Origin of the sequence: Alcanivorax sediminis (assembly GCF_009601165.1) — a bacterium.
In the GTDB taxonomy this organism is placed as follows: domain Bacteria; phylum Pseudomonadota; class Gammaproteobacteria; order Pseudomonadales; family Alcanivoracaceae; genus Alcanivorax; species Alcanivorax sediminis.
In genome coordinates this window covers 1658918-1716588 of the sequence record NZ_WIRE01000001.1, presented here as the reverse complement: position 1 = coordinate 1716588, position 57671 = coordinate 1658918, and the positions used below count along the sequence as shown (strand labels likewise).

55 protein-coding genes (1 of these 55 cut by a window edge) are annotated in these 57671 nt (G+C 58.3%); 37 read left to right on the top strand and 18 right to left on the bottom strand.

What is annotated here, in order from left to right; translation table 11 throughout:
• Positions 1-1822, bottom strand: partial view of an NHL repeat-containing protein gene (locus tag GFN93_RS07805; protein ID WP_235901731.1) — the 5' portion only. The gene continues 224 nt to the left of window position 1, outside the view; 1822 of the gene's 2046 nt are visible here — the first part of the coding sequence; the start codon lies at positions 1820-1822; its stop codon lies off the left edge, out of view.
• Between the two features lie 311 nt (positions 1823-2133).
• Between GFN93_RS07805 and GFN93_RS07800 the strand changes: the two genes are divergently transcribed.
• From GFN93_RS07800 to GFN93_RS07785, 4 genes are read left to right on the top strand one after another with little or no spacing between them, the layout of a single operon-like run.
• Positions 2134-3138, top strand: a complete 1005-nt coding sequence (locus tag GFN93_RS07800; RefSeq protein WP_153500321.1) for a PhoH family protein — start codon at positions 2134-2136, stop codon at positions 3136-3138.
• Positions 3110-3631, top strand: a complete 522-nt coding sequence (ybeY, locus tag GFN93_RS07795) for an rRNA maturation RNase YbeY (RefSeq protein WP_153500319.1) — start codon at positions 3110-3112, stop codon at positions 3629-3631. Before GFN93_RS07800 ends, ybeY begins: the two co-directional genes overlap by 29 nt.
• On the top strand, positions 3631-4515 hold the full coding sequence (locus tag GFN93_RS07790; protein ID WP_153500317.1) for an HlyC/CorC family transporter: 885 nt from the start codon (positions 3631-3633) through the stop codon (positions 4513-4515). Before ybeY ends, GFN93_RS07790 begins: the two co-directional genes overlap by 1 nt.
• Positions 4484-5890 carry a rhomboid family intramembrane serine protease gene (locus GFN93_RS07785; protein WP_153500315.1) on the top strand — a complete coding sequence of 469 codons (1407 nt, stop codon included), beginning with the start codon at positions 4484-4486 and terminating at the stop codon, positions 5888-5890. The genes GFN93_RS07790 and GFN93_RS07785 overlap by 32 nt, the downstream gene beginning before the upstream one ends.
• Before the next feature lie 100 nt (positions 5891-5990).
• Here the strand turns inward: GFN93_RS07785 and GFN93_RS07780 are convergent, their stop codons facing one another.
• From GFN93_RS07780 to GFN93_RS07770, 3 genes are all read right to left on the bottom strand, one after another.
• A complete protein-coding gene (locus tag GFN93_RS07780; RefSeq protein ID WP_153500313.1) occupies positions 5991-6659 on the bottom strand; it encodes a hypothetical protein in 669 nt (222 codons plus the stop codon).
• Between the two features lie 11 nt (positions 6660-6670).
• The gene (locus GFN93_RS07775) at positions 6671-7309 is read right to left on the bottom strand and encodes a phage tail protein (protein WP_235901729.1); all 639 of its coding nucleotides are present in this window, start codon (positions 7307-7309) and stop codon (positions 6671-6673) included.
• A 483-nt stretch (positions 7310-7792) separates the two neighbouring features.
• Complete coding sequence (locus GFN93_RS07770; RefSeq protein ID WP_328594394.1) at positions 7793-9175, bottom strand: B-box zinc finger protein; 1383 nt, start codon at positions 9173-9175, stop codon at positions 7793-7795.
• Positions 9176-9478: 303 nt separating this feature from the next.
• On the opposite strand from GFN93_RS07770, the gene lnt reads away from it, so the two are divergent.
• The 5 genes from lnt (at position 9479) to GFN93_RS07745 (ending at position 15379) form a co-directional block, all read left to right on the top strand.
• Entirely contained in the window at positions 9479-10951 is a 1473-nt protein-coding gene (gene lnt / locus GFN93_RS07765) for an apolipoprotein N-acyltransferase (RefSeq protein WP_153500311.1), read from the top strand.
• A 113-nt stretch (positions 10952-11064) separates the two neighbouring features.
• On the top strand, positions 11065-11931 hold the full coding sequence (locus GFN93_RS07760) for an MBL fold metallo-hydrolase (RefSeq protein ID WP_153500309.1): 867 nt from the start codon (positions 11065-11067) through the stop codon (positions 11929-11931).
• Positions 11932-11941: 10 nt separating this feature from the next.
• Positions 11942-13171: an NAD(P)/FAD-dependent oxidoreductase gene (locus tag GFN93_RS07755; protein ID WP_153500307.1), complete on the top strand. Its 1230-nt coding sequence runs from the start codon at positions 11942-11944 to the stop codon at positions 13169-13171.
• Positions 13171-14931, top strand: coding sequence for a SulP family inorganic anion transporter (locus GFN93_RS07750; RefSeq protein ID WP_153500305.1), 1761 nt, complete (start codon positions 13171-13173; stop codon positions 14929-14931). The genes GFN93_RS07755 and GFN93_RS07750 overlap by 1 nt, the downstream gene beginning before the upstream one ends.
• A 22-nt stretch (positions 14932-14953) precedes the next feature.
• On the top strand, positions 14954-15379 hold the full coding sequence (locus tag GFN93_RS07745) for a TIGR01244 family sulfur transferase (protein ID WP_153500303.1): 426 nt from the start codon (positions 14954-14956) through the stop codon (positions 15377-15379).
• Between the two features lie 555 nt (positions 15380-15934).
• Here GFN93_RS07745 and GFN93_RS07740 read toward each other — a convergent pair.
• Complete coding sequence (locus GFN93_RS07740) at positions 15935-16546, bottom strand: YdcF family protein (protein WP_153500301.1); 612 nt, start codon at positions 16544-16546, stop codon at positions 15935-15937.
• Between the two features lie 186 nt (positions 16547-16732).
• Here GFN93_RS07740 and leuS point away from each other — a divergent pair, with 186 nt between their 5' ends.
• From leuS to GFN93_RS07715, 5 genes are all read left to right on the top strand, one after another.
• Positions 16733-19168, top strand: coding sequence for a leucine--tRNA ligase (leuS, locus tag GFN93_RS07735; RefSeq protein WP_153500299.1), 2436 nt, complete (start codon positions 16733-16735; stop codon positions 19166-19168).
• 46 nt (positions 19169-19214) lie between these two features.
• Entirely contained in the window at positions 19215-19712 is a 498-nt protein-coding gene (locus GFN93_RS07730; RefSeq protein ID WP_153500297.1) for an LPS-assembly lipoprotein LptE, read from the top strand.
• Between the two features lies 1 nt (position 19713).
• Positions 19714-20715 carry a DNA polymerase III subunit delta gene (gene holA, locus GFN93_RS07725; protein WP_153500295.1) on the top strand — a complete coding sequence of 334 codons (1002 nt, stop codon included), beginning with the start codon at positions 19714-19716 and terminating at the stop codon, positions 20713-20715.
• 438 nt (positions 20716-21153) lie between these two features.
• Positions 21154-21702, top strand: coding sequence for a DJ-1 family glyoxalase III (locus GFN93_RS07720; protein WP_153500294.1), 549 nt, complete (start codon positions 21154-21156; stop codon positions 21700-21702).
• Between the two features lie 282 nt (positions 21703-21984).
• Positions 21985-22839, top strand: coding sequence for a class I SAM-dependent methyltransferase (locus GFN93_RS07715; RefSeq protein WP_153500292.1), 855 nt, complete (start codon positions 21985-21987; stop codon positions 22837-22839).
• A gap of 136 nt (positions 22840-22975) precedes the next feature.
• Here the strand turns inward: GFN93_RS07715 and GFN93_RS07710 are convergent, their stop codons facing one another.
• The gene (locus GFN93_RS07710) at positions 22976-24265 is read right to left on the bottom strand and encodes an alpha/beta fold hydrolase (protein ID WP_153500291.1); all 1290 of its coding nucleotides are present in this window, start codon (positions 24263-24265) and stop codon (positions 22976-22978) included.
• Between the two features lie 419 nt (positions 24266-24684).
• Between GFN93_RS07710 and GFN93_RS07705 the strand changes: the two genes are divergently transcribed.
• The 23 genes from GFN93_RS07705 (at position 24685) to GFN93_RS07595 (ending at position 45039) form a co-directional block, all read left to right on the top strand.
• Positions 24685-25941, top strand: a complete 1257-nt coding sequence (locus GFN93_RS07705; protein ID WP_153500289.1) for a glutamate-5-semialdehyde dehydrogenase — start codon at positions 24685-24687, stop codon at positions 25939-25941.
• A 50-nt stretch (positions 25942-25991) separates the two neighbouring features.
• Positions 25992-26675 (top strand): nicotinate-nucleotide adenylyltransferase, encoded by a 684-nt coding sequence (gene nadD, locus GFN93_RS07700; RefSeq protein WP_153500287.1) that lies wholly within the window; start codon positions 25992-25994, stop codon positions 26673-26675.
• A complete protein-coding gene (gene rsfS, locus GFN93_RS07695) occupies positions 26672-27034 on the top strand; it encodes a ribosome silencing factor (RefSeq protein ID WP_153500285.1) in 363 nt (120 codons plus the stop codon). The genes nadD and rsfS overlap by 4 nt, the downstream gene beginning before the upstream one ends.
• Positions 27035-27037: 3 nt before the next feature.
• The gene (rlmH, locus tag GFN93_RS07690; RefSeq protein ID WP_153500283.1) at positions 27038-27508 is read left to right on the top strand and encodes a 23S rRNA (pseudouridine(1915)-N(3))-methyltransferase RlmH; all 471 of its coding nucleotides are present in this window, start codon (positions 27038-27040) and stop codon (positions 27506-27508) included.
• Between the two features lie 27 nt (positions 27509-27535).
• The gene (gene mrdA / locus GFN93_RS07685) at positions 27536-29455 is read left to right on the top strand and encodes a penicillin-binding protein 2 (RefSeq protein WP_153500281.1); all 1920 of its coding nucleotides are present in this window, start codon (positions 27536-27538) and stop codon (positions 29453-29455) included.
• Entirely contained in the window at positions 29452-30597 is a 1146-nt protein-coding gene (rodA, locus tag GFN93_RS07680) for a rod shape-determining protein RodA (RefSeq protein ID WP_153500279.1), read from the top strand. Before mrdA ends, rodA begins: the two co-directional genes overlap by 4 nt.
• A gap of 78 nt (positions 30598-30675) precedes the next feature.
• Positions 30676-31725, top strand: coding sequence for a lytic murein transglycosylase B (gene mltB, locus GFN93_RS07675; protein ID WP_153500277.1), 1050 nt, complete (start codon positions 30676-30678; stop codon positions 31723-31725).
• Positions 31722-32597 carry a septal ring lytic transglycosylase RlpA family protein gene (locus tag GFN93_RS07670; RefSeq protein ID WP_153500275.1) on the top strand — a complete coding sequence of 292 codons (876 nt, stop codon included), beginning with the start codon at positions 31722-31724 and terminating at the stop codon, positions 32595-32597. Before mltB ends, GFN93_RS07670 begins: the two co-directional genes overlap by 4 nt.
• Positions 32598-32826: 229 nt before the next feature.
• Positions 32827-33987, top strand: coding sequence for a D-alanyl-D-alanine carboxypeptidase family protein (locus tag GFN93_RS07665; protein ID WP_153500273.1), 1161 nt, complete (start codon positions 32827-32829; stop codon positions 33985-33987).
• Between the two features lie 65 nt (positions 33988-34052).
• Positions 34053-34928 (top strand): D-amino acid aminotransferase, encoded by an 876-nt coding sequence (locus GFN93_RS07660; protein ID WP_153500271.1) that lies wholly within the window; start codon positions 34053-34055, stop codon positions 34926-34928.
• A 3-nt stretch (positions 34929-34931) separates the two neighbouring features.
• Positions 34932-35201, top strand: a complete 270-nt coding sequence (locus tag GFN93_RS07655; protein ID WP_153500269.1) for a YbeD family protein — start codon at positions 34932-34934, stop codon at positions 35199-35201.
• Between the two features lie 359 nt (positions 35202-35560).
• A complete protein-coding gene (locus GFN93_RS07650; RefSeq protein WP_153500267.1) occupies positions 35561-35857 on the top strand; it encodes a hypothetical protein in 297 nt (98 codons plus the stop codon).
• A gap of 196 nt (positions 35858-36053) precedes the next feature.
• Entirely contained in the window at positions 36054-36725 is a 672-nt protein-coding gene (gene lipB / locus GFN93_RS07645) for a lipoyl(octanoyl) transferase LipB (protein WP_153500265.1), read from the top strand.
• 33 nt (positions 36726-36758) lie between these two features.
• Positions 36759-37739 carry a lipoyl synthase gene (lipA, locus tag GFN93_RS07640; protein WP_153500263.1) on the top strand — a complete coding sequence of 327 codons (981 nt, stop codon included), beginning with the start codon at positions 36759-36761 and terminating at the stop codon, positions 37737-37739.
• Between the two features lie 254 nt (positions 37740-37993).
• A complete protein-coding gene (dacB, locus tag GFN93_RS07635; protein WP_235901726.1) occupies positions 37994-39454 on the top strand; it encodes a D-alanyl-D-alanine carboxypeptidase/D-alanyl-D-alanine endopeptidase in 1461 nt (486 codons plus the stop codon).
• A gap of 123 nt (positions 39455-39577) precedes the next feature.
• The gene (locus GFN93_RS07630; RefSeq protein ID WP_153500260.1) at positions 39578-40246 is read left to right on the top strand and encodes a glutathione S-transferase; all 669 of its coding nucleotides are present in this window, start codon (positions 39578-39580) and stop codon (positions 40244-40246) included.
• 7 nt (positions 40247-40253) lie between these two features.
• Positions 40254-40967 carry a class I SAM-dependent methyltransferase gene (locus GFN93_RS07625; RefSeq protein WP_153500258.1) on the top strand — a complete coding sequence of 238 codons (714 nt, stop codon included), beginning with the start codon at positions 40254-40256 and terminating at the stop codon, positions 40965-40967.
• A 332-nt stretch (positions 40968-41299) separates the two neighbouring features.
• Positions 41300-41746 carry a copper resistance protein NlpE gene (locus GFN93_RS07620; RefSeq protein WP_153500256.1) on the top strand — a complete coding sequence of 149 codons (447 nt, stop codon included), beginning with the start codon at positions 41300-41302 and terminating at the stop codon, positions 41744-41746.
• A gap of 264 nt (positions 41747-42010) precedes the next feature.
• The gene (locus GFN93_RS07615) at positions 42011-42682 is read left to right on the top strand and encodes a MotA/TolQ/ExbB proton channel family protein (protein ID WP_153500255.1); all 672 of its coding nucleotides are present in this window, start codon (positions 42011-42013) and stop codon (positions 42680-42682) included.
• Positions 42672-43052, top strand: coding sequence for an ExbD/TolR family protein (locus tag GFN93_RS07610; RefSeq protein WP_153500253.1), 381 nt, complete (start codon positions 42672-42674; stop codon positions 43050-43052). The genes GFN93_RS07615 and GFN93_RS07610 overlap by 11 nt, the downstream gene beginning before the upstream one ends.
• The gene (locus GFN93_RS07605; RefSeq protein ID WP_153500251.1) at positions 43049-43519 is read left to right on the top strand and encodes an ExbD/TolR family protein; all 471 of its coding nucleotides are present in this window, start codon (positions 43049-43051) and stop codon (positions 43517-43519) included. The genes GFN93_RS07610 and GFN93_RS07605 overlap by 4 nt, the downstream gene beginning before the upstream one ends.
• The gene (locus GFN93_RS07600) at positions 43516-44232 is read left to right on the top strand and encodes an energy transducer TonB (RefSeq protein WP_153500249.1); all 717 of its coding nucleotides are present in this window, start codon (positions 43516-43518) and stop codon (positions 44230-44232) included. The genes GFN93_RS07605 and GFN93_RS07600 overlap by 4 nt, the downstream gene beginning before the upstream one ends.
• Before the next feature lie 93 nt (positions 44233-44325).
• Positions 44326-45039 (top strand): ZIP family metal transporter, encoded by a 714-nt coding sequence (locus GFN93_RS07595; protein WP_153500247.1) that lies wholly within the window; start codon positions 44326-44328, stop codon positions 45037-45039.
• Positions 45040-45344: 305 nt separating this feature from the next.
• Here GFN93_RS07595 and GFN93_RS07590 read toward each other — a convergent pair whose 3' ends face one another.
• From GFN93_RS07590 to urtA, 12 genes are all read right to left on the bottom strand, one after another.
• Positions 45345-45947: a flavin prenyltransferase UbiX gene (locus tag GFN93_RS07590; protein ID WP_153500245.1), complete on the bottom strand. Its 603-nt coding sequence runs from the start codon at positions 45945-45947 to the stop codon at positions 45345-45347.
• A 2-nt stretch (positions 45948-45949) separates the two neighbouring features.
• The gene (locus GFN93_RS07585) at positions 45950-46405 is read right to left on the bottom strand and encodes a DUF2214 family protein (RefSeq protein WP_153500243.1); all 456 of its coding nucleotides are present in this window, start codon (positions 46403-46405) and stop codon (positions 45950-45952) included.
• A gap of 282 nt (positions 46406-46687) precedes the next feature.
• The gene (mpl, locus tag GFN93_RS07580; protein WP_153500241.1) at positions 46688-48043 is read right to left on the bottom strand and encodes a UDP-N-acetylmuramate:L-alanyl-gamma-D-glutamyl-meso-diaminopimelate ligase; all 1356 of its coding nucleotides are present in this window, start codon (positions 48041-48043) and stop codon (positions 46688-46690) included.
• A 373-nt stretch (positions 48044-48416) separates the two neighbouring features.
• Positions 48417-48746, bottom strand: coding sequence for a zinc ribbon domain-containing protein (locus tag GFN93_RS07575; protein ID WP_153500240.1), 330 nt, complete (start codon positions 48744-48746; stop codon positions 48417-48419).
• A gap of 27 nt (positions 48747-48773) precedes the next feature.
• Positions 48774-50003 (bottom strand): formamidase, encoded by a 1230-nt coding sequence (fmdA, locus tag GFN93_RS07570; protein WP_153500238.1) that lies wholly within the window; start codon positions 50001-50003, stop codon positions 48774-48776.
• Between the two features lie 569 nt (positions 50004-50572).
• Entirely contained in the window at positions 50573-51607 is a 1035-nt protein-coding gene (locus tag GFN93_RS07565) for an AAA family ATPase (protein ID WP_153500236.1), read from the bottom strand.
• Positions 51607-52653, bottom strand: coding sequence for an aliphatic amidase (locus GFN93_RS07560; protein ID WP_153500234.1), 1047 nt, complete (start codon positions 52651-52653; stop codon positions 51607-51609). Before GFN93_RS07560 ends, GFN93_RS07565 begins: the two co-directional genes overlap by 1 nt.
• Positions 52654-52682: 29 nt before the next feature.
• On the bottom strand, positions 52683-53372 hold the full coding sequence (urtE, locus tag GFN93_RS07555; protein ID WP_153500232.1) for an urea ABC transporter ATP-binding subunit UrtE: 690 nt from the start codon (positions 53370-53372) through the stop codon (positions 52683-52685).
• A 21-nt stretch (positions 53373-53393) separates the two neighbouring features.
• Complete coding sequence (urtD, locus tag GFN93_RS07550) at positions 53394-54143, bottom strand: urea ABC transporter ATP-binding protein UrtD (RefSeq protein ID WP_153500230.1); 750 nt, start codon at positions 54141-54143, stop codon at positions 53394-53396.
• A complete protein-coding gene (gene urtC, locus GFN93_RS07545; protein WP_153500228.1) occupies positions 54140-55282 on the bottom strand; it encodes an urea ABC transporter permease subunit UrtC in 1143 nt (380 codons plus the stop codon). The genes urtD and urtC overlap by 4 nt, the downstream gene beginning before the upstream one ends.
• A gap of 9 nt (positions 55283-55291) precedes the next feature.
• On the bottom strand, positions 55292-56218 hold the full coding sequence (gene urtB, locus GFN93_RS07540; RefSeq protein WP_153500227.1) for an urea ABC transporter permease subunit UrtB: 927 nt from the start codon (positions 56216-56218) through the stop codon (positions 55292-55294).
• A gap of 120 nt (positions 56219-56338) precedes the next feature.
• On the bottom strand, positions 56339-57595 hold the full coding sequence (gene urtA, locus GFN93_RS07535; RefSeq protein WP_153500225.1) for an urea ABC transporter substrate-binding protein: 1257 nt from the start codon (positions 57593-57595) through the stop codon (positions 56339-56341).
• Positions 57596-57671: the final 76 nt, after the last annotated feature.

The following is a 57671-nucleotide window of genomic DNA, read 5'->3' as shown; positions in this document are numbered from 1 at the left end:
GGGTATTGCCCACCGCATTGTTGTCGCCGTCATCGATACTGATCGCCACCGGCGTGTTACCGTCGGCACGGTCGGCCCGTTCGATCACGTACAGCTTGCCATCTGTTCCATTGGCACCGCTGCCCACATCAGAAACGATCAGCGCTCTACGATCAGCCACATAGACAATGCCATGCAGGTTGGTGGGCGTCGCCACCGGCATCCCGCCGATAGTGGGGACAATGATGCGATCCGGGCCACCGGTTCCACGATCCGCACTGTAGTCATCAAATACCGCCACGGTGCCATTCACCAGCGCCACATAAAGGGTATCGCTGTCCGGGTCATAATCCAGATCCCAGGGCGCCACACTCAGCGGCGTCGTATAGAGCGGCGCCACATTACCACCCGCCTGGGCACCAAACACCTTCACCGCCGGATCACCATTATCAGTGACCAGCACCAGTCCCAGCTCATCGGCCACATCAAACCCTTTCGGGCTGACCAGACCGGTGTTGGTACCACTCACCATGCGATCACGACTGAGCGAGAACATCCCTCCATCGCGGGCCACTCCCAGGCGGTTGATGACAGCCAGCATACCGGTACTGGGTGTGGCGGCATCATCAGCGGTAAGGTAAACATCCCCCAGCTGATTCACGCTCACACTTTCCAGAGACCCACCGACGGTGAAACTGCGTGTGATGGCTGAAAGATCCGTGTCCAGTACCACGACATCCGGCTCGCCCATCAAGGGCGGGTTGCTGGTCACCAGCACCCCTTCAATGGCAATGCGGGTGTCATCAATATCCGATACATCGGCTCCGAGCGGCACCGTAGCGTCGCGAACCAGCGCTTCCGGCTTAACCGAGTCCACCACCCGGGAGGGGGCCACATCGCCGGACTCGCCGGCGAAAATATTGTTGTACACCAGGAGCGCGTCATTGGATTTTTCCGCAATGAAGGCCCGGTTACCTTCCAGTATCAAATCCACCGGGTTGCCGAGGAGCGTGGATGGGCCTGCCAGCGTACGATCGGGTGTCACCACGCCTTGCGCGGTAGAGGCACTGGAAATCACGTAAATCTTGCCGTCATCGGCCACCGCCGCATCGCCCACATCAGAAACCACCAACGTATCGATGTCTGCCCGATAGGCGATGCCATGCAGGTTGGACACTGCCATGCCGTCACCGGGGGTAATGGTACGGGCATTCATGGCCGAAAAGTCACCCGCCACATAATTGTCGATCACCAACACGGTACCGTTGGTCATGGCCAGGAAGGCTCGATCCTGAGACTCGTTATAGACCAGATCCCAGGCATTACCGGGCAAGGCCGTGCTTGCCAGGGGAGTGGCCACATCGCCTGCCGCCGTGCCGTAAACCTCTATGCTGTTACCGCCCACGTTGGCCGCGAAGATCAAGCCCGCCCGGTGTGCTATGGCGATGCCTTTCAGATTCGCTGACCCCGGTGCCGCCACCGTCCGATCCAGTGCCAGATTACTCATGGCACCATCCAGCCGGGAGGATGCGCGGTGTACCACCTGAAACTGGCTCGGCGACGCAGTAATGTCGCTGGCAGCGTGAAGATTCCCCAGCAGATCCAGAACGATCCCTTCATTGGCTGAGGACTGAAAGGTGGCCTCGACACTGAGATTCGGCGCCAATCGATCGATCTGGCCCTTGTTGTCAGTGCCGTTATGCATCACCAGCAGTGGCGCCGAACGGGCGCTGGGCGGGATCACCTGCCGGTTGCTGTTGCTACTGCCATTACCACCGCATCCTGCCAAAGTAAGGGCCGTGACCATCGTTAAACCCGTCAACCACTGCATATCCCGATTCATCTTGACGCTCCTGATCATTCCATGAAGTTGGTACCGGCAAACAAAAAGCGGGTACTCACACAGTTACGCGGTCGCGGCAGGTCTGGATGTAGCGGAACGTTACAAATCGTAAGGCCCGGGTAAGCTGGCAGTCGTTGGCCCGAGCGTGGTTTAACCCCACTTGTCAGACAGTCGTTCAACCCGCCTTGCGGCCCGACCGTCGGTGGCGTTAGGGTAACTGCCATCAGTGACAGCAAATTATCTTTCCCGAAGGCGGCCTTCGGAGTATTCTGAAACCCTTTGCAACAGCCCGCAGGGCCACCTTTTCCATCTTGGACACACCACTCGCTTCTCAGCATATTCGTCTCGAACCCAACGATTCCCGTCGCCTGGCCAGCCTGTGCGGTCATCTGGATGAACACATCAAACAGATCGCCCAACGTCTGCACGTGGATATCCACAATCGCGGCAACCAGTTTCACCTCTCCGGTGAAGCCGACCTGGTGGAAGCCGCTGCGACCATCCTTTCCGAGCTGTACGACCAGACCCGCGATGGCTCCGAGCTGACGCCGGAACAGGTGCATCTGCACCTTCAGCAATCCAGTGTGGCGGAGAAAGCGACAGGAAACAGCGCGGATAATACCGTGCCTTTTCCCTCAGATGACGTGGTCATCCGCACCCGCCGGGTCAAGATCAAGCCCCGCGGAGCCCACCAGCGCGAGTACGTCAAGAGCGTGCAGAAATACGACATCAATTTTGGTGTCGGCCCCGCCGGTACCGGCAAGACCTGGCTCGCCGTGGCTTGCGCCGTAGACGCCCTGGAAAAGGCCGAAGTGCAGCGCATCCTGCTGGTGCGTCCAGCGGTGGAAGCCGGTGAGAAGCTGGGTTTCCTGCCCGGCGATCTGGCCGAGAAAATCGACCCCTACCTGCGCCCGCTCTACGACGCTCTTTATGAAATGCTGGGTTTTGAAAAGGTCGCCAAGTTGATGGATCGCATGGTCATCGAAGTGGCTCCGCTGGCGTACATGCGCGGACGCACTCTGAACAACAGTTTTGTCATTCTGGATGAAGCCCAGAACACCACGCCGGAACAAATGAAAATGTTCCTGACCCGAATCGGCTTCGGCACCCGCGCCGTGATTACCGGGGACGTAACCCAGGTGGATCTACCGCGTCACCAGCGCTCTGGCCTGGTCAATACTCTGGAAGTGCTGGAAGGGGTAAAAGGGATCGGTGTAACCACATTCGACAGCAAGGACGTGGTACGTCATCCGCTGGTTCAACGTATTGTAGAGGCCTACGACCGTCATGAGCGGGATACCGACAGCCAACGTTGACATCCAGTGGGCCGTCGAGCCCACGGATGCCCCTGACGACAGCCAGCTTATTGCCTGGGCTCGCCATGCCTCCCAGGTCGCAGGCTGTGCCGTAGGAGACATCACCCTGCGCATCGTGGATGAAGATGAAATTCGCGAACTCAACCGGGACTACCGCGGCAAGGACAAACCCACCAACGTGCTGTCCTTCCCCTTTGAAATGCCCGAGGGGCTGCCCGCCGATGCGATGGAGCCGCTGCTGGGCGACATCATCATCTGCGACAGCGTGGTCCGCCAGGAAGCCATTGAACAGCATAAATCCCTGCAGGCACACTGGGCTCACATGGTGACCCATGGTGTATTGCACCTGCTGGGCTACGATCATATAGATGACGACGACGCCGCCGTCATGGAAACACTGGAAATTCGCGCTTTGACAGAACAGGGGTTCGATGACCCCTATGTCGATGCAACCGATAACACAATTGATAAAAAAATGGAGCAAGCCCCCTGATGTCAGACGATTATTCGGATAACGGTACCAGCCGAAGTTGGTTGGAGCGTGTCGGCCAGTTTTTCTCTTCCACTCCGGGTGACCGGTCAGAGCTGCTGGAACTGATTCGCTCCATGCGCGACAGCGACGTTATTGACGGGGATACCCTCGGCATCATTGAAGGGGCCATTTGCGTGGCCGATATGCAGGTGCGGGAAATCATGATTCCGCGCTCGCAAATGGTCAGCATCCGCTCCAGCTCCGACCCACGTGACTTCCTGCCCACCATCATCGATTGCGCCCATTCCCGCTTTCCGGTGCTCGGTGATGACCCGGACGAAGTGATTGGCGTGCTACTGGCCAAGGATCTGCTACCGCTGATCCTCGATCCTGCCCGTATGGAACGTTTCTCGATCAAGGATCACACCCGATCGGCTATGGTAGTACCGGAATCCAAGCGTCTCGATTCCCTGCTGCGCGAGTTCCGCATCAGCCGTAACCACATGGCCATTGTGGTTAATGAATACGGCGGCATCGCCGGGCTGGTGACTATTGAGGATGTATTGGAACAAATCGTCGGCGAGATTGAAGACGAGCATGATATCGAAGAAGACGATTATCTAATCAAGAATCTGGATAACGACGAATATACCGTCAAGGCGCTGACGCCCATCGACGACTTCAACGAGCACTTCCGCTGCGATTTCAGCGATGAAGAGTTCGACACCATCGGGGGCTTGGTGATGCAGAAGTTTGGTCGACTGCCGGGGCGCGATGAATCCGTAGACCTGGATGGCTACCGCTTCACGGTACTCAGCGCCGATGGCAGAACCATACGATTGCTGCGCGTGACACCGCCGGGGGAAAACAATAATGAACCCATCACCGAACAGGCCAGCGACTGACGCTACCAAACTCGACTGGAAAAGCTTTCCATGGGCGCTCATGTTGCTGGGCGCCCTGCTATTAGCCAGCCAGTTCCTGAACCCGGGCAAGGGGCAACAAACCGCGCTGAGCTGGTATGAAAGCAGCGGTCTACAACAGCTGGAATGGAACAACTATTTGTCCTGGCTGCGCTTCAATGGCAACGCAGAGCAGGCAAAAATCCTCGAAAAGCAGTTAAGCAACGGTAATCCTCATGGCTATGCCGCAGCCATGTTTGCAACGCAGTTTGTCGAAGATAGTGACAAACGCGCCCGCGACTTCTGGTCATCCGAACAGATCGAACAATGGCGCTCCTTACGTGCGCAGGTGCCGCAGCAGCTGGAAAATTCGCCGCTATATCGTTGGGGCCTGTCCGCAGCAGACCCACGCCCTTCGCGCTTTTTCACGGCACCATTCACCGGCGGCTCACTTTGGCTGACGCTGCTTGGACTTGTTGGCCTCGCCGTTGTTGCCCTACGCCTGGAACGCCAACTCGGGGCCGGAAGGATAGTGGTGATCTGGCTGGCGGGCAGCCTGCTCAGCGGCGCCGGCTACTTGATGACGGTTGGGCTTGGCGAAACACCCCTGCATGGGGCTGCCCCTGCGGTAATGGCACTCCTCGCTGCCGCCGCCGCCCTGTCCCGTGAGCCGATTCATCTGACCTTGCCAAAAGGGAAAACGGAACAGCTTTCACTAAGCCTCCCAGCTTGGATTGTAAGCATCGTGCCTTTGCTGCTACTGGCTGCCATTGCCTTCACCAAAACACCGATGTTTGCCAATCTGTCGGCGGGCCTGCTTGCAGCCTTCGGGGGCGCACTGCTGGCCGTGGTAATTCAACCCCATGAAAGCGCGGAAGAAGTCCCTGAGCAAGATGCTGCGACCATTAACGTTGAGCTGCAACAGGCGTTAACTCACGGTTGGAGTGCCTTGGGAAAGTTGGATGGCGGCACTGCAGAGCGCCATTTCCGGGAAGTCCTTAAAAGCGAGCCTGAACAATTCGACGCCCTGACTGGACTGTTCACGGCCCAACAAATGCAGCAACCCACGCCGGAAGACTGGCATCAGACCGCAAACATCCTTTTCAGCCTTCAGGTTGACGATGCAGCACAGGCCACTCAGATCGCACACCACTGGAGGCAGTATCGACAGCATGCTGCCAAACTGCCCGAGCCTGCCCTGTGGCAACTGGTCATTACCCTGACCGCCGCGGAGGAGCTCAAGTTAGCTGAGCAGCTGGCGATGCAACATGCTGAGTATTCTGACGAACAGGAACGCCGTAAGGGCGCGCTCGGCGTCCTCCGTGACGCCTTGCTAAAGGAAGGACTAAGCCAGCGGGCCAACGCGCTACCGCAATGAGTTCAGCACCAACCCCCAAACCAACCTTCGCTGACCTGATGTGGGCTGGACCCGAAGCTATCGATAAGCATCGATAACCTCGGCCTACTCTGCGAAACGATTAGATCCGCTTGTAACGCCGCAGTATCAGCAATACTGAAAAGAACCAGAAACCGAATACTGCCCCACCATTGCCAAACGGAGTCGGCACGCTACCTGCAGAGTCCTGATCGGTTACCGGCCGCGGTGAGGGTGGCGTCACAGGAAGCTCGTCCATCACTTCATAGGCGACGCTCTCAAGAAAAAAGTGCACATCGCTCACTGGCGCACTGTCATCCGAGCGAATCTCCACCCGCTCAACCTTCTCGAACCCGCTCAATATGGCCACAACCCCCGACTTCGTATCATCACTCCACAACGGCCCCATGGATTGAGCGACCACTTCCTGCCCATCACGAAACCCCCTCACTGTCAGCAGCGGCTCAGCCATCTGAAACAGATCAGTTCCGCCAATAGCCTGCAGGGTCAGATAGGCATGATTACGGGGCTCAATAATTACCGCTGTTGCCGGGCGTGTTGGATCAAAGCCGGGATAGAGGGCATACGGATCACGCACCCCTTTCATGCTGCCGCCGCTCTCGGCAGTAATGATCAAATCATCGGTAAGCACCTGGCTGGACAGAGACTCATGATGCGCCCAAAGCCCACCATCAAACTCTTCCACCACCGCCCAGGCCGTTCCCGCAAGAAGGACAAGGCCGGCAGTAGCTACGCAGGGAACTAATCGCATGGCAGCAGTCCTCAGTTACGGGAAGGGTAAATCCCCTGAAGCGCGACACAGGCGCGCAGCACCTGATAGGGTGACATGTTGTCATGGCCCCGCCCGCCCCCCATTAAATCGGTATTACCATTTACCGACACACTTTCGGGCGCCATTTCCACCACATCTGCAGCACTGCCAGGTGCAGGTGCATACACCGCAGCCCGCTGGCCATCCGCCAGCATTGCGGTCTCAGCAGAAGGTGTTTCCCCCGCCAGCTTGCTGGCATGCAGGGTAGCGGATGCTTGCGTCAGGCCATGCTGATGAGAAGGCACGTCACTGACCTGCAATACCACCTCTTCTCGGCCTCCTTTTACTCCCAACCGGCGATCAGTTAAGCCAGGTCCGTGGCCGACATGCATAGGCATTCGACCCCGCAGATCCGGCAACCCAAAGGTTGTGCGCCCATCGCCTCCAAACGTCGTACCGTAGAGCGAGAACAGTGCCGTATGTGAGCTGATCGGCAGCAGCTGTCCACTAGCTTCCGTCCAGCCACGCGGACAGAATGTGTATCCCACCCACATGATTTCACCAATAAAAGGCGTATCGGCTGCAAAAACTGGCCTTGCCGGTACCAAAAGGACAACCGACAGCACCATTGCAGAAATCAACTTGTTCATAAGCCCCCCAGCAAAAAGAAGTTGGCACAAATATTTGCACAAAACATAAACCCCTACCCTAGGCCAAAAGGGTGAATTATCAGGCGTGAATGATTCAGCAAGAGACTGAGCATTTCATTCGATCACAGTGCTGCGGAGTGCATTTCCAGAATGCACTAATCAAGGAAAGGCTGCAGGGGGAGAGCTCGGTGCCAGATCCCCACTGAGGGAACTCCCTTTTGGAGAACGAACCTTGCGAAGCGAGGCACCGAAGGGAGTATTTCAAATCCTGCCAAGGCTGAAATTGCTGATCGCTATGCAACCATGGGGATTCGCCTAGCCCCCTTCGGGCCGAACTACTTGCGTTGCTCCACTGCGCTGCGTTCCTACTGGGAGCCCAGCTAATTTGATGGCGCCGAACTCAACGGGTTGGAAGGCGTTTCCGTTTTTCAAAAAAACGGGGAACTTTTTAGGTTTTCTTATCCAATCGAGCATAGCTACGGGCTAATCCGCCCATGCCTGCCGCAATTCATTAATCTGCATGCGCAACCTCGCACTCTGGCATTTGTGTTCCACAAAGCGCAGATACTGCTCTGCTTTTCCAGATAACCCGAATTTTTCCCCCAGTGTTTTGGCCAACAACAAATAGGCCTCCCCCAAGTCATCAAAATCCGGGTAACTTTGGTGCAAGTCTTTTAGCAAGTTCACCACCATCTTCGGTGCGAGGTCATAAACCCCCTTGGCGATGCTCAGTCTGATGGCAGGCCCGGCGGGCAACCAATTACTCTCCCGTGCGCGCTGATCAGTAATGACTTGCAAAGCCACGGGCCAGTCATTGGCAGCCACCAGCACATCCAGGTAGGGCTCTACCTGCTGCTGGCGCTCACTATCCTTGCCAAGAATCGCCAGCAGATGATCATTTTTTTTCCAATCCGCCAGACTGGCCTTCTTGGTTTTCACCACCTTGGCTGAAGACAAGAGCACCTTATCGAAGCGGCCGGCACACAACAGCACATGCTCTCGACGCTCTGCAAGTGGCTGGGTCACCCGGGGGGCCCCTGGATTCAGCCCCCAGAGGCGCCCGTGGCTTTCCAGCATGGCAGCGCACACGGCAGCGAGAGACAACCACCAGTAAGCGGCCAATGCCCCTCCCACCGCCTGGGTCAACGCTGCCGGCAGGACATCCATCACCACCATGACCACTGCCGCAGATGACAACCAGCCCAGCACAGCCACCAAGGCGGCAACCAGATAATCCCGAGGTGCGGAGAATATATAGGTGGGCGCTGCAGCCCAGGCACCGGGCGTCGCCCCATGCACCTGAATCGATAACCACAGCGCAGGCATCAGCAGCATGGCAACCCCACCCAACACTAGCCCAGCCACCGTCGATACCCAGGTCATCAAAGCCATCGACGCCAGAAGCAACACAATCGCTGGGGCGGCCTGGAGCAGTGCGCCAGCCCAACCAAGGCCTGAAGAGAGATCTTGCCAACGCGGAGTACGCTGACGATGATAGTGACGTCGGCTCTGCGCCTTGTCCGCCATGATCGCCTGCGCAAAGCCAAAGGCGGGAATTCCCCCCAGCACGGCCAATGCCAGTAGGGCAGGAATCGGAGGGATGACAGCCGCTACCACCGCCCAGATCAACAGGGCTGGAAGCAACGAAAGCTGGATTGGGTATTGCAGGAAACGATCCAGTCGATGCCAGAGCGGGGCCGTACTGCCCTGCCCGAAGGGTTCGACGGACTGGTTACACAGCAGGCAGCGCGCCTCGCTGTAATTATCATCGCGACCATCCACACATTGCTGACACAGGTACAGCCCATCATGCTTACAGAACCAGAGAGCATCGGTGCCCGGATGGTACTTGCAAAAGCGATTCACTATGATGCCCCCTAAGCAGTCGTTCCGGTTCCGGGGGATGCTTGAGTTGAGAGCGTAACGTTGAAAGGAACTAAAAGCGTCTGCTCATCCGCCAGCGCCATGGGCAAGGCCGCCAGTCTGTGCGCGGGACTTGCTGTTATTGCCCGGTAGCCAGATCGCTTTTGTTGCAACTTTGAGCGTTAGATTCTCAACTTCTCCCCTCGACCGTTGATCATTATTTACTGCTACTTTATTCAACCCATTGCACAGACTCCATAATTCACCGCCGGGCGGCTTGCCTGCCGGTATGAAACGAGGATAACCATGCGTTACCGTTTGCTGGCCCTGATGGCCGGCCTGCTCTTTCCGCTAGCCTTTGCCCCCTACGATCTGTGGCCCATGTTGTTTGTCAGTATTGCGGCAGGCTTCTTTTGCCAACAGCAGGCGGGCAGCGCCCGGGAAGCCCTGCTGCGTGGCTGGCTCTATGGCTTGGGCATGTTTGGTTTCGGCATCAGCTGGGTACATGTTTCCATGCATGATTACGGCTTCATGCCGTTGTGGATGGCCATTCCCTTCACCGCGATCTTTGCCGCCTTTCTGGCTCTCTTCTATGGGCTGAGCTTCACCCTCACTTGGCGTCTGGGCAGATCGGCGCTGGTCTTTGCCGGAAGCTGGCTGCTACTGGACTGGGTACGAGGCTGGTTCCTCACCGGGTTTCCGTGGCTATATGCTGGCTATGGTCTGATCGACACCCCGCTTGCTCCGCTCGCCCCCATTGGCGGTGTCTGGCTACTCACTCTTGCCGCCGTGCTGTTGGCCAGTACCGCGATCCAGTTACGCCAGAGCGGCCCCCAACGCTGGTTTTCACTGGGTATGTCAGCACTACTGCTGGCAGGGACCGCCATCGCGCATAACCTGACTTTTACCCAACCCAATGGCGCGATGCAGCCTGTAGCCCTGGTTCAGGGCAATATTCCCCAGGATCTCAAGTGGCAGATATCCATGCGTGAGCGCACCCGTGAAATCTACCATGAGCTCACCGCCACCATCCCTGATGGTCATCTTGTCATCTGGCCCGAATCAGCACTGACCGATTTCTACCAGAGCACACCGGATTTCGTGGAAGCGGAGGGCAGAGCCCTCGAAGCGCGCGGCGGGGCATTCATTACCGGGGTGCCCTGGCGTACTGTGGACAACCGTGGTGTCTCCTATCACAACAGTATCGCCGCCATTCCGCTGATCTCCGAAGACGGCCATGAGCGGGTCTATCACAAGCAAAAGCTGGTGCCCTTCGGTGAATATGTACCGATGCAATCATTGATTCGCGGGCTGATCCCTTTTTTCGACTTACCCATGTCTGGTTTTACCCCGGGTGATCCGTCACAGGCCAACCTGCACACTCTGGGTCACACCATCGCTCCCTTTATCTGCTATGAGATTCTCTACCCGGAGCAGGTTGCCACACGCAGTCATGGCGCAGACGCCCTGATCACCATCAGCAATGATGCCTGGTTTGGTACGTCCGCCGGCCCGCTACAGCACTTCCAGATGGCACGCATGCGCGCCCTGGAGACCGGTCGATGGCTGCTGCGCGGCACCAACAATGGCGTCACAGCAGTGATCGATGAGCAGGGCAAGGTGGTGGACGCGCTGCCCCAGTTCGAGCGTGATGTGCTGCTCAGCCAGTACCAGCCCCGGCAGGGCACCACCCCGTTCATGGCCACCGGCGTGTGGCCCTGGTTGTTACTGGCAGTGATCCTGCTGGTGGCAGGTTCCCGTTTCAGAATCAGGGAATAGCGAATCAGGCAACAGCTGCATATTCCTTATTGGTATATACTTATAGCTAATTTGACTTTGGGCCTCAAAGCCCCTATAACAGTGACATTGTCGAATCCATTTGGGAGAGCACCATGTCACGCCCCGACGTCAAAGCATTCTTTGATCATGACACCAATACCGTCAGCTATGTGGTGACCGATCCGGAAACACGGCACTGCGCCATCGTCGATTCCGTACTGGATTACGCGCCCAATTCCGGCCGCACCCGTCACGGCAGTGCCCAGCAGATTGTTGACTATGTGAAGCAGGAAAAGCTCACCGTCGACTGGCTACTGGAAACCCATGTCCATGCCGATCATCTCTCTGCTGCGCCCTGGATCCAGGAGCAGCTGGGCGGCAAGCTCGCGATTGGCGAGCACATCACCACCGTGCAGGAAACCTTTGGCAAGGTATTCAACGCGGAAACCGAATTTGCCCGCGACGGCCGACAGTTTGATCACCTGTTCAAGGATGGGGAAACCTACAAGGTGGGCAACCTGGAAGCCCGGGCCATGCATACTCCCGGTCACACCCCGGCGTGCATGAGCCATGTCATCGGCGATGCCGTGTTTGTCGGGGATACCCTGTTCATGCCGGACTACGGCACCGCACGCTGTGACTTCCCCGGTGGGGATGCGCGTACCCTCTACCAGTCGATCCAGACACTGCTGGCACTGCCGGATGAAACCCGCATGTTCCTGTGCCACGACTATCTCCCGGACAGCCGCAAGGAATATGTGTGGGAAACCACCGTGGCGGATCAGCGCAAGCACAATATCCATGTACATGAGGGCATCAGCGAAGAGGAATTCGTGGCCATGCGCGAATCCCGCGACGCCACTCTGGACATGCCGCGCCTGATTCTCCCGTCAGTGCAGGTCAACATGCGCGCAGGCCACCTTCCCCCCGAGGAAGACAATGGCGTCAGTTACCTGAAGATTCCACTCAACGCGCTTTAAGGAGCTCGCCATGCCACTTGATGATTCAATCTGGGATGTGGTGATCGTGGGCGGCGGCGCTGCCGGTATTGCGGCGGCCGCCAGCCTGCTCAAGCGCAAACCGTCCCTCTCCATCGCGATCGTTGAGCCCAGCGATCGCCATTACTATCAGCCTGCCTGGACCCTGGTGGGTGGCGGCTGTTTCAATCAAGCCGACACCTGCCGCTCCACCGCCTCACTGATTCCAGCCAACGCCAAGTGGATCCGCAGCCGGGCAACTCGCCTGCTGCCTCAACAGAACCAGGTTGAGCTGGAAAATGGTCGGCACCTGGGCTATCACACCCTGATCATTGCTCCGGGACTGGAACTACACTGGGGCGCCATTGCCGCCCTGGAAGAGACCTTGGGCAAGAACGGGGTCACCAGCAACTACCGCTATGATCTGGCGCCCTATACCTGGGAGTGCGTGCAGAATCTCAAGCAGGGACGCGCCCTGTTCACCCAGCCGGCCATGCCAATCAAGTGCGCCGGTGCGCCGCAAAAAGCCATGTACCTATCCTGCCATCACTGGGAGGAACAGGGCTGTCTGGACAACATCGACGTGCACTTCCACAACACCGGTGGCGTGCTGTTCGGTGTGGCCGACTTTGTGCCGCCGCTGATGGAATATGTGAAGCGCTACAACGCCCACCTCAACTTCACCAGCGAACTGATAGCGGTGAACGGCCCGGCGAAGACCGCCACCTTCCGTGACACCAACGCAGACGGCGAAACCCACGAGCGCCACGAAGCCTTCGATATGCTCCATGTGGTACCCCCCCAGCGCGCCCCGGAATTCGTGCGCAACAGCGAACTGGCCAACGAGGCCGGCTGGGTCGCCGTGGACGAAGCCACCCTGCAGCATCCGCACTACGCCAATGTGTTCAGCCTGGGAGATGCCTGCGGCGCCAGCAACGCCAAGACCGCCGCCGCCGTGCGCAAACAGGCACCGGTAGTGGCAGAGAACCTGCTCGCCTACCTGGACAAGCGCCCCATGACAGCCCGCTACGCCGGTTACGGCGCCTGCCCCCTGACTGTGGAGAAAGGCAAGGTGGTGCTGGCAGAGTTTGGTTATGGCGGCAAACTGCAGCCCAGTTTCCCACTGAATCCTGTCGTGCCCCGTACCAGCATGTGGTGGCTGAAGCGCTACGCCATGCCTCGCATTTACTTCAGTCTGATGCTGAAGGGGCATGAGTGGCTGGCCGGACCGGAAAAACGCTGATGAGACTTCCCCAGTGGATGGGGGCCTCCCAGTGGCTGCCTGACTACAACCGGCAAACCGCAGCCCAGGACGGGGTGGCCGCTGTCATCGTGACCATCATGCTGATCCCTCAGAGTCTGGCCTATGCCATGCTCGCGGGTCTCCCACCGGAAGTGGGGCTGTACGCCAGCATTCTGCCGCTGGTGGTCTATGCCTTGTTCGGCACCAGCCGTACTCTGGCCGTGGGGCCTGTGGCCGTTGCCTCTCTGATGACGGCCGCCGCCGCGAGTGAAATTGCCGCTTCAGGCAGCGCACAGTACCTCACTGCCGCCATCCTGCTGGCCACCCTTTCCGGTGCATTCCTGGTGCTCATGGCCCTGTTCAAGCTGGGCTGGATTGCCAGCCTGCTGTCGCATCCCGTGGTCAGCGGTTTCATTACTGCCTCAGGCCTCCTGATTGCGGCCAGCCAGCTCAAGCATCTGCTCGGCATTCCCATTGGCGGGCATAACCTCTATGAGCTGGGCGTTTCCCTCTACATGCATATCGGAGACATCCACTGGCCCACGGTGGCACTGGGCGGCTCGGCCACCCTGTTTCTGTTCTGGGTGCGCAAGGCCTTCAAGCCCCTACTACTGAAAATCGGTTTCAAGCCTTTCTGGGCAGACCTGACCAGCAAGGCCGGCCCGGTTCTGGCCGTGGTGGTCACCACCCTGCTGACCGCCTGGCTCCACCTGGACAAGGGCGGCCTGGCCATCGTCGGAGACATCCCCCGCGGCCTTCCCGGCTTTGTCATGCCCAGTCTCGATCTGGCACTGTGGAAGCAGTTGCTGGTGCCGGCCATCCTGATCAGCCTGATCGGTTTTGTGGAATCCATTTCCGTGGCCCAGACCCTGGCCGCCAAGCGTCGCCAGCGAATCAATCCCGACCAGGAGCTTATGGGCCTGGGCACCGCGAACCTGGCCAGCGCCTTCAGCGGTGGCTTTCCGGTTACTGGCGGTTTTTCTCGCTCGGTCGTGAACTTTGACGCTGGCGCACAGACACCCATGGCGGGTGTTTTTACCGCCGTTGGCATCGCCATGACAGCACTTTTTCTGACCGGCCTGTTTGCCTTCCTGCCCAAGGCAACCCTGGCTGCCACCATTGTAGTGGCAGTGCTGTCGCTGGTGGATCTGGGCGCCCTCAGACACACCTGGCATTTTTCCAGGCTGGATTTCGCCGCCATGATCATCACCATCCTCGGGGTGTTGGGTTTTGGCGTGGAAGTCGGCGTCATGGCCGGGGTGATCAGTTCGCTGGTGCTGTACCTGTGGCGCACCAACCAGCCCCATGTGGCGGAGATTGGCCTGGTTCCAGGCACTGAACACTTCCGCAATGTGCAGCGCCATGAAGTGCGGGTATCGCCGCGTATCCTCAGCATCCGTATTGATGAGGCTTTGTACTTTGCCAATGTGCGCCGTCTGGAAGACCAGATCTATGATGCCGCATTACAGCGACCGCAAACCGAGCATGTCATTGTCAACGGCGCCGCCATCAACCATCTCGACGCCAGTGCAGTGGATGGTTTGCTCAGCCTCAATCAGCGCCTGAGCGATGCCGGCGTCACCCTGCATTTTTCCGAGATCAAAGGCCCGGTCATGGACCAGCTCAACCTGGCCCATTTCCCGGGGCAGCTGACAGGGAATATTTATTTGACCCATTACCAGGCCATCGAAGATCTGGCGCCGGAGTGTCTCAAAAATGCCAACCATGACTTGCACAGTAACGACACGCCGGTAAGCTGAAGACACATTGAAAGGAGCCCTCATGACAACCCCGAAGAAATTGACTGACACCCTTTTTGTGGCTGAGCAGCTGCAACCGGAAGATATGGCCGAACTAGCCAAGGCCGGCTTCAAAATGGTGATCAACAATCGCCCTGACGGCGAAGCGGAAGACCAGCCCAGCAGTACTGACATGGCGGCCGCCGCTGAAGCCGCCGGTCTGGCCTATGCCCATCAGCCCGTGGTGGGCAGCAACATCAGCGAGACCGATATCGACGGATTCGACGCGATCGTCTCCCTCTCTGATACACCGATTCTGGCGTTCTGCCGCACCGGCACCCGCTGCACCACCCTGTGGGCCCTGAGCCAGGCGGACGAGCTGGATAACGACACCATTCTCAAGACCGCCGCCAATGCAGGCTACGACCTCAGCGGCCTGGTGGGACGCCTGGATCAGCGTCGGGGGTAAACAAGCCACAAGCTGCGAGCTGCAACGCGAGACAGGCCATGCCAACCGGCTCTGGCCCTGCCCGCGGAAATCAGTTGAAAGTTTAAAGTTTAAAGCTGAAAAGGAAACCTCGGCGCGGGCCAAGGCAGGTGGTCCTGTCCTGATCACCAAATCTTTCGGGGGAGTTGCAGGAGAGCCAACTTGTTGGCCGAACCTGGCGTTTCGGGTAACGAGAAGTGAGTTTCGGAAGGCAAAACCTGATGGTTCCTGAGGTTTTCGCAACTCGAAACTCGTCCCTCGCTTCTGACTCTCCCTTCGGCCAACAAGTTGGCTTTATTCGCTGCGCTCACCCCTTTGGGGCCGCACTGCGTGCGTTACTCCGCTACGCTACGTTCCTACAGAAACAGAGCGGTTTACGTACACCCTGGAATCCTTACCTCGCTTGGGCTCGGATCGCGAGCAGGCTCGCTCCTACAGCGGCTTCGTAGAAATTCCGGAAACCGGAGATCTATTTTGGGTTTTCCTCTCCAATCAAGCGTAGCTCGTAGCTTTCGCGTGTTGCGTGGAGAGTATCTCTCACAAATAACGCAGGTGATACCACACCAGCGCCAGCCACTCGTACCAGATCTCCGGCACCATGGTCAGCGCCCCGGCTGAAGGCCGCCAGGCGTGTCTGGGAAGACGTTTCTGCCAGACGGCCTGCGCCAGCACCCCCTGACTCTGAAAGCACAATAACGCCCGCGGCAGGTGGGCGCGATCACTGACCAGCATCACTTCATCGATTCGCTGCTCCGCAAGTAACGCCGCCGTATTCACCGCATTTTCCCAGGTATTACGACTTTCGTTCTCCTGCAAGACCTGCAGGTGAGGCCAGTGGCGACGAACCTGATCAGCCATCAATGCCGATTCCGACGGCTCATCCACCGCCATGGACGTTTTCTGGCCACCGCTGACCACCAGCGGCAAGCCATGCTCATGGGCCAGCCGAGCGGCCAGCTGCAGCCGCCCTAGCCCGCGGGTCGTCAGGGAGAACTGGCCGTCATGCTGCCGCCGCCCAGCCCCCAGTACCACCACCGCCTGGGGCGTCACGCCGGTGATTCGCCGGGGTAACGGCGGCAGAAGTCCCCGCACAATGGCCGGGAGGGTTGCTCCTACCAGCACCATCAGTGCCAACCAGGTCAGCGCCATAGGCCAGACTCCCCACAGCCGGTCCGACAAAATCGGCGATTACCTCCAGAGCATTGAGAAATCCGTGCCGAGCTCATGTATCCTATGTCTCCTTTGCCGGCGCCCTTCCCGGGATCTGGCCATATCGGCCAGTGCAAGGTTCCGCGCCCGTATTCAATCTGTTTTTGTGATCATTAAAGAGACCCGATGGACGCACAGTATCGCCCCGATCAAATCGAAGCCCAAGCCCAGCAGTTCTGGGAGGATAACCAAAGCTTCAAGGTCACCGAAGAGGCCGGCAAGGAAAAGTTCTATTGCCTGAGCATGTTCCCCTACCCTTCTGGCCGACTACACATGGGCCATGTGCGCAACTACAGCATCGGCGACGTGATCAGCCGCTACCAGCGCATGCAGGGCAAGAACGTGCTGCAACCCATGGGCTGGGACGCCTTCGGTCTGCCCGCCGAAAACGCGGCCATCAAGAACAAGGTGGCGCCCGCCAAATGGACCTTCGAAAACATCGATTACATGAAAGGCCAGCTCAAGCGTCTGGGCTTCGGTTACGACTGGGACCGCGAACTGGCCACCTGCACCCCGGAATACTATCGCTGGGAGCAGTGGTTCTTCACCAAGCTGTATGAAAAAGGGCTGGTGTACCGCAAGCAGTCCACCGTGAACTGGTGCCCCAATGACATGACCGTGCTGGCCAACGAGCAGGTCATCGATGGTTGCTGCTGGCGTTGTGATTCACCGGTAGAGCAAAAGAACATTCCGCAGTGGTTCATCAAGATCACTGCCTACGCAGAAGAGCTGCTTAAGGACCTGGATCAGCTGGATGGCTGGCCTGAGCAGGTCAAGACCATGCAGCGTAACTGGATCGGCCGCTCTGAAGGGGTGGAGTTGGACTTCGCGATCGAAGGCGAAGCACCGCTGCGGGTCTACACCACTCGCCCGGATACCCTGATGGGGGTGAGCTATGTGGCCGTGGCCGCAGGCCACCCGCTGGCACAGCAAGCTGCCGCAGGTAACGCAGACATTGCCGCCTTCGTGGAAGAGTGCCAGCACACCAAGGTCGCCGAAGCCGACATGGCCACCATGGAAAAGAAAGGCATCGCCACCGGCCTCACTGCGACTCACCCGATCAGCGGTGAGCAGGTACCGGTGTGGATCGCCAACTTCGTGCTGATGGGATATGGCACCGGTGCGGTCATGGCTGTGCCCGCCCATGATCAACGCGACTTTGAATTCGCGCAGAAATATGGTCTGCCGATCACTCAGGTGATTGAGCCTGCTAATGGTGAAGCCATCGACCTGGACAACGAGGCATTCACCGAAAAAGGCAAGCTGGTGAACTCCGGTGAATTCAGTGGCATGACCTCCGCCGAGGCCTTCGATGCGATTGCAGCCTGGTTGTCCGAACGCAATCTGGGCGAAAAGAAAGTGAATTACCGCCTGCGCGACTGGGGTGTGTCCCGTCAGCGTTACTGGGGCGCCCCGATCCCCATGGTGGAAACCGAGGACGGCGAGCTGCACCCCACCCCGGAAGACCAACTGCCAGTGGTACTGCCCACCGACGTGGAAATGGACGGCGTCAACAGCCCCATCAAGGCCGACCCGGAATGGGCCAAGACCACCTACAACGGTCAGCCCGCGCTACGCGAAACCGACACCTTCGATACGTTCATGGAGTCCAGCTGGTACTACGCCCGTTACTGCTGCACCCAGAATGATCAAGCCATGCTGGATCCGGCTGCCGCTAATTACTGGCTGCCGGTGGATCAGTATGTCGGCGGTATCGAGCATGCCATCCTGCACCTGCTCTACTCACGCTTCTTCCACAAGCTGCTGCGTGATACCGGCCTGGTGAATTCTGACGAACCGTTCAAGCAACTGTTGTGTCAGGGCATGGTGCTGAAAGACGGCGCCAAGATGTCCAAGTCCAAGGGCAACACCGTGGACCCGCAGGAAATGATTGAGCAGTACGGAGCCGACACCGTACGCCTGTTCATCATGTTTGCCGCGCCACCTGAACAATCCCTGGAATGGAATGACTCTGGTGTGGAAGGCGCCTCGCGCTTTATCAAGCGTCTGTGGCGGCAAGTAGCCGAGCATGTGGAAGGCGGCCTGCCTGGCGCCCTGAATCGGGATACGCTCGACGACAACGCCAAGGCCCTGCGCCGCAAGACCCATGAAACGATCCAGAAAGTCAGTGATGATTTCGGCCGTCGTCATACCTTCAACACCGCCATCGCCGCGGTGATGGAACTGATCAATGAGGTAAGCCGTTTTGAGGGCGACGCCGCCGTCAAACACGAAGCGCTGGAAGCCGCGGTGCTGTTGCTGGCGCCAATCATTCCCCATGCAGCCCATGCCCTGTGGCAAGCGTTGGGTCATGATGAAACGGTGCTGACCGCCGACTGGCCGAGCGTGGATGAAAGCGCCCTGGTGAAAGACAGCATCGAACTGGTGGTGCAGGTGAACGGCAAGGTGCGCGCCAAGCTGACCGTGCCAGCCAACGCGGACAAGGACTCGGTGGAAACCCTTGCCAAGGATGAGCCTAACGTGCAGAAATTCATCGAAGGCAAGACCATCCGCAAGGTCATTGTGGTACCCGGCAAGCTGGTCAACATCGTCGCCAACTAAAACGCAGGCGGCCGCATCCGCCTGCATTAACGTGAGAGACTCCATCATGAGGGTGTCTGCCAATATCGTGATTACCCTGCTACTGGCGCTGATACTCAGCGCCTGTGGCTGGCAGCTGCGCGGCGTGACCAACCAGCCCAATCTGGAAACCCTGACCATCAAGGGTGCCAGCACCAAGCTGCGTTACACCCTGGAAGACCAACTGGAAAAACAGGGCGTGCTCACACACAACGAATCCCCCTACCTGCTGGTCATTGATGACGAGGACTGGATGCGGCGTACCTCTGCCGTGGATTTCCAGGGTCGTCAGGCAGAAATCGAACTGCGCTATACGCTCTACTGGCATATCCAGGATCGCAAGAGTGGAGCCCTTCTCACTACGCCCGCCAGGCTGCGCGCCATTCGTACCCTGCCCTGGTATCCGGAAAACGCCACTGCCTCCTCTGATGAAGAAGATCTCGTGCGCGACGATCTCTATGAGGATATGACCATCCGGCTGATCAACCAGATCGCCACCGCCTCACAGCGCTGGGAGCCCTACTGAGATGCGGCTGCGTCCGGAGCAACTCGGCAAGCACCTGTCTGCAGATCTGAAACCAGTGTATCTGGTTGCCGGAGACGAACCCTTGCAGCAACAGGAACTGCTTGACGACCTGCGCCGGGCCGCCCGTGATCAAGGCTTCGACGAACGGCACCGGTTTTCTTCAGATACCGGCATCGACTGGAACGCCCTGCGCAATGAAGCCCAGAGCATGAGCCTGTTCGGTGGCCGCCGGATTCTGGAGCTGGTACTCAACAGCAAACGTCCGGACAAAAACGGCAGCGAAATTCTCCGCGAAATTTTCGCCTCGCCCTCGTCCGACACCCTGCTACTGATTCACTGTTCCAAACTGGATCGCCGCAAGGATTGGAATAGCGCCTGGGTGAAAGCCCTTGACGAGATCGGCGCGATCATTGAAGTGTGGCCGGTGGAGGGCAACAACCTGCGTAACTGGCTGCAAGACCGGCTGGCCAGCCGCGGCTTGCATGCCAATGATGATGCCATGGCGCTGCTGATCGAACGCAGTGAGGGCAATCTGTTGGCCGCCGCCCAGGAAGTGGACAAGCTGTCGCTGCTGGTTGAAAACGGTCAGGTGAGCCCGGAAGACGTTCAACAGGCGGTGGGCGATTCCAGTCGCTATTCCCCGTTTGACCTCACCGAAGCCACCGCCCAGGGTGATGCACATCGGGTAATGCACATTATCCAGACCCTGCGCGCCGAAGGGGTAGAACCGCCCGTACTGCTGTGGGCCCTGAGCCGCGACATCCGCATGCTCGATGGCATGGTCGCAGGTGGCCAGCCACCGCGGCTGCCGCCACAACGGGCCCGCGCCATGCAGCTCCAGGCTCAACGTCTCAATCCGCAACAGCTCCGTGCTGCCCAGGCCAGCGCCATCCGTGCCGACCAGTGCGTCAAAGGCATGGCCAAGGGCGACCCCTGGCAACACATCACCAATCTGGCCCTGCGCCTCGCCGGCAAGCCGCTGCCAAGAAGCATGGAACGGTAGAAAGCTGGATCCCTGATGCAAAGCAGGCGTGTTGCGTGAAGCGTGCGGCATCGCTTTGTGGGAGCCTGCCTGCAGGAGAGCCAACTTGTTGGCCGAACAGAGCCCAGACCATTCTGCAGAGGCCATACCAAACTGAAAGTCCTTCGGCCAACAAGTTGGCTTTATTCGCTGCGCTCACCCCTTCGGGGCCGCACTGCGTGCGTTACTCCGCTACGCTACGTTCCTACAGCGGCATCAGATCCTGCGGGTTGCCGCACGCGACAATTTGGAAGGCGTTTCCGTTCTTCGAAAAACCCGGGAACTATTTTGGGTTTAACTTTCCACTCGAGCGTAGCTTGTAGCTTGTAGCTTGTAGCTTGTAGCTTGTAGCTTGTAGCTTGTAGCTTGTAGCTTGTAGCTTGTAGCTTGTAGCTTGTAGCAAAAAGCAGGAGCCCGACCATGCCCACCGCCCTCATCCCTGTCGCTGATGGCAGCGAAGATATCGAAACAGTAACGCTTATCGATGTACTTCGGCGTGCGGAGGTGGATGTCACTGTGGCCAGCGTGACCGGCAAACCGGGTATCGTTGCCGCCCGCGGCACCCGCATCGAGGCCGACGCGTTGATTGAAGACCTGGTAGACAAGGCGTTCGACCTGATTGTACTCCCCGGGGGAATGCCGGGAGCGGAAACCCTCGGCGCCAACGACACGCTGATTCGCATGCTTAAGCAGCAGCAATCCGCTGGCAAACTTTACGGTGCCATCTGCGCCGCTCCGGCCTTGGCTCTGGCCTCAAATGGTTTACTGGAAGGCGTCGCCGCCACCGGCCATCCCGCGTTTACAGATACCTTGCCTGACCAGAGCCGAGTCCACGAACGCGTGGTCAGGGACGGTAGCTGTCTGACCAGCCGCGGACCTGGCACCGCACTGGAGTTCTCCCTCGCCCTGGTGGACGCCCTGTGCGGCAAGGCCAAACGTGACGCGGTGGCAGCCCCGATGGTGCTCTAGCACCTCGTTTTTTCATTACCACCCATCTATCCCCTTGCACAACGATCCCGGCGACAGCAGCGAGGTACCAAGCGAAAAGTCATGGCGGGGATTGTTCCTGTCTATGTTCTGGCTGTTCGAAATCCCCAAACGCCCTTCCCGCAACCGCGGCCAGCCCCCTACCCGCGCGCACTCAGGCCTGGTCCGACTCGTCAGTTCACCTACATTTGGCGCAAATGGCCCTCACTCCATTTCAAAACTCTGCTAGCCTGTCTGTCCACGATGAACAGCAGCAGAACAACAATGAGCGAACCCCGGGACACCTCTTCCATCAGCTTTACCGCCCTGTACACTGGCCACGTGTGGACCCGTGACGGCATATCCGCCCCCTTTTTCCGCACCCGCGGCGGGGCTTTTCTCTATGGCGCACTGGCACCTTTCGAATTTGTCGGCCGCCACATTGTCGGCGGCAACATCCGCACCTTCCTTCTCCAGCGCCATCACTTGATTGATCATCGGCTGCATCAGCTGATCGATAGCGGCGTCACTCAGGTGGTGGAAATTGCCTGTGGTCTGTCGCCTCGCGGCCACCGCTTCTGTCAGCAATATCCGCAACTGCACTACATTGAAACCGACCTGCCAGACATGGCCCAGCGCAAGCAGCAACTTCTGCAGGAGCATCAGGTGCTGAGCCAGCGTCACAAGGTCATGCCGATCAATATCTTTGCCGACGAAGGCGAGCTAAGCCTGGCACATGTGCTGGGCCAACTGGATCAAAGCAAACCGGTGGTGGTGATTACCGAAGGTCTGGTGAACTACTTCCCGCTGCCGGTGATTTCGGAGTTCTGGAAAAAACTCGCAACATCACTCGAGGCCTTTCCGCAGGGCACCTATCTCACCGACAACTACCCGCTCTATCGCGGCATGCCCTTCTACCGCACGCTCAAGGTACTGGGCAACATGCTCGGCGCAGTCTCCCGCAGCCAGGTGGGCTTTCACTTCCACGCCGATGACGAAGCCATCCAGCATTTCAAACAGCTCGGCTTCAACGAGCTGCAAATTCACAACCCGGCTCACTTTTATGGCCAGCTGCCGATCCCCAGAACCCGCGGCAACCCCATGGTGCGGATCATGGAAGCGAGCGTTGAAGGCAATTAATAATTAATAGTTAATAATGAATAACTAAACCCAGAAAACCAAAAAGGCCGCGCCCGAATCCGGGTGCGGCCTCTTTGGTTTGGACCATTCTTTTAGCTGTTAACTATTCACTATTAACTGTTCACTGCCTCTGGAATCAGCCGTAAATCCGATGCACCTTCTCATCACGGCTCGGACTCAGAAAATACTGGCTGTCCTTGAGCAGTTCAGTGAAGCGATCCGCCATCTCGATGTTGCCATGCTTGAACAGGCAGCGAAGGTAGCCTTCGTCATCATAATCAAACACCAGCAGATCCAGCTTCAGATCCGGACTTTCCATCGTCAGAGTGCAGTCACGGGCGTGATCCGCCAGAGAGAAGCCAGGCTCGTCCAGCTTGATCAGACAACCAAAGAAGTTGATGTCCACCACCTTCACCGGCTTGTTGAAACGGTACTGATCGCCAATGCGAGATTCACTGGTGACATGGCCGCGGCTGTTGCAGGGAGTCAAACGCTCGGCACGGCGGCGATCAAGCTGTTTTGATTCACCTTTCCTGAAGTAACGGGTGCCTTCCACATTCTCTATGGACTCACCACGCAGGAAGGTGGAAAACAGATCCAGTGATACTTCACGCTTCTCAAGTTGTGGCAGATGATCCGCCCCCTTGATCAGCACAAACTGGGCATTGGGACACTTTTCCGCAAAGGACGCGTTTTCCCAGGGCAGGGTAAAGCTGTCGTACTCTCCGGTGGTCACCAGGGTCTCACACTCCGGATAGCCGAGCAGCCCTTCCACTGACAGCAACCGGCTGCCATTGATCACATATCTTTCCTGTTCGTTGTCAGACAGCTTTTTCATCTGCCGATGGAACAGCTTGCGAGCGGTTGGCGTGATTCCGGTTTCCTTGATGCGGTTGTAATTAACCAGGTAGAGCACCACCGCCTGACTGAACTCGTCCATGCGGCCTTCGCCCAGCACACGCTTGGACTCATCCACCAGCATGCGCCAGCTCTTGCGCGGACGGGTCACAATACCCGCCACAATCAGCTTGCCTGTGGCTTGCGGATACTTGAAAGCAAAAGTGCTGGCGATGGCGGAGCCGAGGGACAGCCCCATCAGGTGCACCGTGGCCAGACCGGAAAGGCGGGAAAACTCGAACAACAGGTCCGCCAGATCCTCCATGCTCAGATCCGGCGCAATCTGGGTGTTATTACCCAGGGACGGCAGGTCGACCAGGATCACCGGAAAATCTTCGTAAATACGCTCGACGCAGTATTTGTAAGAGGTGAAGTTCTGAAACGCTCCACCCACCACCAGCAAGGGCGGCTTGTGCGCATTGTCAGGATGAGAAAACGCCAGATAATCGATGCGCCATTTGCCCACATACAGCTGCAGGGGCGCGGCCTTGATACCCGAACGGGTGTATTCCTCGTAATGGATGCCCATGAGGTTGGCTCCGTGTGCGTTGTTCTTGTTTTTGGGATGCCCTCGAAGGCACCGGTAAACTCGCCAATAAACGCTACAAGGTGGCACAATCGTGCCAGCATGTACGGCCATAGCGCCGCCATGTAGCAAAGTCTTTCAATTCTTAACTATTTGTATGTAAGCGTAAAGCACCGTACATCATCCAAGGTGATAAGGCAGCGACAAACAACGCTGTACCGCCCGAACCAGCGGGGCTGAAGGGAAAAACCCAAGCTCGTTAGCCGATATTTACACCCTGCCGTGAACGACCTGACGGCGCGTACGCGAGAAGACTCACCGACCAGCGGCAGCCCCTTCAGGACACTGACTCACCCAGAGTTATCCAGAATCCGCCCGGTTCGCTATAATGCCGCTCTTTACTTCATTCAGTTTGTGACTCTATGGACATCCAGCAATACATGCAGCGACTTGGCGAGCAGGCTCGTCAGGCTTCCCGGGCCATGGCCCGCGCCAGCTCTGGCGACAAGGACAAGGCACTGGGCGCGATTGCCAGCGCCCTGCGCAGCCACCGCAGTGCCATCCTGCAAGCCAATCAGCAGGATCTGGACAATGGCCGCAACAACGGCCTGGACGCCGCCCTGCTTGACCGGCTGGAGCTGACCCCGGCCCGTTTTGACGGCATGGTGGAAGGGCTTGAGCAGATCATCAGTCTGGCCGATCCGGTGGGCACCATCACCGATCTCGCCTACCGTCCGTCTGGCATTCAGGTGGGCAAGATGCGGGTTCCGCTGGGTGTCATTGGCATCATCTACGAGTCACGGCCCAATGTGACCATCGACGCCGCCGCCCTGTGCCTGAAATCCGGCAACGCGGCCATCCTGCGTGGCGGCTCCGAGGCAATCAACGCCAATCAGGCCATCGCCGAGTGCATCCGCATTGGCCTGCGTGAGGCTGGCCTGCCTGATACAGCAGTTCAGGTGGTTGAAACCACCGACCGCGCCGCGGTCGGGGAACTGATCAGCCATCCTGAGTTTGTGGACGTGATCGTCCCTCGTGGCGGCAAAGGCCTGATCGAGCGCATCAGTAATGATGCCCGGGTACCGGTGATCAAGCATCTGGATGGCAATTGCCACACCTATATTGATGACCAGGCGGATATCGCCAAAGCCATCGAAGTGGCTTACAACGCCAAGACCCAGCGCTATGGCACCTGTAACACCACCGAAACCCTGCTGGTGGCCAACGCCATTGCAGGACAGGTGCTACCTCAGCTGGCCGCTCGATATCAGGAAGCAGGAGTCGAGCTGCGCGGTTGCGAGCAGGCCCGCAGCCTGGTGGCGAGCATGAACGAAGCCACCGAAACTGACTGGAGCGAAGAATTCCTGGCGCCGATCCTGGCGGTGAAAATTGTCCGCGATCTGGATGCGGCCATTGAGCACATCAACCGCTACAGCTCAGGCCATACTGAGGCCATCATCACAGAGAATTACACCCGAGCCCGCCAGTTCCTGACGGAAGTGGATTCCAGCTCGGTGATGGTCAATGCGTCTACCCGCTTCGCGGATGGCTTCGAGTACGGTCTGGGTGCCGAAATCGGCATCTCCACCGACAAGATCCACGCCCGCGGTCCGGTGGGTCTGGAAGGCCTGACCAGCCAGAAATGGGTAGTGCTGGGTGATGGGCACATCAGGCAGTAAACGCCAGATGCCTGACGTCGGGAGCCTGCCACTGAAAATGGAGACGCCACTTGCCTAGCGTCCAGCCTCCGGCGTCCAGCAACCCGCTCGTTCTCTTCGGCGGCACCTTCGATCCGGTGCATCGCGCCCACATCAGTGCGGCTCGTGCAGTGTCGAAGGTGCTGGGAGGGGCCCATGTGCATTTGCTGCCCAATGCCGTACCGCCACACAAGGCGCAACCCATGGCCGATGGCGAACAGCGTCTGGCCATGCTGCGACTGGCCTGCAGGGAATACCCGGAACTGGTCGTAGATGACTGGGAGCTGCGCCAGACAGGCCCCAGTTACAGCCTGAATACGCTGCGTCACTTTCGCGACCAATGCGCCGACCGCCCTCTCATATTCATGATTGGGGCAGACAGTTTCGCCAACCTCCATCAATGGCATCGCTGGCAGGAGTACGCCACCCTGTGCCACCTGGCAGTAGTTCCGCGTCCGGAGTGCGCACTTGCGCCGGACAAGGTTCAGGCTGCCTTTCCGGAGAGCGATGCGGCACAACTACTGCAACACCCCAGTGGTCTGCGATTGATGCTGCAACGTCCCTTTCTGGATGTCTCCGCCACCGCCATCCGTGAGGCACTGGAAAAAAAAGGCGACTGCCCGGCACTGGATCCCGCAGTCAGCACCCATATTCGCCGCCATCACCTGTATAATGTGGCAACGACGACTCCATCAACCAATTATGAGGCACCATGAGCGCAGACACCCCGCTTCTGTCCCTGGTCATCAACGCCCTGGAAGAACTGAAAGCCCAGAAAATTACCGAACTGGACGTGCGTGACATGACCAGCATGGCGGATCACATGGTGATCGCCAGCGGTACCTCCAACCGCCACGTGAAGGCTCTGGCCGATAACGTGATCGACGCGGCCAAAAAAGCCGACCATCCGCCGGTCGGCAGCGAAGGCGAAGACACCGGGGAATGGATCCTGGTGGATCTGGGCGATGTCATCGTCCACGTGATGCTGCCGGCGACCCGCGAGTTCTATGACCTGGAACGCCTGTGGCGCAACCCGGATCACCATCCCGACCGCAGCCAGGACCAAGACGCCTGATCCATGCGCATCTTTCTGCTCGCGGTTGGCACCCGGATGCCCGGCTGGGTTACCGAAGGCTTTGTCGAATACCAGAAGCGCATGCCCCCGGACATGCGCCTGGAGCTGGAAGAACTCCCCATGCCCAAACGTGGCAAGGGCGACACTAACAGCCAGATCCGCACTGAAGCTGACGCCATCCGCAAACGGCTGGAGAAATACCCCGGCGCCAAGACAGTGGCGCTGGAAGTGAGAGGCCGCGCACTGGACACCCCGGCACTCAGCCGTAAACTGGGGGAACTGAAAGATCTGGGACAAGATCTGGTAATTCTGGTCGGCGGCCCGGATGGCCTTTGCCCGCAATTGTCCGCCAGCACCCATGAACAATGGAGTCTGTCGAAGCTGACCCTGCCACACCCGCTGGTGCGAGTGTTATTGGCAGAACAGCTTTATCGTGGCTGGACGTTGCTGACTGGCCACCCCTATCATCGCTGACCCTTATGAGTGTGCGCTAACGCCAACATGCGTCGACCTTTAACCCTGAAAGACCACCATCATGAACAGCGCATTTTCGGCGTGCGTCTGGTCGTGGGCGTCGTTCTGGTGTTGGTACTCACTGGTGTGCTGGTCAGTCGCATGATCTGGCTGCAGGTCATCGAACACAGCCGTTATACCACCCTGAGTGACAACAACCGGGTACAGACCCAGGCCGTATCCCCTCCGCGCGGGCTGATCACTGATCGAGACGGCCTTATCCTTGCGGAAAATCGACCCGATTTTTCCCTCGAAGTCATTATTGAGCAGACCAAAGATCTGGATGCACTTCTGGCTGAAGTGGCCAAACTGGTTGAACTGGACGAGGGTGACCGGGAGCGCTTCGAAAAACGCCGTCGGGCCGGGCGCCGACCATGGGAACCGGTCCCTCTACGTGGCCGACTCACGGAAGAGGAAATTGCCCGCCTGGTGGTGAATCAACATCGACTGCAAGGGCTGCGCATTTCTGCTGACCCGGTACGTCACTACCCTCATGACATGCTGTTTTCCCATGTCATCGGCTACGTAAACCGGATCAACATTCAGGATCTGGATGCCATGAATCTGGATCAACAACGCGATTATGCTGGCACCCACTTTTACGGCCGAACCGGTATCGAACGATATTACGAAGACCGTTTGCACGGCAGTGTCGGCTATCGCCAGGTGGAAACCAATGCCCGCGGGCGCATTCTGCGTGTTCTGGAAGAGCAGCCCCCTGTACCAGGACAGGATCTGCGTCTGCACCTTTCCATGCGGGTTCAACAAGCTGCCTACGATGCCCTCGGCGATCGCCGGGGCGCAGTGGTGGCCATCGATCCCCGTGATGGCAGTGTGCTAGCCTTCGTCAGCCGACCGGGTTTCAACCCCAACCTGTTCGTGACTGGCATTTCCCACAAGGACTACTCAGCTTACCGCAATGATCACGATAACCCCTTGTTCAATCGTGCGCTGCAGGGGCGTTACCCGCCAGGCTCCACCATCAAACCCATGCTCGGCCTGGCCGGACTTGATGCCGGCGTGACCAACTGGCAGCGCAGCATTCGCGACCCCGGCTTCTACCAACTGGAAAATGACCCGCACCGCTACCGGGACTGGAAGCGCTGGGGACATGGCCGAGTCGATTTGCATCTGGCCGTGGTGCAATCCTGCGACACCTATTTCTATGACATGGGCTTCAAGCTCGGCATCGACCGGATGCACGATTACATGAGCGAGTTTTCACTGGGGCAGGTCACCGGTATCGATCTGGATAACGAATCCCAGGGCCTGATGCCGTCCAAGGAGTGGAAGAAAGCCTTCCGAAATCGGCCCTGGTTCCACGGTGACACCATCAACGCCAGTATTGGTCAGGGCTTTGTGCTGGCCACCCCGCTACAGCTCGCGACGGCCACTGCCACCGTCGCCAGCCGCGGCAAAACCATCATTCCCACTTTGGCCGGCGAACAGCAGCCTGTAGAGCGCACCGACCTGGTGCTTCAGGATGAGAGCAATTGGGAAAAGATGACCAATGCCATGGTGGATGTGACCGGGCCCAAGGGCACCGCCCGCATCATGGCGGTAAATGCCCAGTACTCCATCGCTGCCAAGTCCGGGACCGCCCAGGTGTTTTCGGTTGGCCAGGATGAGACCTACAAGGAAGAGGAGCTGGCCGAGCGTATGCTGGACCACGCTCTGATGGTGTCTTTCGCCCCGGCAGACAAACCTGCCATCGCGGTGGCGGTGCTAGTTGAGAATGGTCGTCATGGTGGTTCCACGGCCGGGCCTGTGGCCCGTGAAGTGATGGACGCCTGGCTGCTCAACGACAAGGGAGAGCTGGACGTACCCGCCACCTTCGCAGATATGATTGCCAGCGAAAACCAGCGTGCCGCGGACAGCCAGGACCCGGCCAGCGAGGAAACCCCATGAGCCAGCGCGAATTTTTCCGCCAGATGCCGGGACAGAGCGGCGCCTCGCTCTCTCCCGGTCTGGCCGAACGGCTTCACCTGGATGCACCGCTGTTGGCGAGCCTGCTACTGTTGATGCTGGCTGGCCTCGCTGTGCTGTACAGCGCGGGCGGTGAAAGCCTGGAGCTGCTGGTCAGACAGTGCATTCGCTTCGGGGCAGGTCTCACCGCCATGTTTATCCTTGCCCAGTTCCCACCGCGCAGCTACCGCTTCTGGGCCCCGGTGATCTACACCATCGGCCTGGTGCTACTGATCTTGGTACTGGTTGCGGGCACCGAAGCCAAAGGGGCGCAACGCTGGCTATCAATCCCGGGACTCGGCCGCTTCCAGCCCTCGGAAGTCATGAAACTCGCTGTCCCCGCCATGGTGGCCTGGTTCTTCAGTGAACGGACCCTTCCTCCCAAACTCATTGATGTGGTTGGCGCCCTGATCCTGCTTGGCCTGCCAGCCATGCTCATTGGCCTGCAGCCTGACTTGGGCACCGCCATCCTCATTGCAGCCAGCGGCCTGGTGGTGCTGTTCATGGCGGGACTCTCATGGCGGCTCATTGCGGTGGCCGTGATTGTGGTCGTCACTGCAGCACCACTGATGTATTTCTTTGTCATGCACGACTACCAGCGCAACCGGGTAGACACTTTTTTAAACCCGGAAGCGGATCCCCGGGGAACTGGCTGGAACATTATCCAGTCAAAGACGGCAATCGGTTCCGGCGGCGTTGATGGCAAGGGCTGGCTGGATGGCACCCAGTCACGACTGGATTTTCTCCCCGAGTCCTCCACCGACTTTATCCTGGCGGTACTCAGTGAGGAGTTCGGCCTGATTGGAGTGTGTGTGCTGCTGATCATGTACCTGGTGATCGTGGGGCGCGGCTTCTTTATCAGCTGGCAGGCGCAGGATACTTTCTCGCGATTACTGGGCTCGAGTCTGACAATGACGTTCTTTATTTACGTCTTCGTCAACATGGGCATGGTGACAGGCCTGCTACCGGTAGTGGGGGTTCCGCTGCCGCTGGTGAGTTACGGGGGCACGTCCATCGTTACCTTGCTGGCCAGCTTCGGCATGCTGATGTCCATCCAGACACACCGGCGGCTGATTAGTTATTGAGTAACCGCAGCACGCTTCACGCAGCAGGCAACACGCTGGAGCGGCTGCCCCAAAAGAAAACCAACAGGAGTAGCGGCTTTGCGGCGATTTCATCAAGGACTCATTGGTTCCCTCCTCTCTCTTGCGGCACTCACCGCCCAGGCGGAACTCAAGCACACCTGCCCTGATAACAGCCCTTACCTGGAACGCCCTGCAGCCAAGGCAATGATCGCCGAGCTGGTGAAACAAGGGCTGGACGAGCAGCGGATTCGCACCGTGCTGGGCAGTGCCGAATGCCAGCCCAAAATTCTCGAGTCCATTGCCCGACCGGCCGAGAAGACCCATACCTGGGCCACTTACCAGAAGATTTTTCTGCAGGAAAGCCGGGTCCAGAAAGGCGTGGAGTTCGCCAAAGTCCATGCCGATACCCTGACCCGGGCCGAGCAGACCTACGGTGTGCCAAGGGAGATCATCCTCGCCATCATTGGCGTAGAAACCCGCTATGGCCAGCACATGGGCACCTACCGGGTGGTCGATGCATTGGCCACGCTGGGCTTTGACTATCCGCCCCGCGGAGCCTTCTTCAGCAAGCAGCTCAAGGCATTGTTCGAGCTGGAGCAGCAGGCACACATCGATGCTGAAACCATCACCGGCTCCTATGCGGGCGCGATGGGGTTCGGCCAGTTCATTCCCACCAGCTATCAGGCCTACGCGGTGGATTTCGATAACGATGGCATCACCGACCTGGTCAATAACCCGGTGGACGCGATTGGCTCGGTTGCGAATTACTTCAGCGAGCATAAATGGACCCCGGGCCTGCCGGTGGCCGCCCGCGCCCAGCTGAATGGCAGTGGCTACGCTCCCTTGGCCAAGAAAGGTGAGAAACCCAGTTTTACCCTGGCCAAGGCCCGGGCTGCTGGAGTCTCACCGCTGAGCTGCAACGCCGCCATTACCAGCGAATACTGCTTTGACCTGCCTGATAGCACCAGGGTGGCACTGTTGGATCTGCAAGGCACCGAGGGCGCCGAATTCTGGTTGGCTACTGACAATTTCTATACGATCACCCGCTATAACCACAGTCGCCTCTATGCGATGGCCGTGCTACAACTGTCCCGGCAGTTGGCAACCGCGCTGGAGAGTTCACAATGAAACGCCTGGCAACACTGGTGAGCGCGAGCGCCTTTCTCGGCGCCTGCGTGACGTCTCCGCCGCCTTCGGGCACGCAGCCTGATGCGAGCGGCGCACCCGGCTCTGACCGCTACAGCCTGCAGCAGGATACCGCGCCGGATCAGCACCGGGATGTTTCCGGCCTGCCCGAACCCGTACCCAAGCAGGAGCCGCGAAGCCGCTACGGCAACATGGAAAGCTACAGCGTGTGGGGCAAGACCTACCATGTGCTTCCTGACGCCAAGGGCTATGTCGCCGAGGGTAATGCCTCCTGGTACGGGAAGAAGTTTCATGGTCACCGCACCTCCAGCGGTGAAGCCTTCGATATGTATCAGTTTACTGCCGCCCACCGCAGTTTGCCCTTGCCGACCTATGTGCGAGTCACCAATCTGGACAACGGCAAAAGCCTGGTTGTCCGTGTGAATGATCGCGGTCCGTTCCATGAAGGCCGCATCATCGATCTGTCCTGGGCTGCTGCGGTGCGGCTGGGCATCGATCAGGCTGGCACCGGCCGGGTTCGGGTTGAAGCACTCACCCCAAATAACAACAGCACTCCCAGCGGCAACGTCCCCACCGCCGTGCGCGCAGCCGTGGACAGCCCGCCGCCCAATACTGCCAGCGCTCCGGCAACCAACTGGCTCTACCTTCAGGCTGGAGCCTTTCAGGATCGCACCAGCGCAGAACGCTTGCGCCAGTCTCTTCGTGAACAATTGGGGCTGGAAGCCGAGATTCGCGAACAGCAAACCCTGTATCGGGTATGGCTTGGCCCCTATCAGGACGACCTGAGCCGACAGCAAATGCGTCAGCAGGTAGCCGATGCAGGCTTTGACCGCCCGATGCCGGTAACTCCCTGAAGCGGACGCTTCTTCGTGCGACATCGTCCGACAACAGTTAGCCTGCGGTACAAATTCTGACACCCAGGCCCTAAAATGCGGCCATCATGTGGTCACTTTGCGGTGGGATAACACCACTGCACCCGAGCCAAACAGGGAATTTTTTGCCATTCGCGTGTCAAACCCCTGCAAACCCGGGCCCTAATTTATTCATTTTGTCAGGAAGACAAGGAACTACAGGCAGATAACCATGCGCTCCCAGTCGATACGCAGCTCTTTTTTTGTTCTTTTTGCTTTTATTGGTTCGCTCATCACCCTGCAGGCCAGTGCCAGCATGGTTCCCCGTCCTCCGCAAATCGATGCGCGCGGCTATCTGCTGATGGATGCCGCCAGTGGCCACATTATTGTTGAGCACAATGCCGAACAGCGCCTGCCTCCAGCCAGCCTGACCAAGATGATGACGGCCTATATTGCCGAGGCAGAACTGCAAAAAGGCAACCTGTCTGAAGACGACATGGCTCCAGTGAGCGTCAAGGCCTGGCGCATGGGCGGCTCCAAAATGTTCATCAAGGAAGGCACCCGCGTTAGCGTGGGCGACTTGCTGAAAGGCATCATCATTCAGTCCGGCAATGACGCCAGCGTAGCCATGGCCGAGTTCATTGCCGGCTCCGAGGATGCCTTCGCCGACTTGATGAACCAGCATGCCCATCGCCTGGGCATGGATAGCACGCACTTCATGAATGCCACCGGCTGGCCAGCCAAGAATCATTTCACCACCGCCAAGGACATGGCCATTCTGGCCCGCGCTATCGTGCGAGACTTCCCGGAACACTACAGCACCTATGCGCTGAAGGAGTTCACGTACAACGGCATCACCCAGCAGAACCGTAACCTGCTTCTGTGGCGGGACGAGCGTGTTGATGGCCTGAAAACCGGTCACACCGATGAGGCCGGCTACTGCCTGGTGTCGTCGGCCAAAGAGGGCGATATGCGACTGATCGCGGTGGTAATGGGTACGGATTCCGAAAGCGCACGGGCCCGTGAATCCCAGAAGCTGCTGACTTACGGCTTCCGCTTCTTCGAAACCTACAAGGCCTACAGTGCGGGCGACATCCTCGATACCGCCGAACTGTGGATGGGGGAAAAGCGTGAGGTACGTCTTGGCCTGGCAGAAGACCTGGTGCTGACTATTCCCAAGGAAAGCCACGAGAACCTGAAAGCCGAAGTCACGGTCAACCCGCAGCTGCAGGCTCCGATCAATGCAGGCCAGCAGTACGGTACCGTCACCGTTCGCATGGACAACGACGTGCTGGTGCAGAAACCCCTGGTGGCACTGGAGAGCATTGAAGAGGCAGGATTCCTGACCAAGATCTGGCACCATATCCTGATGTTCTTCAAAGGGCTATTCTAGGCCTGTAGCCAGTCTCGGTGGCCGCCGATGCCCGGCGAGCCACCGTTTTCACTTCGGGACGCTCCATGTCACAGGTTTACCTCAATGGCGCCTTCATGGCCCCGCAGGATGCTCACATCTCCCCGCTGGATCGCGGGTTTCTGTTTGCCGATGGTATCTACGAGGTCATTCCGGCCTACAACGGTGTGTTATTCCGCTTCGAAGAGCACCTGGTTCGGCTTGAGCGTTCGCTGGCTGAAACAGCCATTGCCAATCCCCACAGCCGTGACCAATGGCGACAGCTGTGCGAGCAACTGATCCAGCGTAATGGCGGCGGTAACCTGTCGATCTACCTGCAGGTCACCCGTGGCGCCACAGAGAAGCGGGACCATGCGTTCCCGAATCCTCCGGTTCCCCCCACCGTCTTCATGATGACGGGCAATATAGCCGTGCCAGCCGCTGACAGCCCGGATACCGCCACTGGCTCCAAAGCAATTACCCTGGATGACATCCGCTGGGCCCGCTGCGATATCAAATCCGTATCTCTTCTTCCCAACAGCCTGTTGCGCCAACAGGCTGTCGCTGCCGGTGCCAGTGAGGCAATTCTGCTTCGTGATGGTTTCGTCACTGAAGGCTCCGCAAGCAACGTGTTTATTGTCGCGGAGAGCACCGTGATCACACCGCCCAAAAGTCATGCCATCCTGGGAGGAATTACCCGCGACCTGGTTGTGGAATTGTGCCATCGCCACCATATACCGGTGGAAGAGCGGGAAATTACCGAAAGCCAGCTTCGTCAGGCGGATGAAATCTGGGTCACGAGCTCCACCCGGGAAATTGTGCCGATCATTCAGCTCAACAATTCTGCGGTGGGCATTGGCACCCCCGGACCGGTATGGAAAACCGTTGCCCGCCACTACGTCAGCTTCAAGCGCCGCCTATGCGGCCTTCAGGACCAGGAGTAAAACATGGCCATCCAGGAACACCTGTGGGAATTCCCCCACGCCATGCAGCTAAAGATCATGGGTGCCGCCGATGCGCCTTTGGAAGAAGCGCTGATCGAAATTCTCTCCACTCACCTGGAAGATTTTGAGGCCGAGGTGCATTTGACCAGCAAGCCCAGCAGCAAAGGCACCTTTGTGTCGTTTACTGCGCAGGTTGTCATGCGTAACCGGGATCAGGTCGAGGGAATCTACCGGGCACTGAACGAGTGCCCCCATGTAAAGATGACGATTTAACGCCAGAGGCTGGACGCCGGATGCCTGACGACAAGTCAAAATCCGGCGCATCTACATGCCGGCCCCATGCCGGAATGGCGTTGATAAAAATCAAAGACGATTTTTTCCTCTTCACTCCAGCACCACTGCCCCTCCCGACCTTGGCGCATAAGAGAAAACCCCTGATTTTGTAGGGCTTTATCGTCTGGCTTCCGGCGTCAGGCATGCTGCATATTTTTTTCTGCACAGGCATTGATATCGCCATTACACATCGTAACCCGACGTCACAGCACGACACCGAAGCCCCACCAACCATGCATTGGATTCGACCGCTCATCCTTTTAATTTAGGCCCCATAACAAAAACTTTGGGGGCAACGCATGAAAGTACTTTCACTGCTAAGTCTGATAGGCGCTTTGCTGATTCTGGTCGGCTACAGTATTTCTCCTTCCGCCGAGCCTATTGCTCAGATTCAAACCGTGCCTGCTGCCAAACATATTGTCCCTGCCATGCCTCGCAGCCCAGATATTCTGCAACGTGTGAATGGCGCTCCAGTGCACTTCGACGCGTTCAACACCATTAATATCGAAGACGATGACGGCATCGAATATGGCGTCAGCGTTCATGAACTTAATCTTCACCTGGTAAACGAAAAAACCGGGAACCGCCTGATCTAGGCCATGCAAACCTGATTGACTGTTGTTACCCCGAAAGGGGTCTGCCTTAAGCCCGGTCCCCCCACCGGGCTTTTTTTATGGCCGCTTCGCGGCTGCCTAATGCCTTTTTCCAGAGCTTGAGTGTTGCTTGTTGCTTGATGCGTGTGGCGTCTCCTGTTCATAGCTCACAGCTCCCCCCTTGCCTTATACTCCCCCCATGAATGAAGCCCTTATCCGTTACTTTCCTTGCGTGGATTACGCCCCCTGCTGGCAGGCCATGCGTGACTTTACCGATGCCCGCTCTCCGGATAGCCGGGACGAGCTGTGGGTTCTGGAACACCCCCCTGTTTTCACCCTTGGTCAGGCCGGCAAACCGGAGCATGTGCTCAATGCCGGCGACATTCCGGTGGTCAAGACAGACCGTGGCGGGCAAGTGACCTATCATGGCCCGGGGCAAACCGTGATCTACCTGATGCTGGATATCAAACGTCTGGGGTTGGGCAGCCGGGGCATGGTATCCGCCATCGAGGACAGCATCATCGCGTTCCTTGCCGATCAGGGCATTGAGGCCGCCAGCCGCGACGATGCGCCGGGAGTCTATGTGGAGGGTGCCAAGATCGCCTCACTGGGTTTGCGAATCCGCCGCGGCGCCACCTATCACGGCCTGGCGATCAACCGCGATATGGACCTGGCCCCCTGGCAACGGATCAATCCTTGCGGTCATGTGGGCCAGCCCATGACCACGCTGGAAGCCCAGGGCATCCATCTGCCCCGTGAAAACATGGAGCAACAACTGGTGACAGTTTTAGCCAAACGTCTGGGGCTGACACCCCGGACAGCACCGGCTCCAGACTGGTACAATGGCGATAACTCTATCCCCACTGACTGATTCCCGTCGGTACAGGCACAGCACAGGCACTCCATGAGCGAACAGACACAGGCCAAGCGCAAGGTTCAAATCGGCGACAAGTTGCGTGGTGCAGACAAGGTCCGCACCATTCCCCTGGTCAATGAAGAAAGTGGCCACCAGCGCAAACCGGACTGGATTCGGGTACGGGTGCCTGCCAACGGGGAAATCCAGCGCATCAAGACGCTGCTGCGCAAGCAGAAGCTACATACCGTTTGTGAAGAAGCCGCCTGCCCCAACCTGCCCGAGTGTTTTGGCGGAGGTACCGCCACCTTCATGATCATGGGTGATATCTGCACCCGCCGCTGCGCCTTCTGCGATGTGGGTTTTGGTCGCCCCAATGCACTTGATCCGGAAGAGCCTGTGCATCTGGCCGAGTCAGTGGAAAACCTGAACCTCAGTTATGTGGTGATTACTTCTGTGGACCGGGATGACCTGGCCGATGGTGGCGCTGAGCATTTTGCGGAGTGTATTCGCCAGGTACGCAGCCGCACCCCGGACACCACCATCGAGATCCTGACACCGGACTTCCGTCCGTGCCTCGATACCGCCCTGGATATTCTCGAAGCCACCGCTCCGGATGTATTCAATCACAACATCGAAACCGTGCCGGATCTTTACAAGCACATCCGCCCCGGGGCCCGTTACCAGCACTCGCTGGATCTGCTCAAGCAGTACAAGGCACGTCGCCCTGACGTCAGCACAAAAAGCGGCATCATGGTCGGCCTGGGCGAAACCTTCGATCAGGTAATTGGTACCATCCGCGACTTGCGTGCTCATGACGTGGACATGATCACCATCGGCCAGTACCTGCAACCCAGCAAGCATCATGCTCCTGTCGAGCGTTTTGTCCATCCGGACGAATTTCGTGAATATGCGCGGATCGCCGAGGAACTGGGGTTCATCTCCGTGGCATCTGGCCCCATGGTGCGAAGCTCTTACCATGCCGACCTGCAACACAAGGGTGTGGACGTAGGCATTCACAAACCGTCTTGAACCGATAAAGCAGTACTTCCGTCCCCCGAAATTTACATTTATGCATCGACTGGCACACTGACCCGCACCCCGCTTTACGGTAGGCTAGTCCAGTCGTTGCCGTTTCCCGCGCAGCTTTTGCTTTGTCACTTCTGCCGAACGGCATCCGTAACAAGAACAAACCGTCCTTAGGCGTCCGAACGACGCGCGTATTCAGGGGTATTCGTATGCTGCCGCTCGCAAGCAGGGTGTCGACATTTTCAAAAGAACTGGGCTTGGCAACTTTGCTGACGGCCTCTCTCCTGATTGGCCAAGCGGCCAACGCAGACACACCAAACCCCATGATGAAAACGGTGCTGAGCACAGCCAAGAAGCTCAGCCTCGACAAGGACAACCTGGCTCTGGCAGCCGTGCCCCTGAATGGTCCCGGTGAAGCGCACTTTATGAATGCCGACCAGCCGTTCAATCCCGGCTCTATCATGAAGGTGGTCACCACCTATGCAGCGTTGGAGCTGCTCGGTCCTACCTACCAGTGGCACACCCGTATCTACACTGACGGCACCATTGAAGGCGACACCCTCAAAGGCAACCTTTATTACGTGGGCAGCGGCGACCCCAAGCTTACTGAAGAGCGGCTGTGGTTGTTGCTGCGCGAACTACGTTCCATGGGCATTGCCCACATTCAGGGTGATCTGGTTCTGGATGGCAGCGTGTTTAATCTGCCCAATGGCATCGCCGATTTTGATGACGATGGCGGCAACCCCAACGCCCCCTTTCTTGTGGAGCCCAACGGACTGCTGACCAACCTGAACGTGCTGCGCATTCGCTCACGGGCAGATGAGCGCGGCATTCACAGCTGGATGGAACCGGCACTGGCCGGCGTCGAGCTCGACAATCAGATCGTGGTTCGCAAGTACGGCTCCTGCCCACGCCGCTTTCAGTTTGATTACACCCCATCCGTGACCGAAGACGGACTGACCAAAATCACCCTGACCGGGGTACTCCCCGAGGGCTGTACCACCTCCAGCTACCTGTCCATTCTGGATCAGGCTGACTACACCGGCGCCTTGCTTGTAGGGCTGTGGCAGCAACTGGGCGGCACCCTCACCGGACAGATCCGCGAAGGCCTGCGCCCACGCGACAGCAGCACCGAACTGCTGGCCACCACCTCCTCCAACGATCTGGTCACCATGGTCCGGGACATCAACAAGTGGAGTAATAACGTGATGGTTCGCCAGCTGTATCTGACGCTGGGCGCCAGGAACCGTACCCCCGATGATGCCGATGACCTGGCCGCCGCAGATCGTACCATCCGCGAATGGATGGCGGGCAAAGGGATCGACAGCAGCAATCTGGTATTCGAGAACGGCTCGGGACTGTCTCGCAAGGAACGTATTTCTGCGCGCCAGATGGGCGAGCTGCTGGAGCAAGCCTGGAATAGCCGCTTTGCCGCCGAGCTGATTGCTTCCCTGCCGCTGGTAGCCATGGACGGCACCATGCGCCGTCGTCTTGGTCACGCCGATATGGCCGGCATGGGCCACATCAAGACCGGCTCCCTCAAGGACGTCCGCTCGATTGCCGGCTACACCAAGGATGAGAACAACACCACCTGGGTAGTCGTAGCCATGGTCAATGACATGCGGGCGTGGAAAACCGAGCCAGTACTCGACGAACTGATTGAGCAGGTGCATCTCGCCGCAAGGGTACAGCCCATCCATACAGCGTCAAATCAGTAGCCGCTCATTCTGCTTTCATGACACCCATGAATTGCTGACGGGTTTGTGCAACACTGCTGCAGGCGATCCAGCACGGATAGCCGCAGCAGTACACTTCCCCAACGCGAATCCGGATTTGTCATCATGATCACTGTCCACCACCTGGAAAACTCCCGCTCCCTGCGCATCGTCTGGATGCTTGAAGAGCTGGGCGAGGAATACCGTATCAAGCACTACAAGCGGGACAGCAAGACCATGCTCGCACCCGCTGAACTTCGCGAGATTCATCCACTCGGCAAATCGCCGGTGATCACTGACGATGACACTGTCGTGGCCGAATCCGGCGCCATCATCGAGTACCTTGCCAACCGCTATGGCGCACCGCAGTGGGTAATTCCCGCCAGCGACCCTCGCTGGCTTCAGGAACGCTACTGGCTACACTATGCGGAAGGCTCCCTGATGCCGCTGCTGGTGATGAAACTCATCTTCAGCCACATTCCCCGCTCCCCCATGCCATTCTTCGTCAAACCCGTCGCCAAAGGCATCAGTGGCAAGGTCATTGGCAGCTTTATCAATCCGCAACTGCGCACACAGCTGGATGTGATCAATCAGCACCTCAGCGAACACACCTGGTTTACCGGCAACGAGCTCAGCTCTGCGGACATCATGATGAGCTTCCCGTTGCAGGCAGCCAGCGCCCGTGCTGATATCGACGCGCTGCCGGCGATCAAGCGCTTCCTGGAGCAAATGGAAGCCCGTCCAGCCTACCAGCGAGCCGTTGAGAGTGCGGGCCCACTGACGCCGATGGGCTAGCAACACCATGCCAGCAGAACCTTCAACGGATCCTGAACGCCGAGTCGTGGACTGCTGGCATGACAGTGCCAGCCATTGGCAGCAGCTGCTTGAGCACCATCGTCTGGCCAGTAGAGCCATGACCAACCCGGCGATCGAACAAGCGATTCTCTCGTACCAACCGGGCACACTGCTGGATGTGGGCTGTGGAGAGGGCTGGCTTGCCCGGCAAATGGCAGCACAGGGCATTCGGGTCACCGCCACCGATGCAGTAGCCACTCTGGTGGAGAGCGCTCGTAGGCAGGACCCGAAAAGCCGGTACCACTGCCTGGAATATGCCGCTCTGCCTGGCCCCCTGAATGGACAACAATACGACCTGGCCGTGTGTAATTTCTCGCTGTTCGGCGACGAATCCGTGCGCAAGTTACTCTCTATCCTGCCCAGCATGCTTTCCCTTGGAGGGAGGGTGCTTATTCAGACTCTCCACCCATTAAGTGCCTGCCAGGGCGACTACCGTGAAGGGTGGCGCAGCAGTCAGTGGCAAGGCATTGACAGTGCCAGCCATCCACCGGGAGAAGCCCCACCCTGGTATTTCCGACCCATGGCCAGCTGGCTCGCCTTGCTACAGCAAACGGGCACGGTCGTTGAGATGGAAGAGCCGCTGGATCCGGATAGTCGACTTCCCTTGTCTGTCATCTTTCACCTTCAACCTGATCAACAACACGAACATAACAAGCGATAACAAAGTGGCTACAGCGTCCACTGACTCGCCCTTCTAGTCTTGCTGCATCTGTCTCTGGATACCGGCCCAATGATCTTGCTTTACTTTCTACTGGTATTTGCCGGCGTGATGGCCTCTGGCCATTACCTGTCACAACGCACCCATCACCATTCAGGCCGTCGGGTTCACTGTGAACGGCCTCTCCAGGCTCTGATAGAGCATTGTCAGCAGCCTCATCCCCATGGCTCAATCAAGATGTCAGGGATTGCTAAAAAGGGTTAAACATCATGAACCTTTCTGGCAGCGAGCCCTCCAAGGCTTACAATGACTGGACACATCGAGGGAGTGAAAAAATGAAGAAAGTATTTCTGGCAGGCATTGCTTCCATGGCCCTGCTGGCCGGCTGCCAATCCCCGCCACCGGTGGAAGAGGAACCGGTCGTCATCAACCCTACCGCCCAGAAAGTGATTTACAGCGGCATGCTCCCCTGCGCGGACTGCTCCGGTATTCGAACGACCCTGACCTTGTACCGCGATCAGTTTGATGCGCCTACGCGCTTCATGCTCCGTGAAGAGTACCTTCAAGGCTCCACCGTGGGTCTGACGGCGGTTGAGCGTGGCGACTGGACGCAGGACAGCCTGGTCAAGAATGACCGGCAGATGGACCTTTACACTATCAATCCGGAAACACCGGACGCGCGACGCCTTTACCTCCGTGACGCTGTGAACGCCGTTGAGCAGCTCGACAAGAACGGCGAAGTCATTGAAAGCAACCTGAACTACCGCCTGCTACGCAAATAAGCGGGCCGCGCGGCATGGCAACCAGGCCATGCCGCCATTTCCTCTCCAGCCCCCCCCCTCCCTCGCCTGAACGCTCCATTTGCTCAACTGCAAATAAGAATGACTTGCATTAAGGGAATGACGGGCCTAATATCGCGAACCGTATTCAAGCTGCTTTTCCGTCAGCACTGTCGCTCTGAGGACATTGCGCCCTCTGACACAAGGCTGTCTTCAGCGCACTTGATCCTCATTACTGATATGCACCCTTCCTGACAGGAGTTCGCCATGCCCCCACTTTCACTGCAGTTGCCGGAATGGTTCGTCAGCGGCGGCATCACCATGTGGGTACTGGCCCTGCTGTCAGTGGTGGCGTTAGCCACCCTGATTTCCAAGGCTCTCCATTTTGCCCGGATTCGCCCCGGCGGCACGCGCCAGGCCGATCAGCTGCTTGATGCCCTGCGCCAGGGCCAGGCGCCGGGCAAGCCGGGCAAACTGTCCGCCCCCGTGGACCGGGTGATCTGGCAATGCTGGAAAAACCGCAATCTCGACGAAGCCGCCTGGCAGGAAGAGAGCCTGCGCCTGGCTCGCTCAGCGCTGGATGAACTCCGCGGCGGCCTGCGTATTCTGGAAGTAATCAGTGCGATTGCCCCGTTGCTGGGCCTGCTGGGTACGGTATTCGGCATGATCGGCGCCTTTCAGGCACTGGAAACCGCGGGTTCGCAGGTGGACCCCTCCATCCTGTCTGGTGGTATCTGGGAAGCCCTGCTGACCACCGCCGCGGGCCTCACCGTAGCGATTCCTGCGCTGGCGGCCTTCCACTGGGCGGATCGCAACATCGAACAATGCCGTGAAAAAATGCAGGATCGCCTCTCCCGTTTGAAGGTCGTCCGTCACATCAAAACCGACGCCGAACCTGTGAATGACAGCAGCGAGCCGGCGGTATCGCATGCATATTGAACCGGAACGCCATCGCGCACCGTTCATCAGCCTGACCCCATTGATTGATGTGGTCTTCATTCTGCTGGTGTTCTTTATGCTGGCCACTCGTTTCGGGCAGTTCAACGATCTGCCAGTCAATGTGCAACCTGCCGACACCAGCACTGATCAGCAGGACGACTGGCTGGTGGTGCAAGTAACTGCGAATGGGGCGCTGATGCTGAACGGTGTCAGCTTCACCCCGGCCTCCATTGCTGACCGGCTGGAAAAACAAGGCCAGAAGGTTTGGGTAACCGTCAGCCCGGAGGTTAGCCTGCAGCTGGCTCTGCGCGCCGTGGATGACATCAAGGCCGCCGGCGCCCGCGACGTGCAACTGGAGTTGCTGCCATGATGATCATGGAGAACAATAGCCGCCGCCCACCGCTGGAACCGGTGTTGCCACTGATTAATGTGGTCTTCTTGCTGTTGATCTTTTTCATGCTGGCCGGTCAGCTGGCCAAGCGCCCCACTGTGACCGTAGACACTCCGGTCAGCCAGGTGGCTAATGGCAATGAAGCGCGGGATAAACTGTTGCTGGTGCTCAAGCCTGATGGACAATGGTTTACCGAGGACACCGATACCCCGCTGACCGATGAGGCCCTGTCGGCATTGATCCACAGCCTGCCCACCGTCACGAATGAAAAGACAGGTGCCATGATCAAGGATGCTGAAGTACGCCTGCTGGCCGACGCCAGCATTACAATGGCATCCTTGCGCCTGCGGCTTGAAGATCTGCAGGCCATGGGGGTGGAGCAGGTCCGTCTGGTGACGCAATCCGATCCTGGCAAGGCCAGCAACGGGAACCACAAGCAGCCATGAACAAACGCACGCTAACGGCCTGGGGCCTGTCCATCGTTATCCATGCCAGCGTCCTGATCACCGTCGGGGCGTTGACCTTGGCCGGTGGCCGCCCGACCCAGCCAGGTGTCACCGAAATGGTCATTAACCTGTCCGCACCACCGGCACAGGCTCCTGCTGTAGCACCACAACCGGTAGCGCAACCCCAGCCACAGCCCAAACCCAGGGTAAAGCCGGCGCCCAAACCGGTGGCCACAAAGCCCCAACCGAAACCCGAACCCAGGCCTGAGCCGGTGAAAGAGCAGGTTGAGCAGGAAACGGCTGCGGTGAATCAGCCGCAGGATAATCGTCAGCAAACCTCGTCGCAGGATCAGCAACAGGGTGCCAGAGGCATTGCCGGGGATCCCGGCAAGGGTGCAGACCAGAGTGGTCAACATGACACCCTGCTCAAGCGCTACCTGGCCACAGTCCGTAACACCATCGAAGACAACAAGCAGTACCCACATCGCGCACGCATGCGCCGTCAGGAAGGCACGGTGAAGATCCGTTTTGCCATCAATGCCAAAGGCCTTACGGAACGGGTCGAACTGACTGACAGCTCCGGGAGCCGGATTCTCGACCGGGCCACACTGGAATTACTTTCCAGGCTGCGTTTTGAGGCCCCGCCACGGGAACTGGACAACATTCCAGTGAATATCACCGTGCCGGTAGACTACAGCCTCAACAACAGTTGATCCCTCGCCTGACGGCCCTTACTTTCGAGAGAGGCAGGACCGTACTGACATGCATCCTGACAGCAGGATTTATCACCCGAACAAGGACAGCGGATGAACCCTCTTACTTTGGCATTACTACTCAGCCTGGCAGCGGGATTAAGCATGGCTGTTGGCGCCTTGATCGCGGTCAAAGAGCGGATCGCCCGTGACTGGTTACGCCAGGAAGTGCGGCATACTGTCATTGCCTTCGGCGGTGGCGCGCTACTCGCCGCCGTTGCACTGGTGCTGGTGCCAGAGGGAGCCAAACACCACACCCCGCTTTCTGCCACGTTGTTGTTCATGGGTGGCGGCATTGTCTTCATGCTGATTGATCGCGCGCTAGCCGCCAAAGGTGGCGCCATGTCCCAACTGTTGGCCATGTTGCTGGATTTTGTTCCGGAAGCGATCGCCCTGGGTGCCGCTCTGGCCGTGGGCGTAGGCCAGGCCTACCTGCTGGCTTTTCTGATTGGCTTGCAGAACCTCCCTGAAGGATTCAACGCTTACCGGGAGATCCGCGACAGCGAAGGGCTGGCGCCGGCCAAGATCATCCTCGCCTTCACCGGGTTGGCCATACTCGGCCCCATCAGTGCCTGGCTGGGTTTCGCCGTGCTGGTAGACATGCCCATCATTCTGGGCGGCATCATGCTGTTTGCCAGCGGCGGCATTCTTTATCTGGTGTTCCAGGACATCGCCCCGCAGGTACCCCTCACGCGCGCCTGGGCGCCGTCACAGGGGGCAGTGGCAGGTTTTGCATTGGGGCTGGTGGGGCATTTGCTGGTGGGGTGAAAGCAGCTACGAGAGACCAGGCGAGGAGCCGTAGGAGCTTGCCTGCAAGCGACCCGAGCGCAGCGAGGCGACCGGAGGGCTTAATGTTCTGTTCAGGAATGTTCAAGGACCTGTCGAGCACGGCCTTCTTGATCGCCCTGCAGTTTGGTGGGAGGGCCAGCCCGGACAAGCGTTTCTGGAATCCTTACCTCGCTTGGGCGCGGATCGCGTGCAAGCACGCTCCTACAGCAGCGTTCTAGAAATGCAGAAGTCGGTAACTATTTTGGGTTTTCCTTTCGAATCGAGCGTAGCTCGTCGCTGATTCTTCACTCCCCCCACCGCTTCACCAGCGTCTGCTCGATCCCAAGATGATCCAGCAACCTGGCCACCATGAAATCCACCAGATCCGAGACACTTTCCGGCTGGTGATAAAACCCGGGGGCCGCCGGCATGATGATCACGCCGAGACGGGCGAGTTTGAGCATGTTTTCCAGGTGAATCGCAGAGAACGGCGTTTCGCGGGGAACCAGAATCAGCTTGCGGCCTTCCTTGATGGCCACATCGGCGGCGCGCTCAATCAGGTTGTCGCTGGCGCCGCTGGCAATGGCAGACAGGGTACCGGTAGAACAGGGGCAGACCACCATGGTGGCGGGAGCACCGCTGCCGGAGGCCACCGGGGCCGTCCATTGCTCCAGACCGCACAGCACCAGCTGGCCCTTATCGGTGCCAACCCAATCGCGCAGCGCTTTCTCCGTAGCGCCGGTACCCGCCGGCAGAGCAAGTTCCGTTTCCGTGCCAATCACAATGCGTGCCGCCTTGGACAGGATCACGAATACCTCACAGTCTGCCAACAGCAGACACTGAAGTAGCCTCAGTCCATAGGGCGCACCGGAAGCTCCAGTAAACGCCAGCGTTACGCGTTTGTTCATGTTCATCCCATTCCGACGCCTCGTGCCATCAAGGCACCGAAAATCGGCATCAGTGATATCAAGTGAATTTCGGCCACCAATGTACGACGCATTGTTCTCTGCAGATCCGGCGTCACCGGCGGTACTCCTTCAGGGACCGTACCACGACGCCAGGCACGCATGAGCTTGGCCGGATACAGGCTGAGCAGGATTATCAGCACAAACACGGTCACCTTGGCGTGAAACCAGGGATTGGCCATGTAAAACGCCATCCCTTTTTCTGTCCACCCGGCCCGGGCCAACCCGCTCACCAGCACAATCAATAACGACACCCAGTAAGCCACATGCAACCAGAGCAGAGTGCGGAAATTGTACTCGTTCACCTGGGTCCGCCAGAACAGCAGCATGCCGTAAACACAGCCGAACAACACCAGAATACCCAGATAATGGGTGGACGCCCAGAACACGGACCAGAACATGGCAAGCCTCTTGAAATGACAGCTTCAAGCTACAAGCTACAACACGAGACAGGCCGCAACTCATGCGATGCCGTACCCGCGATTAAAAGGTTAGAGGAAAAAACGGGTTTCAATACTACAACCCCTGCCCTCTATCAGAGCATTTTTACTGTAAAAGCCTGACCCCGGCGACAATATGACGGGGATCAATCCTGCTGGTTTTGAGAAAGGTTGAAGCGCGGGCACGGCCTCCGCTTTGAATAACCGTAACCCGCGTTGTAGCTTGCAGCTTGAAGCTTGTCGCTACTCTCCCGCCAACGCATCCAGCAACTTCTGATGAATGCCGCCAAAGCCGCCGTTGCTCATTACCACCACATCCAGGGATTCCCCCTTGTGGGCAACGACGCGGGCGATGATGTCATCCAGTGATTCGCTGACGGACGACGGCACCGCGGATTCTTCAAGAACGGAATCCAGCGACCAATCGAGGCCCGGCGGCTGATACCAGATCACTTCATCCGCGGACACGGTGCTACCGGCCAGGGCGGCTTTATGACTGCCCATGCGCATGGTGTTGGAGCGCGGCTCGATGATGGCCAGAATTCGCCCCTCGCCCACCTTGCGACGCAGGCCTTCAAGAGTAGTGGCGATGGCAGTGGGATGGTGAGCGAAGTCATCGTAGACCCTGACGCCATCCACTTCGCCGCGCAGCTCCATGCGGCGCTTCACGCCAACAAACTCGGACAGGGCGGCGGCACCATCGGCCAGCGTCACGCCCACATGGCGTGCCGCCAGCAGGGCGGCCATGCCATTATTGACGCTGTGGCGACCAGTCTGGTCCCAATTCACCTGTGCTACCGGCTGGCCGTTTTCCAGCACGGTAAAGCTGGAGCCATCAGCCTTGTCTAAACGGTAGCCCAGCGACTCTTCCTCACCGAAGCGCTCCACCTCGCTCCAGCACCCCTTCTCCAGGGTTTCTTCCAGGGCGGCTTCGCCGTGGGGAAGGATGATTCTTCCGCTGGCGGGAATGGTTCGAATCAGATGATGGAACTGGGTCTGGATCGCGGCGAGATCGGCAAAGATATCGGCGTGATCAAACTCCAGATTATTCAGGATCACCGTGCGCGGACGGTAATGGACAAACTTGCTGCGCTTGTCGAAGAAGGCGGTGTCGTATTCGTCAGCTTCGACTACAAAGAATGGCGTTTCACCAAGACGGGCCGAAACGCCGAAGTTACCCGGCACCCCACCGATCAGATAGCCGGGGTTGAGGCCCGCATGCTCCAGAATCCAGGCCAGCATGGAGCTGGTGGTCGTCTTGCCATGGGTTCCAGCCACCGCCAGCACCCAGCGGCCCGGCAACACCACTTCCTCCAAAAGTTGCGCACCGGAAGTGTACGCCAGCCCCTTGTCCAGCACCGCCTCCACCGCCGGGTTACCACGGCTCAGGGCATTACCAATCACCACCAGGTCCGGCGCCGGATCCAGCTGGGCCGGGTCATAGCCCTGAATCAGTTCAATACCCGCGGCTTCCAGCTGATCACTCATGGGGGGATAAACGTTCTGGTCGCTGCCGGTGACCCGATGGCCCTGAGCCTTGGCCAGCTGGGCCAGTGAACCCATGAAAGTACCGCAGATACCGAGGATATGAATATGCATGGACGTCGCGCCTGTCTGTGAATCCCTGAACCTTAACGGCTCACCCGCGTCAGGTGAAGACCCGAGGAAGGAATGAACAGGAAAGAAACGAGTTTCGAGTCACGAGTTGCGAAAATCATGAACCCGTTTGACAAGATGAAACAGAGGGGGCGGCGGGTCAAAAGACAGGAGGGAGCATCAGGCGGGGCCCGAGGAGCCTGTCAGCGCATAGCGACATGGCCGACCACCTGGTACCGAAACCGACTCGCGCTTCAGCTTGTATCTTTCTCCGTGTTGCATGTTTCGTGAAGTGTGATGCGGCCGCGAAACGGCAAAAAAAACGGGCAACATCCAGTTGCCCGCAAGGGAAGGTTTACTGCCATAAACCCGTAAACTAGTGGCTGATCATCCAGGGCCGAGCCGACGGGAACATCTTGTTGCCCTCCGCCGTGTAGAACAGCTTGGATTTGCGCTTGTGATGACAGCAGCCCTGCTCTTTCTCGGAATGCTCATTGCCGTGCCGAGGCTCGTGGGCGGCCTTCTCATTCCGCTCAAAGGCCTGGCGTCGTTCAGGAGCCATATCCAGCAGTTCCGGCGCCACCATGATCACCCGGGCGGAGAGCGCACCGCAGGTAGGACAGGGGGCACATTCTCCGGAGGCCTGCATGGGCACCAGATCGTGAAACAGACCGTGGTCGGAACACTTGTAGTCATAAAGCGGCATGATCAGCTCCTATCTTTATCTGCGTCGTTACTTGTCTTTGGACAGAGGAACATCGGTGCTGCCCGCGACACTGTGCTGCGGCCCATCCATCCCCGGCTTGATATCGAAGTCGAAGATATCGGTGGGCAACCACAGGGTGGCACAGGCGTTGGGCACATCCACTACGCCACTGATATGCCCCTGCACTGGTGCACAGCCGAGCAAGGCGTAAGCCTGGGCTCCGGTGTAACCGAACTTCTTCAGGTACTCGATGGCATTGAGGCAGGCCTGACGATAGGCCACGTGCACATCCAGGTAGTGCTGCTTGCCTTCCTCATCCACGGAGATACCTTCGAAGATCAGGTAGTCGTCATACTTGGGCGCCATCGGGCTGGGCTTGAAGATCGGGTTCTTGATGCCGTACTTCTCCATGCCGCCCTTGATGATGTTCACCCGCAGGTGAATCCAGCCTGCCATTTCGATGGCGCCACAGAAGGTGATTTCACCATCGCCCTGGCTGAAGTGGAGATCGCCCACGGACAGACCCGCGTCTTTCACGTAAACCGGGAAGTACACCTGGGAACCACGGGAAAGATCCTTGATGTCGCAGTTACCACCGTGTTCACGGGGCGGAACAGTCCGGGCTCCCTCTGCTGCAGCCTTGGCCTTGGCATCGCCGGTCAACTTGCCCATGTGGGCAGTGTCGGCGTAGGGCAAGTTGGCCAGGCCAGGTACGCGATCCGGTTCGGTATCGTAGAGTTCTTTCTCTCGGCTGTTCCACTCATCCAGCATTTCCTTTGAGGGCAGACAACCGATCAGGCCGGGGTGAATCAGACCGGCAAATTCCACATTCGGAATGTGGCGGGACTTGGTGAACATGCCGTTGAAATCCCAGATGGATTTCTGCGCTTCCGGGAAATGTTCGGTGAGGAAGCCGCCGCCATTCTGCTTGGAGAAGAAACCGTTGAAGCCCCACTGACTTTCTTCGAAAGTGCCGATATCAAGAATATCCACCACCAGCAGGTCGCCGGGCTCGGCCCCTTCCACGCCCACCGGGCCAGTCAGAAAGTGCACCTGGGTCAGATCCACATCACGCACGTCGTCGGCGCAATCGTCATTCTTGATCTGGCCACCGGTCCAGTCATGGCATTCGAGGATAAAGTCGTCACCCGGCTTCACCATTTTTGCCATGGGAATATCCGGGTGCCAGCGGTTATGAATGTTCTCGTTTTCGTAAGGTGATTGGTTCAAATCAATCTTGATAATCGTTTCAGCCATGGTGAGCTCTCCTCCGGTTAGCCACTGGAACCTCCTGTCTCGGCAGGCGATTCCCTCGTTGCGAAACCACTATCGGAAAAATTGCCCAGCCCCACCATTCGCTCATGTCCCACTCGGCGTACGTCATTTGACGTATTGATGGACGCAGGATGCCTGACGCCTGATGCAAAAAGGCCCGCCCGGTAAGCCGGACGGGCCTTTTGCATCGGTAAACACTTGCTATACCCCGCTGCAGGAACGTAGCGCAGCGGAGTAACGCACGGAGTGCGGCCCCGAAGGGGTGAGCGCAGCGAATAACGAGCCTGCCCGCGATCCGAGCCTAAGCGAGGTAAGGATTCCAGAAGCGAGTTTCGAGTACCGAATTTCGAAAAACTAAAACCCGGTGGCCAGGCGCGGGGTTTTAATCTTGGCCTTTCGAAACTCGCTTCTCGCAACTCGAAACTCATTAGCTCGCTTAGGCTCGGATCGCGAGCAGGCATACCCTGACGAGCACAAGGGCTCCTACGGTAGAAAGCACCTCAGGTTGAATCTTGTAGCGTCAGGCGTAAGGCATCCAGCGTCCAGCATCCCTACACCGGAATCACAATCAGCGCCCCACCTTCCATCCGCGCTTCAAAGGTATCTGCCTGGGGATAGTCCAGCATCACCCGGGCCAATGGCGGCGACAGTTCATTGCGTACGCGGCGGGCCATCTCGCGGGCGCCGAAACGTGCATCCAGTGAACGGCAGAGGTGTCGGCGTGCGCCCTCCCCCAGACTCAACACCACCTTGCGCTTTTGCAAAAGACGATTAAGACGATCCAGCTCGATATCCAGCAGCTGCTCACTGAGATCCTTGTCGAGGGGATTGAAGGTAATGATGTTATCGATACGGTTGAGGAATTCGGGATCGAATCGCTGATGCAAGGCATGATCCACCGCATCATGGATCTGCTGCCGGGCGCTCCCCCAGCTCCACCAGCGCTGCTGTTGCTGATGGGCGAGACGGGAGATCTGTGCAGCACCCACATTGCTGGTCATGAAGATCAGGCTGTTGCGGAAGTCAATCTCCCGATTCCCGGCACTCAGGCGTAATCGCCCCCGCTCCAGCACATTCAGCAAGGCACGAACCACTTCCGGGCTGGCTTTTTCCAGTTCATCAAACAGCACGATGCCGGGCTTGCTGAAACTGCCGGCAATCGCCTCCACATTGAACAGCGTCTGCCCTTCCTTGCTACCCACATAGCCTGGCGGTGCGCCCGTCAGCGAGGCCGCATAGTGCTCCTGGGCAAGGGTGCTCATGTCGATGCGACACACCGCATCCGCACTGCCATGAATTGCTTCCGCCAGCAGTCGGACGGTTTCGGTCTTGCCCACACCGGTAGGCCCGACAAACAGCTGCACGGTTAACGGACGATCCGCAGCACCGATATCCGCCTTGAGCACCTGCAGCATGTTGTCGATGCTATCCAGCACATGATCCTGGCCAACGATGCGCGCCCGCAGGCGAGCCATGACCTCAGCCGGATCGAACAGGAAGCGGCTCTGGCGACCGGGGTCGACAGACCAGCGCTGCCGGTCAGCCACCTCCTTGTTCGCCATCATCTGCTCATTGATGAAGGGCATCAGCCACCTGCCGTTTTCTCTTTCCCGTCTACGGGCAATTCACCCACCGGACACTCCGCCACACCGACGGTGGAACGCGTCATGGCTTCCACATTTTCCTGGGCCTTTTGCGCATCCATCACCCAGGTGCGATAGAAATCGAACGGGCAATCCGCTATTCCCTTGTCGCCATCCCCGGAGGCATGGATGCCGGTGTAACCACGATGCAGCAACTTGAACAAATGATTCTGGGATTGATCGTTGGCGCGGGCATCGCGGATCTGGCTCACCGACAGCTGTGCATACTGCACACCCATGTCTTCTTCCCCACATTCCCCCAGAGTGCGGCCATCGAAACCGATGATGGCGGAATGACCGAAGTAGGAGTAAACGCCGTCAAAGCCTGTGGCGTTAGCCACTGCCACATAGCAGTTGTTGGCCCAGGCCATGGACTTGGCCATCATCACCTGCTGCTCCTTGGCCGGGTACATATAGCCCTGACAACGCACGATCAGTTCCGCGCCTTTCATGGCACAGTCACGCCAGATTTCCGGATAATTACCATCGTCACAGATGATCAGGCTGATCTTGAGGCCCTTGGGGCCTTCCGTCACATAGGTGGTATCACCCGGGTACCAGCCTTCGATGGGGCACCAGGGAATACACTTGCGGTATTTCTGGACGATCTCGCCTTCATTGTTGATCAGCACCAAAGTGTTATAAGGCGCCTTGGCCGGGTGCTCTTCGTGGCGCTCCCCGGTGAGGGAAAATACCCCCCAGGTATTGGCTTCGCGGCAGGCTGCGGAAAAGATGGCGGTTTCATCACCGGGCACGGTGGCCGCAGTCTCCATCATTTCATCCGGATCGTACATGATGCCCATGGTGCTGTACTCGGGAAACACCACCAGATCCATTCCCGGCAAACCCTGCTTCATGCCCTTGATCATGTCGGCAATCTTGCGGGCATTGTCGAGCACCTCGGCTTTGCTGTGCAGCCTCGGCATCTTGTAGTTAACAACAGCAACGCCTACCGTATCGTGACTGCTGGAAATATCCCCGTGTCGCATGGTTCTTTCTCCTTTCTACGGTTAAGGAATTACACCGCCAGGTAGGCAGCAATCTTTTCCTGATTCACATCGTCGCCACTTTCTTCGTGAACGATCTGGCCCTTCTCGATCACCAGAATCCGGTCAGCCACATCCATGACGAAACTCAACACCTGCTCGGACACCACGATGGACAAGCCACGTTCGTCACGAATGCGTTTCAGCGTCTTGGCCATATCCTTGATGATGGAAGGCTGAATCCCTTCAGTGGGTTCATCCAGCAGCAACACCTTCGGGCGCGTGGCCAGGGCACGGGCGATGGCCAACTGTTGTTGCTGACCGCCGGACAGATTGCCGCCACGGCGGTTCTGCATTTCCTTCAGCACCGGGAACAGTTCATACAGATCCTCCGGCACTTTCTTTTCGCCGACGGCCGCCAGGCCGGTTTCGATATTTTCCTTTACCGTCAGGGTCGGAAAGATCATTCGTCCCTGGGGCACAAACCCCAGCCCCGCCTTGACGCGCTGAAAACTTTTCAACGAAGACAGGTCCAAACCATCCAGCTCGGCCTTGCCACCACGCATTTTTTCCATCCCGATCAGGGATTTCATCAGCGTGGTCTTGCCCATGCCGTTGCGCCCTACCACCGCCACAATCTCGTTCTCGGCGATGTTCAGGTTCATGCCGTTGATGATGGTGCTCTGGCCGTAAGCCACCTGCAGATTCGATACGTTCAACATAATCAGTACCCCGCGTAAGTGTCAGTGTCCCAGATAGACTTCGATGACTTTTGGATCCTGTTTGACGTGATCAATAGAGCCTTCGGACAACACCTTGCCCTGATGCATCACTGTCACCCGGTCAGCAATATCGCCGACGAACTGCATGTCATGCTCGATCACCAACACAGTGTGGTTTTCGGTAATCACACGCAGCAGTTCCGCGGTCTTCTTCCGCTCCGCCACCGACATGCCCGCCACCGGTTCGTCCAGCATCAGCAGATCCGGTTTCTGAATCAGCAGCATGCCGATTTCCAGCCACTGCTTCTGGCCGTGGCTGAGCAGCGCTGCTTCCTGGTGAAGCATGTCGGTGAGGAAAATGGTTTCTGCCACCTCCTCCACTGCCTTGATCACTTCTGCATCGCGCTTGAAGGCCAGCGCCCCCACCACCGAACGACCGGCGGGATAGGACACTTCCAGGTTTTCGAATACCGTGAGATCTTCATAGATGGACGGATTCTGAAACTTGCGCCCCACGCCGGAGCGAACAATGTTGTGTTCGCTCATCTTGGTCAGTTCCTTGCCCTGGAACTTGATGGAGCCTTCGGTGGCCTTGGTCTTGCCACAGATCAGATCCAGCACCGTGGTCTTGCCGGCCCCGTTGGGACCGATGATGACGCGAATTTCTTTCGGCTCCAGATACAGGGACAGATCGTTCACCGCCTTGAAGCCATCGAAGGACACCGTCAGGCCTTCTACGGCCAGAATGAAATCTTGTTTGCTCGGGCTCATTTCGCTTCCTCCACAGGCAGGGTTGGCGCGTTGTCGGCACTGCGACGCAGCAGGGCCGGCAGCTTGCTCTCCAACGGCATCACGTAACGGCGGTAGAGACCGGCCAGACCATCCGGGAAGGCCAGCACCACGGCGATAAACAGGACGCCCAGGCCGTACAGCCACAGTTCCGGGAAGGATTCAGAGAAGAACGTCTTGGCGGCATTCACGATCAGCGCACCGTAGATGGCACCCAGCAGGGAGTTCCTGCCCCCCACCGCACACAGGATCACCATTTCGATGGACGGCACGATGCCCACAAAGGAAGGTGACATGAAGCCCACCTGCAGAGTGAACATGGCACCGCCAACACCGGCAAACATGGCCGCCAGGCAGAACACGAAGATCTTGAAGGACGCCACGTCATAGCCGGAGAAACGCACCCGGTCTTCCTGGTCTCGCATGGCGAGCAGAATGCGGCCGAGCTTGCTGCGCATCACCCAGGCACCCACGATCAGACAGACAAACAGCATGCCCACGCAGACGAAGTAGAGCAGTGTCTTGGCCTCGTCGGTGCGGATATCCCAGCCCATCAAGGTACGCAGATCGGTAATGCCGTTAACGCCCCCGGTAAAGCCCTGCTGACCGATGATCAGGATGGTCAGGATGGCGGCAATGGCCTGGGTAATGATGGCGAAGTACACGCCACCCACACGCCGCTTGAACATGGCCACCGCAATGATGAAGGCCAGCAACGCCGGTACCGCCAGCACCGCAATCAGGGTGAAGGAAAAGCTGTGGAAGGGTTCCCAGAACCACGGCAGCGCGGTGAGCTGGTTCCAATCCATGAAATCGGGAATCCCGGGAGTGGACTGAATGGCCGTGTTCTCCGGGCTGGACGCTTCCAGCTTGAGGAACATGGCCATGCAGTAACCACCCAGACCAAAGAAGATCCCCTGCCCCAGACTGAGAATGCCACTGCGCCCCCAGCACAGCACCAGCCCCAGTGCCGCGAAGGCATAGGTCAGGTACTTACCGACCATGTTGAGGCGGAAGGCATCCAGTGCCAGCGGGAAGACCACCACCAGCAGCAAGGCTAGCAGCACATAGTAGATGCCCTCGCGGGACTTCAACCATTCGAAGAAAAGATTCGCTTTCATGGCAGCCTCCTAGCGACGCACTTTCAGGGCAAACAGACCTTGCGGACGCAGCATCAGAATGCCGACCACAAACAGCAAGGTAAGAACCTTGGCCATGGAACCACTCAGGAAGAACTCCATGGTGGACTGGGCCTGGGAAATGGTGAAGGCAGAGGCAATGGTGCCGAGCAGACTCTGGGCGCCACCGAACACCACCACGAGGAAGGTATCCACGATATACAGCTGACCGGAGGTCGGGCCGGTGGAGCCAATCATGGTGAAGGCACTGCCGGCAATACCGGCGATACCACACCCCAATGCGAAGGTGACCCGGTCAACCCGGCCACTGTCGATCCCCACCGCTTCGGCCATGGGACGGTTCTGCACCACGGCACGAACCTGACGGCCCCAGCCGGAACGGAACATCAACAGGTAAACGGCAAAGGCAATCAGCAGGGACAACACCATCACGAACAAACCGTTGATGGGAATTTCCACCATATCGGTAACCTGGATGGAACCCATCATCCAGTCCGGCAGACTCACCCCCACTTCACGGGCACCGAACACACTGCGGTAGGTCTGTTGCAGAATCAGGCTCAGGCCCCAGGTGGCCAGCAAGGTATCAAGAGGACGATGATAGAGATGTCGTATCATCAACCATTCCACCAGTGCCCCCAGTGCAAAGGTGACAACAAAGGCCAGGATCATGGCCACAAAGAAATAACCCCCGTATAAACCGGGCATCACACTTTCAAATACCTGGGCAGTCAGATACGTGGTGTAGGCACCCAGAATCATGAACTCACCATGGGCCATGTTGATCACGCCCATTTGCCCAAAAATAATTGCCAGCCCCAGCGCCATCAGTACGAAGATGGAAAACAGCGACAGGCCGGCAAACCCCTGCATGGCGAAGATGGACATCAGCTCCGTCATGGAATAGTCAGCGAACATGGCAGGTACTCCCAAACAGTGATTGGCTTACTGCGATCAGGAACGTCGGCAAGACAGGAAAGAATTCGTTGAAGGAAAAGCCGGCGCCCGATCAAGCTGGGCACCGGTTAACGCAAGTGCTTACTGATAGCCTTCCGGGAACGGATTGGGCTCCATCAGCTCTTCGGTTTCGTAGATCAGCTTGTACTGGCCATCGGTCTGGGCCTGGCCGATACGCGCCTTGGACCAAAGGTGATGGTTCTCGTGGATGCGTACATAGCCTTCAGGCGCAGTGGTCAGCTCGATGCCAGGTGAAGCAGCCTGTACCTTGGCGATATCGAATGAGCCGGCTTTTTCTACCGCAGCCTTCCACAGCCAGGGGCCGAGGTAGGCTGCCTGGGTCACATCCCCAATCACGATGTCGTCGCCCCAACGTTCCTTGAACGCTTTCACGAAGGCTTCGTTGTTGGCGTTGGTCAGGCTCTGGAAGTACTTCATGGAAGCATAGGCACCTTCCACGTTTTCACCGCCGATACCCAGGATTTCATCCTCGGTAACGGAGATGGTCATCAGTAGTGGCTTCTCTTTGGTGAGATCCACCCCGGCCGCTTTCATCTGCTTGTAGAAGGCCACGTTGGAACCGCCCACGACGGAAGCAAAGATGACGTCAGGCTTCTTCAGCTTGATCTTGTTGATCACAGAGTTGAACTGGGTGTGGCCCAGCGGATAGTACTCTTCGCCCACCACTTTCAGGCCCAGCTTGTCGATATGCTTGCGGGCGATCTTGTTGGAGGTACGCGGCCAGATGTAGTCAGAGCCGAGCAGGTAGAAAGTCTTGGCACCTTTCTCCTTGGCCAGCCAGTCGATGCTCGCCAGAATCTGCTGGGTCGCTTCCTGACCGGTATAGATCACGTTGGGAGACTGTTCGAGACCTTCGTAGAAGGTCGGGTAGTAAAGCATGCCGTTGTACTGCTCAAACACCGGCAGTACCGCCTTGCGGGAAGCGGACGTCCAGCAGCCAAACACCGCGGCCACCTTGTCGTTTACCAGCAGCTTGCGGGATTTCTCGGCGAAGGTGGGCCAGTCGCTGGCACCATCTTCCTGGATGTATTCGATCTGACGACCGAGTACACCGCCAGACGCATTGATCTGCTCAATAGCCAGCTTCTCAGCCTGTACCGAGCCGGTCTCACTGATAGCCATGGTACCGGTGATGGAGTGCAGGATGCCCACCTTCACGGTGTCATCGGTGACCGCCAGCCCGGTAGTGTTGGCCGCATCGGCCAGCGCAGTATTGGACAGGGCGAACAGCGCCGGCAGCGCCATCAAGCCCCCCAGCAGATGTCGGCGCGTCCAGGACGACCGACGGGTGGACGTTTGGGTTTTGCTCAGTTTCATGGTTTACCCCTCATCAGCGAAATTCACGGGAAGCACGTCGTGTCCCTCGCTAACGAGTATGTGAATCCGCCCCCTC

Coding starts and splice junctions, on each gene's coding strand:
- ybeY (WP_153500319.1), top strand. CDS start 3,110: ATGAGCGGGATACCGACAGCCAACGTTGACATCCAGTGGGCCGTCGAG.
- GFN93_RS07790 (WP_153500317.1), top strand. CDS start 3,631: ATGTCAGACGATTATTCGGATAACGGTACCAGCCGAAGTTGGTTGGAG.
- GFN93_RS07785 (WP_153500315.1), top strand. CDS start 4,484: ATGAACCCATCACCGAACAGGCCAGCGACTGACGCTACCAAACTCGAC.
- GFN93_RS07780 (WP_153500313.1), bottom strand. CDS start 6,659: ATGCGATTAGTTCCCTGCGTAGCTACTGCCGGCCTTGTCCTTCTTGCG.
- GFN93_RS07775 (WP_235901729.1), bottom strand. CDS start 7,309: ATGAACAAGTTGATTTCTGCAATGGTGCTGTCGGTTGTCCTTTTGGTA.
- lnt (WP_153500311.1), top strand. CDS start 9,479: ATGCGTTACCGTTTGCTGGCCCTGATGGCCGGCCTGCTCTTTCCGCTA.
- GFN93_RS07760 (WP_153500309.1), top strand. CDS start 11,065: ATGTCACGCCCCGACGTCAAAGCATTCTTTGATCATGACACCAATACC.
- GFN93_RS07755 (WP_153500307.1), top strand. CDS start 11,942: ATGCCACTTGATGATTCAATCTGGGATGTGGTGATCGTGGGCGGCGGC.
- GFN93_RS07750 (WP_153500305.1), top strand. CDS start 13,171: ATGAGACTTCCCCAGTGGATGGGGGCCTCCCAGTGGCTGCCTGACTAC.
- GFN93_RS07745 (WP_153500303.1), top strand. CDS start 14,954: ATGACAACCCCGAAGAAATTGACTGACACCCTTTTTGTGGCTGAGCAG.
- GFN93_RS07740 (WP_153500301.1), bottom strand. CDS start 16,546: ATGGCGCTGACCTGGTTGGCACTGATGGTGCTGGTAGGAGCAACCCTC.
- leuS (WP_153500299.1), top strand. CDS start 16,733: ATGGACGCACAGTATCGCCCCGATCAAATCGAAGCCCAAGCCCAGCAG.
- GFN93_RS07730 (WP_153500297.1), top strand. CDS start 19,215: ATGAGGGTGTCTGCCAATATCGTGATTACCCTGCTACTGGCGCTGATA.
- holA (WP_153500295.1), top strand. CDS start 19,714: ATGCGGCTGCGTCCGGAGCAACTCGGCAAGCACCTGTCTGCAGATCTG.
- GFN93_RS07720 (WP_153500294.1), top strand. CDS start 21,154: ATGCCCACCGCCCTCATCCCTGTCGCTGATGGCAGCGAAGATATCGAA.
- GFN93_RS07715 (WP_153500292.1), top strand. CDS start 21,985: ATGAGCGAACCCCGGGACACCTCTTCCATCAGCTTTACCGCCCTGTAC.
- GFN93_RS07710 (WP_153500291.1), bottom strand. CDS start 24,265: ATGGGCATCCATTACGAGGAATACACCCGTTCGGGTATCAAGGCCGCG.
- GFN93_RS07705 (WP_153500289.1), top strand. CDS start 24,685: ATGGACATCCAGCAATACATGCAGCGACTTGGCGAGCAGGCTCGTCAG.
- rsfS (WP_153500285.1), top strand. CDS start 26,672: ATGAGCGCAGACACCCCGCTTCTGTCCCTGGTCATCAACGCCCTGGAA.
- rlmH (WP_153500283.1), top strand. CDS start 27,038: ATGCGCATCTTTCTGCTCGCGGTTGGCACCCGGATGCCCGGCTGGGTT.
- mrdA (WP_153500281.1), top strand. CDS start 27,536: ATGCGTCGACCTTTAACCCTGAAAGACCACCATCATGAACAGCGCATT.
- rodA (WP_153500279.1), top strand. CDS start 29,452: ATGAGCCAGCGCGAATTTTTCCGCCAGATGCCGGGACAGAGCGGCGCC.
- GFN93_RS07670 (WP_153500275.1), top strand. CDS start 31,722: ATGAAACGCCTGGCAACACTGGTGAGCGCGAGCGCCTTTCTCGGCGCC.
- GFN93_RS07665 (WP_153500273.1), top strand. CDS start 32,827: ATGCGCTCCCAGTCGATACGCAGCTCTTTTTTTGTTCTTTTTGCTTTT.
- GFN93_RS07660 (WP_153500271.1), top strand. CDS start 34,053: ATGTCACAGGTTTACCTCAATGGCGCCTTCATGGCCCCGCAGGATGCT.
- GFN93_RS07655 (WP_153500269.1), top strand. CDS start 34,932: ATGGCCATCCAGGAACACCTGTGGGAATTCCCCCACGCCATGCAGCTA.
- GFN93_RS07650 (WP_153500267.1), top strand. CDS start 35,561: ATGAAAGTACTTTCACTGCTAAGTCTGATAGGCGCTTTGCTGATTCTG.
- lipB (WP_153500265.1), top strand. CDS start 36,054: ATGAATGAAGCCCTTATCCGTTACTTTCCTTGCGTGGATTACGCCCCC.
- lipA (WP_153500263.1), top strand. CDS start 36,759: ATGAGCGAACAGACACAGGCCAAGCGCAAGGTTCAAATCGGCGACAAG.
- GFN93_RS07630 (WP_153500260.1), top strand. CDS start 39,578: ATGATCACTGTCCACCACCTGGAAAACTCCCGCTCCCTGCGCATCGTC.
- GFN93_RS07625 (WP_153500258.1), top strand. CDS start 40,254: ATGCCAGCAGAACCTTCAACGGATCCTGAACGCCGAGTCGTGGACTGC.
- GFN93_RS07620 (WP_153500256.1), top strand. CDS start 41,300: ATGAAGAAAGTATTTCTGGCAGGCATTGCTTCCATGGCCCTGCTGGCC.
- GFN93_RS07615 (WP_153500255.1), top strand. CDS start 42,011: ATGCCCCCACTTTCACTGCAGTTGCCGGAATGGTTCGTCAGCGGCGGC.
- GFN93_RS07610 (WP_153500253.1), top strand. CDS start 42,672: ATGCATATTGAACCGGAACGCCATCGCGCACCGTTCATCAGCCTGACC.
- GFN93_RS07605 (WP_153500251.1), top strand. CDS start 43,049: ATGATGATCATGGAGAACAATAGCCGCCGCCCACCGCTGGAACCGGTG.
- GFN93_RS07600 (WP_153500249.1), top strand. CDS start 43,516: ATGAACAAACGCACGCTAACGGCCTGGGGCCTGTCCATCGTTATCCAT.
- GFN93_RS07595 (WP_153500247.1), top strand. CDS start 44,326: ATGAACCCTCTTACTTTGGCATTACTACTCAGCCTGGCAGCGGGATTA.
- GFN93_RS07590 (WP_153500245.1), bottom strand. CDS start 45,947: ATGAACAAACGCGTAACGCTGGCGTTTACTGGAGCTTCCGGTGCGCCC.
- GFN93_RS07585 (WP_153500243.1), bottom strand. CDS start 46,405: ATGTTCTGGTCCGTGTTCTGGGCGTCCACCCATTATCTGGGTATTCTG.
- mpl (WP_153500241.1), bottom strand. CDS start 48,043: ATGCATATTCATATCCTCGGTATCTGCGGTACTTTCATGGGTTCACTG.
- GFN93_RS07575 (WP_153500240.1), bottom strand. CDS start 48,746: ATGCCGCTTTATGACTACAAGTGTTCCGACCACGGTCTGTTTCACGAT.
- fmdA (WP_153500238.1), bottom strand. CDS start 50,003: ATGGCTGAAACGATTATCAAGATTGATTTGAACCAATCACCTTACGAA.
- GFN93_RS07565 (WP_153500236.1), bottom strand. CDS start 51,607: ATGCCCTTCATCAATGAGCAGATGATGGCGAACAAGGAGGTGGCTGAC.
- GFN93_RS07560 (WP_153500234.1), bottom strand. CDS start 52,653: ATGCGACACGGGGATATTTCCAGCAGTCACGATACGGTAGGCGTTGCT.
- urtE (WP_153500232.1), bottom strand. CDS start 53,372: ATGTTGAACGTATCGAATCTGCAGGTGGCTTACGGCCAGAGCACCATC.
- urtD (WP_153500230.1), bottom strand. CDS start 54,143: ATGAGCCCGAGCAAACAAGATTTCATTCTGGCCGTAGAAGGCCTGACG.
- urtC (WP_153500228.1), bottom strand. CDS start 55,282: ATGAAAGCGAATCTTTTCTTCGAATGGTTGAAGTCCCGCGAGGGCATC.
- urtB (WP_153500227.1), bottom strand. CDS start 56,218: ATGTTCGCTGACTATTCCATGACGGAGCTGATGTCCATCTTCGCCATG.
- urtA (WP_153500225.1), bottom strand. CDS start 57,595: ATGAAACTGAGCAAAACCCAAACGTCCACCCGTCGGTCGTCCTGGACG.